The following is a 57671-nucleotide window of genomic DNA, read 5'->3' as shown; positions in this document are numbered from 1 at the left end:
ATTCAGAAAAAAATTAATTCAGTTTTCTGCGAGCAGATTCTCAGGGGTTTAGCCAGCATTACTATTGCTGAGATCCTGATTGGTTTTCTGCAAAAACTTTAACCAGATGAATTCTGTGACCGTAAATTTTGTCACTTATACGGGTATATTTGGGATCAAGACAGTATCCAGGTTCATGGGACAGTGGAAGAATGCTAGCCGTTAACAGCAGTTGCCATAAAACTGTCCGGAAGATCCTGAGTCCATTTGAGCTTTGTTTATCCATATGCTCAACGATAGCACTGGATATGAAGGTGCAGGAAAGAGGTCAGGCTTGAAGCGGTAGGGTTATAAGGGGGGATGGCCAGCAGGTGCTTAGCTGCTGGCCAGTGAGGTTGTTACTGACTGCGTACGTCGGAGAACACCCGGAACAGGTAGATGGAATACAGGGTGTTCAGCAAGGCTTGAACTGCCGCAACCATAAAGCCAAGAACCGGGTTGGCTATAGAAGCCGTAGCCTGAGACAGCCCAATAGAAATAATCGTGACGGTGGGGAACAGCAGGGCAAGACCCAGGAAGATAACCCAGGACACTTTCTGGCTGGCGGCCACGCTCAGTCGAATACTGTCAGCCACAGAACGGTTCTCAACCATGCAGAACATATCGGACAGCGCCAGGCGAACCATGATGAACAGCCCGGGTACGATGAACAGGAAAAAACCACCCATGGTCGCGATCGTTGAGAGCAAAGTCAGAAGCAGCATTCTGGGCCAGTAAGCTGCCGAAATACTGTAGCACTGGCCGAAAGGGCGAATATTACCGCTGATGGCAGAACCAATAAAAATGATCAGCGCACTCTGGAAAATTGGGTACAGAGTCAGCTCCGCCATCAGGCTCATCCCAACCAGGTTAGGACCTTTGGCAGAACTGAGAACAAACAGCTGAAATGCTTCTGACAGAACCGCGTAAGGCAAGGCCAGAAGTGCAAGGCTGCCGATATTGGCGCGGAAAAAACGCAGGGTATCTTGCAGGTACCCCTGCACCTTTTGAGAAGTTGTTAGCATCTATGGCCTTCTACAGTGTCCTTGTGACCAAGTGCCAGCATCGAGCCTTCTACTATTGAGAGTAAGCCTGCTGCACTGGTTTATTCTGTTTGTTGCGCTTTTATCTAGGGTCTGTTGACGTAAGTTGCAAAGCGCCTGAATCAGAGTTTCGTACGATACCGCATCTTATGTACAGAGTTCACTCCGGTTTTTTACCATCGGCTGACTTTTTCTCGCTACCGTCGGTTAAGTCCGACAGACTTCTAGAAAAGAAAAACACCAACTATGGCCGAGGCAATAATCAAAAACGCCGGTTGTACCCTGGGAAGGTAGATTCTAAACAGAAAACAGATAGCGACAAGGATCATCCCTTTTACGGTCTGCACGGTTGAATCACTTTGGTGAACGGTATTGCTTAGTATCAGCCAGCCAGCATAAAAAATCAGCGCCATGGCGGCAGACTTGACACCAAAGATCACAGCTTCCTTCCAGGGGTTACTTTTCAGGCGGGTTAACAGGGTCGCTAAAGCCAGAATCACCAGAATAGAGGGTGTTGATAAGGCAACAGTGCTGACAACTGCCCCGGGCCAGCCTGCGACATGGCTGCCAACATAAGTGGCCATATTGATCGCAATTGGGCCGGGCGTCATTTCTGAAACTGCGACAATGTTCATAAACTCGCTTTGAGTCATCCAGTCATGTTTCTCTATTTCGGTGAGAAACATCGGAATCATGGCAACACCACCGCCAAAACTGAACAGGCCGATTCGCAAAAAGGTGAGAGCCAGCTCCAGGTAGATCATGTTCGGGAGCTGCCTCCTGGCAGACAGTGCATCATATTCAGCAATAACCCGGTACCGGCCCCGGCAACAATAACGAAGAGAGGGTGGAGAGAAGTGAACATCAGGGTTGCCAGTCCTGCCAGGAACAGCAGGCGCCCCAGGTTTGAGGTAACACCCTGTCGCAGCATTCTTATGGATGCGTGAAGAATCAGGGCGGCTGCAGCGTAACGACTGGCGATAAATGCACCGTGTAGTGCCGGGTCATCAACCCACTGTGCCAGATGGCCAGCAAGAAAGCCGACAATAATCAGCGGTGGCAGGACAACAGCGAATGATGCCACCAGGGAGCCTGCCGTTCCGGCCATTCTCATGCCCACAAATGTGGCGGCATTAATTGCGATTGGGCCGGGAGTGATCTGCGCTATGGCTGTGATTTCCAGAAACTCATCTCGAGTCAGCCATTCATGGTGTGTAATCAGCTCCTGCTCCAGTTGGGCCAGCATGGCGTAACCGCCACCAATGGTCAGCAGACCTAGCCGGAAAAAAGTCAGGAACAGTTTAACTAGCATGGTTTTTTGAAAGATAGCGACCAGATCGTAATAGTTTAAGGTGAGAACGCGGTAATGATATTGATTGAAATCAACAGGTAAATGGTGGGGAATCCTGATTGATTAGTGGTAGATTGATCATCAACCAGAAAGTGCGAAGCGAATAATTGAATCGTCAGCAAACTTTCACAGAAGTATTGAAAATAATAAGTACCGAAGGTAAGCCCAGTGGGAAATCAAGATTTTAGAAACTGCAAAGCTATCGTCTTTGATTGGGGCGATACCCTGATGGTGGATTTTCCCGGTAAGCCAGGCCCAATGAAAGACTGGGATGAAGTGCAGGCTGTTGACGGTGCTCACGAAGTACTGCGAACTTTGTCAGAAAATTATCTCATCTATTTAGCAACAGGAGCAGATACAACACCTGATAATATAGAGACTGCCATGAAACGGGTAGGATTGTCGTCGTTTATCTCAAGATATTTTTGTCATCAGGTGTTGGGGGAGCATAAGTCATCGGTAAAGTTCTATCATGCTATTATTCGGGAGCTTGATTTGGCCCCTGCTGAGATAGTTATGATTGGTGACAGCCTGGATAAAGATATTCTTCCCGCAAAAAAGGCTGGCATGCGCGGTATCTGGTTGGCTCAAGGCAGTATGGAATCGGCAGAATGTAAGGTGACTTCCATTAGAACACTGGAGGAGCTGGTAAGCATTCTTAATTAAAATTATCCCCAAGTATATTGTGGTTTTTTGTGGGATAGCTTGTTACTGCCAGATATTTAGATAGCCACAGACGGCTAATTTTTCTATCTATAATGTTCATCCTCTGAAAGAGGGGTGTCATGGTGGGTAGAAAAACAACAGTTTATCGACTGACCGTCATGACATTAATGATGGCTGCGGCATATTCCCTTCTTGCCGCAGCGATGGAGACCCCCCCTGATGAAAATAAAGGAGGTCGAGGGCGGTCTCAGTCCGTTCCTCATGTGCGGGTTACTAGACCGAATACGGAAGATTTTCTCAATCCCAGTCATTCAGCTTCTTTCTCTCCAAAATTTAATTTGGGAGATATCTCTTTGCCGAGAAAAGATAGCGCAGCATCCTGGACCAGACAGGAAAGCTCTCAATCAAGATTATCCCGGCGCTCTTCTTCACGGCGATCACCGACATACAAGGAGTGGATGAGAACTGGTCGTAATCAACGTCGGGAAAATATTGATGGAGCCTCTTCAGCAATTAGCATGATTAATGCTTTGGATAATGAATCAAGAATGGTTTTTGATGTTCTTATCAGGCACAAAGATCACACAGTCATACGAGCTGTTTTTGAGCTTATGAAGGAAGAGGATTTAGCTGAAGCTTTTAAACAGTTTTTGCGGATGCCACCAGAGCTAAGAAAACATGTTGTGTATAAACCAAATGCAAAGTTGATATCTCATGAGTACAGGGTCCTTTCTGTGAAGGGAGTAAGTGGCATGAGTCTTCAGACTGGTTTTGGTGAATCTCTCAATGAACTCAGAAACAATGGAAAGTTAATATATCTTTTTCCCATGATTGCTAATGGGGTTCTTTATCTGGGCAATGGCTTGATCGTTATTTCAAGTCAGGCATATTTATTAAATGTAACTTTAGCTGGAGCACTGGCCAAAGCGATCGAAGATAATCTTATGGCCATATGTGCGGCTTTTGAAAGAGGTGACGATTTCAGCCTCAGAGCAATGCTGACAGGAGGTTTTTTTGATCGTCTGACTTTGACTCCACAGGGGCTGGTTATTGGCACCCTGATAGGTGTCCTTGTTGCCCTTGGACCGCTGGCCGTAAAAAAACTGATCATGCCGATGCTTATCTGGCCGTATAAGTGGACATTGTCAAAAGGCATCAGGTATAGGAAAGAGGTAAACAGGTTACTTCGTTCTAGTGAGTCATTGCATAGAATCCGATATCTTAAATCATTGGCACTTTCGGATGAAGAAATTGTTGACTATTTAGGTAACGAACGGATTAATCAGACTCTGAAAGCTGTTGCTTATGATCCCACAAGAACGTTAAAACTGTTGGAAGTTTTGGCCAGAATGCCTGAAGACAAGAGGAAGAATCTTTTGATCTCTCTGGGAGGTCTGGACAAGTATTATCATGCCGGTGGAAACAAAATTTCAAAAGAAGTGTGTAAAGCTGCAGGATGCTGCCAGCGCTTTTTAGCAATCGATGACTCGGAAACAGCAGCCCCAGGTTTCTCAAACTCCTTTTATTACATCTTCTGCGAACGTAGAAATGGTTATTCAAGAGCAGTTCTAACATCTGTAACAACAGGTGCAATCTTAACCGCTATTGTTGTTGGAACGGTTTACCTCAGCCCTTATGTTTTTGTTTCAGGAGCAGCCTTGGCATCTCTTGCTAAACCTGCCCTGAACGGCAGCTGTGAGGAATGGCAGGAGAATGGGTTCCCAAACTTTACTGTTGTTGAGTCTGAATTGATTGATGTCAGTGGCTCTGAAGTTGGTTCGTTCGGTTATAACACCATAACTGTTGCTGTAGGTATTGGCTTGCCGACTATGACAGGAGCTGTGACATATGCAGCTGATAAGATAGTGAGTGGTGTTTTTTTTGTTTGCTCTGCATTTGGCAGATGTTTGTGTGGCCGTCGGAGTAGTGACTCTGATAATGAAATGGAGGAGATGGAAACTTCAGAACAGCCTGCAATCTTTTCATTCCCTTCTTCCCCGGCAGCCACTCCAAAAGTTCTTGAAGAGACTATTACAGAAGTTACTATTGAAATGGGTAAACTTACATTGAATACCCTCTCCCATCCAGAAAGGCCTGACCTACTTGAAGAAAGTAAGTTAACACTTGATGAAAAAGATAAATAAACAGAGAGTTGTTATAACCACGCGTTATGCCGGGTTATAACAACCTAAGGTTAAATTGAAGTTACATCACTCGCATACCAGGCTTGGCACCGTCATGTGGTTCCAGAATCCACAAGTCAGAACCGCCAGGGCCTGCTGCCAGAACCATCCCTTCACTCATACCAAACTTCATCTTGCGTGGTTTGAGGTTGGCAACCATGACAGTGTGCTTGCCAATCAGGGCTTCGGGTGCATAGGCAGATTTGATGCCGGCAAAAATATTGCGGGTGGTCTCTTCGCCAATATCCAGAGTCAGACGCAGTAGCTTGGCGGCACCTTCAACATGTTCGGCGTTGACGATCTTGGCGATACGCAGATCAACCTTGGCAAAGCTGTCGAATTCAATCTCGTCAGCAATGGGATCTTTAGTAATTTCGCTGACTTCTACAGAGTCATCTTTCTTCGCTGCTTCAACAGCCATGGACTCCAGCAGCTTCTTGGCATCTTCCATCATGCTATCCACCTTTGGCTGTTCGACACGGGTCATCAGTGGTTTGAACTTGTTGATACCGTGATTGAACAGCAAAGACTGGCTGTCTGCCCAGTTCAGTGTATCGACATTCAGGAACGCAGCAGCCTTTTCAGCCATAGCTGGCAGAACCGGCTTCAGGTAGATAGTCAGCAGACGGAACAGGTTGATACCGGTGGAGCAGATATCGTGCAGCTCCTGGTCCTTGCCTTCTTCCTTGGCAACAACCCATGGCTTCACTTCGTCGATCCAGGCATTGGCTTTGTCGGCCAGAGCCATAATCTCACGCATCGCCTTACCGAACTCGCGGTCTTCATAGTACTGGGCGATGGTTTCAGACGCTTCCATATAGGCTTTGGTCAGCTCAGGGGCACAATCGGTACCGGACAGCTGTCCACCAAAACGCTTGGCAATAAAGCCGGCGTTACGGCTGGCAATGTTTACAACCTTGCCTACCAGATCGCTATTGACGCGCTGGATAAAGTCATCGGTGTTCAGATCCAGGTCATCAACCCGGCTGGACAGCTTGGCCGCGTAGTAGTAACGCAGGTACTCAGGGTTCAGATGATCCAGGTAGGTACGGGCGGTAATAAAGGTGCCACGTGACTTGGACATCTTCTCGCCATTGATGGTCAGGTAACCGTGAACATTCACCTTAGTCGGTGCGCGGTAATCAGCACCGGTCAGCATGGCTGGCCAGAACAGGCAGTGGAAGTTGACGATATCCTTACCGATAAAGTGGTGTACTTCACACTTGGAATCTTTGTTCCAGTACTCGTCAAACTCCAGATCTTCGGTACGGTCACACAGGTTCTTGAAAGAAGCCATGTAGCCAATAGGTGCATCCAGCCAGACATAGAAGTACTTGCCGGGTTCACCAGGAATCTCGAAGCCAAAGTAAGGCGCATCACGGGAGATATCCCAGTCCTGCAGGCCGGAGTCCAGCCATTCGGCCAGTTTGTTGGCGGTTTCGTCTTTAATGGTGCCGGAACGGGTCCACTCTTTCAGGAACTGTTCAAAGTCGGTCAGCTTAAAGAAGAAATGCTCGGAATCCTTATCAACCGGAGTGGCACCGGAGATAGTGGAGTATGGGTTCTTCAGATCAGTTGGGCTGTAAGTGGCAGAGCAGACTTCACAGTTATCACCGTACTGATCGGCAGCGCCACACTTGGGGCAGGTGCCCTTGATGTAACGGTCAGCCAGGAACATCTGCTTCTCAGGGTCAAAAGCCTGAGTGATGGTACGGCTGGCAATATGACCCTTCTCTTTCAGAGCCAGGTAGATGGAAGAGGACAGCTCACGGTTCTCTTCACTGTGGGTGGAGTGGTAGTTATCAAACTCCACATGGAAATCACCAAAGTCGGCAATGCGCTCTTTATTGATACGGGCAACAGCTTCTTCCGGGGAAATGCCCTGCTTTTCAGCGTGCAGGCTGATAGCGGTGCCGTGGGCGTCGTCGGCGCAGACATAGGTGCACTTGTGGCCGCGCATCTTCTGGAACCGGCTCCAGATATCGGTCTGGATATACTCCACCAGGTGACCCATATGCAGAGGCCCGTTGGCATAGGGCAGGGCACTGGTAACAAGAATCTTGCGCTCGGTTGTGTTCTGTTCAGACATAGGGGGACGACGTCTCCGACTCAGGAGCCCGGTTTACAGCACTTAACCGGCCAAAAGGAGGCCAAAAGATTGAAAGTACAGACGGGTTGGAAAATTCTAATCCTCCATTATACGGTGCTTAGGCGGGTTGTGGGAATTGTGGTAAAAAGCAGTTTCGGATTTTAATGAAAAAGGCTTCCTGCCTTTCCCTTTAAGCGTTCACTTCTATGATTGCTCCTGCCTTATTTCGGATATGATCGGGATTTGATGGAAAGTGGATAATATCGTCGGGTATTTGGTAAGTGTTGTTCTGACAATTCTGATTTCTGTAGCTCCTATCCATACTCTGGCCATGTTTAATGGTGTGGATTCAAAGTCGCCACCAACACAGCATCCAATCGAATTTATTTGCCCAGCATGTAGTGGAATATTAGAGGAAGCCTGTCAAACGCAATGTGGATGTCGTTATCACCCGAAATGTGCTGAAAATCTTATTTTACAGACTATTCCCTGCCCACGTTGTGAGGGGGATCTTATTGAGATCACACTGCCCCGTGATAGAGCGATTGAGAGGACTATAAAAAACTATCTAGGCAAGGTAGCTGCTCGGGAGCAGGCAAAGATGACAATGGAAATAATGAAAGTCGATGAGCAAGTTTTCTCCCCAGGTGTTGAATCAAAAGAAAAGAAACTAACCGGTCATACTTGTATATGGTGTGAATATGGTTGCGATGAGGATACGGAAACCTACTCTGCTGACGACCAAAGTTATTACCATACGGCCTGTCTGGTTGAAGCTTTTGAGTATCAGAAAAAGGTCAAGGCTAATTCCACTAAAAGTGAAGTATCGGATTACTGCCTAACTCCCGAGCAATCTAGAGAAGAACAGGCGACCGGAGGCGAGGCTTCGGCTCCAGGTTATACAGTGATTTCATCAAGCCAGCTTATAACTCAGCCTGATGATGGGGATGGGGATAGGGATAGGGAGTTCACTCTCTCTATACCCCTAACAGCAAGCACCAGGTCAACTTCAATATTCAGGACGAACAGTTTTTCGTTAAATAGAAGGAAAGTGTTCCATTTCAAACAAGGTTTAGAGAAAGCCTATGGCAGCTTTCGGCCTTTGCCCTTGGAATGGCGGCTATTGCATATGTATAACCCAGAGGTGCTTCTTTCAGGAGATATCGTATCTGGGGTGAAGCACCTGTTGAATAGATACCCCGAAATACCTGGTTATGATTTCCCTGATGGCCAAGTGAGTGAACTGAGAAGAGTTACCAGGGCTGAAACAAGGAAGTTGAAATCAGGGGAATATCTGGTTTTGTTCACACTTTCTGATAGGGATGTTCATGATGAAGGCGCTAACTTCATTGTGATAAGTCGCAAAAAAAATGAAAGTGACTGGGTTGTTGGTGATGTTACAAACAAACTAGCCAGTGATGAGTATTGTCTAATGGTGGCTTCTCCAGAAAAAAGTGGTGAAAAGTGTCTGCAATGTTTCACACGCCCTGAGGTCGAACAGGTTGTTTTTACCGCTCTTTTCTATGCGCTTTCATTTGGTCGTGAGCATAGTGTGCTGCTAACGCCTTTCTCTTCTTCAGTCGGCAATAAGATTCTGATTTTGGATATTTTGGGGTCAAGACAGATAGAAGCAGATAGACCTTCCCCTGTTTTTTTGACTATCAGAAATATCTTGAAAATGGTGGCACTGGCTTCGGGGTTTCAGCCTTATGCTTTTCATGATCACGGCCTGGGGATCCTATCACCATTAAAAAAGTGGTTGCAGGCAAAGAGAGAGAATAGAGAGGCAGGAGATATGCCAGGTTTGGATGTGGTAATTCAGGATACACTGTCAAGTCAGGGGGCTGAAAGGCCACTGGAGACAGATGACCAAGTACTGCAAGAAATAAAGCTGCTTTCTGATAGAAAAGGAGGTGTCCTGAAATTGTTCCTGAGGGCTACTGGAGATGGGTATGAGGATGACTGTTCTTACTACCTGTTTTTGGAAAGTGGAACCTACTACTTATTTTCACCAACCTATGAGGTGTTATCTGTTTTCTCTACCAGGGACAGTAAAGCTGTTGAGTCTCTGATACGTTTTATCCTGTTGGGGTTTCAGCCTCAGGAAAGACAAGTCACTCATTTTTAGTAGTGCCCAGAAACTGAACGCAACAGAAGCGGGGTTCACTGGACTTCAACTCGTGCAAATACTTGTGGCCCCACATACCCTCTCCGCAGTAAACTAACTCTCTTCTCTATTTTTTATCTGTTATCGTTAATCTGTTGGTGGTGAGTTGCCGGGATATTTTATGGGTGATCGTGACTCTGACAACCTGACGCGCCGGATGAACCGGGAAGGCAAAGGCCTGTTTGAAATGTGGCTGGAGTCTGAGCGGCAGGAACAACAGTCTGCACCATCCCGTGCACCTGTGTCACAGGCTCGATCCATGCAGCCGGCCGAAGCTTCCGGTATCAACCAGTCCCGTCGCCAGGTGTCGGACCTGGAACACAAGCTGTCAGGCCATGAAGAAGAAGCCAGTAACCTGGCTAATGAGCTGAAGCGTACCCAGATCAGGATCGCCGAGCAGGAACGTATGCTGGAAAGCCTGCGCAATACTGCTTACCAGCAGGAACAGGAACTGATGCGCCTGCAGGACGAGCAGCGTGCTGATGAACAGGCGCTGGCCTCTGCTCGCCAGCAGCTGCAGAATGCTGAAGCCCAGTATCAACATCAGCACCATCAAAACAATGTGCAGACTGCTGCCTATTCCGGATATCCGGCAGGAAATGATGTATTCTCCCGTCATCGTGATAATCAGGTTGCTGTACAAGCCCGGGCTACACCGTTGCCGGAGGATTACCAGCCGGCAGAGTGGTGTTTACAGAAGCTTCTGCAGCATAATGGTTTGACGCGGGACTATGCCATGCAGCAGCTTGATGATTTCAAGATGTACTGGCTCAGCACCGGAGAGGCCCGCAAGGCCTGGGATTACCGGTTTATGAAACACGTCATTTATCAGTGGCGGAGGGAGAAGGGTGAAAAAAGGACCGAACGTAGCCAGCCAACAACTGAAGAACTTACAGACCGCAGCTGGGCAGATAAGTACGACTTCGACTTCGACTGAGCAACAGGCTAAAAACAGTTCACAGCCTGGTTCTCAATCCAGCTATGCCAAGGCGGATATTCTCGACGCCGTTAACTTTACTTTTATGCTGATGCGGGATGCTTTTCCCCAGCAGTTTATCAATGCCTTCCCTTCCCAGGATTCCCGTGACCGTGCCCGCAGCCTGTGGGCCAAAGGCCTGGCTGACCTTCACCCGCAGCTGATCAAGAAGGCTGCGATCAAATCAATCAAGGAAAGCAAGTTTCTTCCCAGCCTCAGTGCCCTGCGGCAGCTTTGCGAAACCCGTTATGAAGATCTGGGGCTGAAAGATCCTCTTCAGGCCTATTATGAAGCCTGCCGCGCAACCAACCGTACCCGAGAAGGGTTCTGGAGCCATCTGGCGGTATATCTGGCTGCGAAAGAAACCGGCTGGCAACTTCTGGAGGGTGAACCACAAAACGTAGCTCTCCCGGTTTTTGAACGAAACTACGAGATTCTCTGCAACCGCATTGTGGCGGGTGAAAACCTTGAAGGTGAAATGTTTAAGGCGCTGGAAAATCACGCGCAAATGGACGAACTGCGCAAGGCCCAGATCGCTGCAGAGAAAAAGCTTCGCAAGGATATGAAACAACACGGTATCAACCCTGACGGTGGTCGGGATGAGTTTTTACGGATGATGGAAGACCTCTGATTCAGAGAGAGAATGCATCATCCCGTCTGGCAGTACTAAGTGAGATAAGAATGACATCAAGTTCCCGTGAAACGGTTGTAGGTTTACTACGTGAACTGCAGGATCCATGGCTGGAAGCCAGCCTGCTGACAGCTGCGGATATTGACTCTGTTGCGGTTGAGGGTGGTAAAGCCTCGATTGCACTCACGACGGCATACCCCTGTGAACAGGGCGCCGAACAGCTGAAGCAGCTGATTTCCGATTATGTCTCCGAGCTTCCCGATATCAATACCGTTGATATTCAACTTGGCAGCAAAGTGCCAATGGCACCCCGTGTCAGTGAAGAAGCCGGGCTGACCAATGTGAAGAACATTATTGCCGTTGCTTCTGGTAAAGGCGGTGTCGGCAAATCCACCACGGCGGTCAACCTGGCAATGGCGCTGTCTGAGGATGGTGCCAAAGTTGGTATTCTGGATGCGGATATCTACGGCCCAAGTATCGGACAGATGCTGGGTATTCCTGAAGGTCGCCGTCCTGATGTGACGGACGTTGGCGAGCAGCAGATGTTTGTTCCCATCGAAGCCTACGGCCTTAAGTCCAACAGTATGGCCTACCTGGTCACAGAGCAGACGCCGATGGTGTGGCGTGGTCCTATGGCCAGTGGTGCTCTGCTTCAGCTGTTGAACCAGACAGCCTGGGGTGAACTTGATTATCTGGTTGTGGATCTGCCTCCCGGCACTGGTGATATTCAGCTGACACTGGCTCAGAAAGTGCCTGTTGCCGGCAGTGTGATTGTGACCACGCCACAGGATCTGGCGCTGCTGGATGCCCGCAAAGGTGTGGAAATGTTCCGCAAGGTGGAAGTACCGGTACTGGGTATTGTTGAGAACATGTCTGTTCATGTGTGCAGCAACTGCGGCCATGCCGAACACCTGTTTGGTGAAGGTGGTGGCAGCCGAATGGCAGAGGAGTACCAGACCAAAGTTCTGGGGTCACTGCCTCTGGCCATGACTATCCGGGAGAAGATGGACAGTGGTCGTCCAATAGTGGCTGATAGTGAAACCAAAGAAGCGCAGCTGTATATTGAAACGGCGCGGCGGGTAGCTATCAAGCTGGCTCTGCAGAATCGCCAGAGTGCACCGATTCCCACCATAACCATTTCCGATGATTAAACAGCCATAAGCGAGAGAAGTTTTTCATCGCCTGTGGTGATGAAAAACTTCCACGAAAAATAAGAAAACGGGAAAGATTATGCGACTGTGTGACAGAGATATTATTGCAGCACTGGATGCCGGAACGATTGTTGTAGATCCCCGGCCTGCGGATGAGCATATCTCAGGTGTCAGTTGTGATCTGACACTGGGCAACAGCTTCCGGGTGTTTAACGATCATGTTGCACCTTATGTAGATCTGTCAGGCAGTCGCGAAGAGATTGACCAGACCCTGAACTCGATTATGAGCCGGGAGATTGTTCTGGAGCAGGGAGCAGCATTCTTCCTGCATCCGGGAGAACTCGCATTGGCCGTAACCAGAGAGTCGGTAACTCTGCCGGATAATATTGTCGGGTGGCTGGATGGCCGTTCTTCTCTGGCAAGACTGGGGCTGATGGTGCACGTGACTGCCCACCGGATTGACCCAGGCTGGAGTGGTCAGATCGTGCTGGAATTCTTTAACGGAGGGAAGTTGCCGCTGGCTCTGCGTCCGGGAATGAAAATCGGTGCGATGAACTTTGAAACCATGACCGGTTCCGCAGACAAGCCCTACAACAAAAGGGTAAATGCCAAGTATAAAGGCCAAAGTGGCGCTATTGCCAGCCGAATCGGCGAAGACTCCGCAGTTTGAAATCCACTCTTAACAGCCTCCGTATTTATTGATATAAATCAACAAGTACGGTGCTGACTGCTGCATACTGAGTATGAATGTACGGGATTTTACTTGGCTTCATTGGGGTGAGTTCGATGATGAGTTGTAATTTCGCCCCGAGGTGTAGTTATCTGAAAAGGAGCTGAAAGAAGCAGCCAATAAGCTTCTGTTCCCGGCTTAATGGTCCGTCTTGTTGGACCGGGTTAGTGGAGGCAAATATGTATTCGGATGCAACCCTTAAAGAAAGAACGTCTTCCGTTATTCGATCTGACTTTGCCAGCAAAAAAGCTGGTGATGTGATGTCCAGAAAGGTCGAAACCATCCCCCTGGACTGGTCAGTCCAGCGTCTGGCAACTTTCCTTGTTGATCATGATATTTCAGGTGCACCGGTAGTCGATGAATCCGGGCAGCTGTGCGGTATGGTGAGCGTTACTGATATTGTGCGCCAGACCGGTAGCGGACTGCTTGATCTTGACCCTCGCGATGATGCTTTTTACAAAGGACTGGTTGACTGTGCCCTGTCACGGGAAGAGATGCGCTCGTTCCATGAGAGTGTCGACGAAACTATCCTAGTCTCCGATATTATGACACCTGTCGTATTTGAGGTGGGCAGTGAAACACCACTGACGGAAGTTGCCGATGCTATGGTGAAAGGGCATATCCACCGTGTTGTAGTCAGTGATAATGGCCGGTTGAAAGGGATTGTTAGCGCTCTAGACCTACTTTCACTGATTGCCAAGTAAGAAAAAACCCTGCTATAGCAGGGTTTTTCTGGTTGATGATGATTGTTACCTGTTAGTCGTCACTGCCTAACCGAGTCATCAGTACTTTAGGGATGCGGGCAAGAAGCTTCGCCGCTTCACCATTATCAAAGCCTGGCGCAAGTTCTGGAACCTCAGGAAGATCAATAGGACCATCTTCCTGTTCTTCGGTTACCCCGCTAGCTTGCGGCTGAACCGCGTCATACGTGCCATTGAGCAGGATATCTTCATACCCAACTGTCTCAAGTTCCGCCTGGAGCTTATTACCTTCTCGCTCATGCTGTCTTAGCTCACGGGTCTTTGTCTGGTAATCGAGCAATATGAAGAGTGGTCGTATTTCTGTGCCAATTTTCTTGACTTCAGTTGATGTTAAAAGATCTAGATTGAAATCTGCCTCGCTTTTTTGGGAGCGTTCAGTTTCTCTTGCTCGATCATGGGCATTTTGCTTTAGGGCCAATACACTCTTTTGACCTTCTAGCTCTCTTACCAGTCTTTCCCTTTTTGAACTGTTTGCTGGAACAGGGTCATTCGGGTGGATTTTGCTAATTTCTCTCTTGGTTTTGTTGACAGTTTCCTGGGCGGAATCGGCAGCTTTTTTGGCTGATCTTGTTGCTTCCCTTGCATCATGCAGCAAGTGCAATGCTTTAACGGCTTCCCTTATATGCTGGTTTTCACGGAGTAACTTCCGTTGTCTTCCTTGATAAGAACCTATTAGCTCCTGGAGATCCTGATTGTAAAGCTTGACGCTTGTCTCAATGGGTTCGGCATTATGTCTGATGCTGTTGAATTCCTGCTGAATCATCATCAGTTCAAGTTCTTTCTCCCGAGCTTCCTGCTCGTGTTCACAGAACTTCTGGAAAATAGTATTACGGTCGTCGCGAACACGGTGCTCTGGGGTAGTCTTGTATTCCCAGATAGCGAATGGAAGGCTGCATAAAGTACCTGCTCCAAGGGAAAGACCAGCGGTTTGCTTGAGGCTGGCATTTTGTTTATTACAAACCCATGCCGCTCCACCTGCTGAACTCATAAAAACGCACATCGGCATTGGAGTGATCCAGGACTGAAGGAATGAACGGGAGTATTTGGCCTCAACAGCATCTCTTTGGGTCGGAAGATCTTCACTGCGGGCTTCACAGACTTTTCTAAGAACCAGCTTTGCACCAGATATGGCCATTTGACGACCATTGTATTTATGTAGTTGTCCTCTGGTTTTAACCTGCTTGGGGTCCCCCTTGAAAGATCGGGTATTTTCCACCCTGGGAGGGGTTTCGCTTGGCCAGGCAAAAGTTGAGTAGGGTATTGCTGGTGTCTGGGTTGGTTGAGCCATAGTCATCTCCTTAAAGTTTTTGGTTATGCTCCTCGCAATGATCTTTAGAGGCTCTGTGGCTCAGGGAATTCCTTCTTCAATAAGAAAATGCTATTGATGGTTAAAGAAGATAACCAGTTTGACAGTGTTACTAATACTTTGAGGCAAGACATCACGGGAGAAAATTTTTGAGCCGGATGCTCTGTTCAAATACGGATGTTTTGGACACGTTTTGCTTGTGTAAATGATGCGGAAATCGCAATATATAGTGGTTTCAATCTGATAATTGTCAATATATCGATTTTGAGAATGATCCAATATGAGTGACTGAAACCATGGGGGTAAAAGGAGGTAATCAGTCTTCTTATGCAATTCTCCGAGCCTACAGAAGAACAAAAATGCCCGGCTGAAATTATTAAACGAGATAATCAGCGGGTCGAATTTGATCAGGAAAAGATCTACCAGGCCATTCTAAAAGCCGGCCTTGCTACCGGTGAGTTTGACTTTGATGAAGCCACCGAACTCACAAAGAAAGTGATGAAGCTGACCAGCTACCGCTTCTGGGGCCAGAAGGCACCGTCGGTCGAGCAGGTTCAGGATATGGTGGAACAGGTGCTGGCTGTCAGCGGCTATTTTGATACTGCCAAAGCCTACATTCTCTATCGTGAGCGCCACAAAAGTATTCGTGATACGCAAAAGACATTACTGGATGTTGAATCATCCGTTGATGAGTATCTCAACCGCCTGGACTGGCGGGTAAAAGCCAATGCCAACCAGGGTTACTCCCTGGGCGGAATGATTCTGAACGTATCCGGCAAGGTGACAGCCAACTATTGGTTGAACCATGTTTATGATCCGGCTATTGGCCAGGCACACCGGGAAGGTGATCTGCATGTTCATGATCTGGATATGCTCTCCGGTTACTGTGCTGGCTGGTCGTTGAGAACGCTGTTGCATGAAGGCTTCAATGGCGTTCCGGGTAAGGTGGAGTCCGCAGCCCCTAAGCATTTGACCAGTGCTGTCGCACAGATGGTGAATTTCCTGGGCACTCTGCAGAACGAATGGGCCGGTGCCCAAGCATTCAGCTCTTTTGATACCTACCTGGCACCGTATGTCCGGGTTGATAAGCTGATCTACAAGCAGGTGAAGCAGCATATCCAGGAGTTTATCTATAACCTGAATGTGCCATCACGCTGGGGCACCCAGACACCATTTACCAATGTCACCATGGACTGGGTCTGCCCGGAAGATCTGCGTGAGCAGATTCCCGAGATTGGCGGTGAAGAGATGCCGTTTGCCTACGGCGATCTTCAGGAAGAGATGGATATGCTCAACCGGGCCTATATCGAAGTGATGATGGCCGGTGATGCCAAAGGGCGGGTGTTTACCTTCCCGATTCCAACCTACAACATTACCCCGGATTTTAACTGGGATACGCCCAACGCTGACCTGCTGTTTGAAATGACAGCCAGGTACGGTCTGCCGTATTTCCAGAACTTCCTGAATTCCGAGCTGACACCCAATATGGTGCGCTCCATGTGCTGTCGTCTGCAGCTGGATCTCCGTGAACTGCTGAAGCGTGGTAATGGTCTGTTTGGTTCTGCTGAGCAGACCGGCTCGGTGGGTGTGGTTACTGTTAACTGTGCCCGTCTTGGACATCTGTATCAGGATGACCGGGAAGGGATGTATGCCCGTCTGGATGAACTTCTGGATTTGGCCAAAGACAGCCTGGAAGTGAAACGCAAGGTCATTCAGCGTTATATGGACAGTGGCCTGTTCCCGTATACCAAGCGTTACCTGGGAACACTGCGCAACCATTTCTCCACCATCGGCGTGAATGGTATCAACGAAATGGTGCGTAACTTCTCGGCAGATGCCCATGATCTGACTACCAACAAAGGCCACATGCTGGCAGTTGAGTTTCTGGATCATATCCGGGCACGGATGGTGGAGTTCCAGGAAGAGACCGGACACCTTTATAACCTGGAGGCAACACCGGCAGAAGGCACAACTTATCGTCTGGCCAAGGAAGATAAGAAGCGGTTCCCGGATATTATTCAGGCAGGAACGATTGAGCACCCGTACTACACCAACTCATCCCAGCTACCGGTGGGTTACACCGATGATCCGTTCGAGGCGCTGGAACGGCAGGATGAACTGCAGTGCAAATATACAGGTGGTACGGTTCTGCATCTCTATATGGCGGAACAGATTTCCTCTGTGGAAGCCTGCAAGAAACTGGTGAAACGGACTCTTAGCAATTTCCGGTTGCCGTATATTACTGTGACCCCAACTTTCTCCATCTGTCCCAAGCATGGCTATCTGGCAGGGGAGCACCCATTCTGTCCAAAGTGCGATAAGGAATTGATCGCGAAAAAAATGAAAGAGCAGGCCTGTGCTTAAGCGCAGGCTTCAATAACTACAAACAGCCGTGAGCGGGAAATGCCCACCCCGAAAAATAAAAATGTGGTGGGTATTTCCATGGCAAAAAACAAAGGGAGTAGAACATGCAACCAAACCAACAAACAATTCATCTGGATGACTCCGAGCGTCAACCCTGCGAAGTGTGGACGCGAGTTATGGGTTATCATCGTCCTGTGGCTGCGTTTAATCCGGGAAAACAACAAGAACAAAAGGACCGTAAGCACTTTATTGAAAGAACTGCCAATCATAGAGAGTAGGTATAAAAGAGAGTTTAATGACGACTGCTGACGTATTATCTCTGCCGGTTGAACCGTTGCGTATAGGTGGTCTGGTACCCATGACCACCATCGACTTTCCTGATCACCTGTCTGCCGTAGTGTTTACCAGGGGCTGTAACCTGCGCTGTCAGTATTGCTATAACACTGATCTGCTGCAGACCTCATCACGGGTCGGCGATATGTCCTGGGAAGATGTTCTTGGTTTTCTTGATCGTCGCCAGGGGTTGCTGGACTCGGTGGTTTTCAGTGGCGGTGAACCGTTACTGCAAAAGGGGCTGGGTGCCGCCATGCGTGATGTGAACGGTATGGGCTTTAAAGTCGGGCTCCATACCGCCGGACAGGTGCCGGAACGATTGCAGGAAATTCTTCCCCACCTTGATTGGGTTGGCCTGGATATCAAAGGCCTGCCTGATGATTATCCACGTATTACCGGAACCAGTACCGGTGATAAAGGCTGGCAAAGCCTGAATATTCTTATGGAAGCCGGTATTCCCCATGAAGTGCGGACAACTGTTCATTGGGGCTTAACGCAGCCTGAGAAATTCAATGCACTGGCCGACTGTTTACAGAAAAAAGGCGTGCAGAACTTCACCGTGCAGCGCTGCCGTATAAAGAACTGTTTTAACAGTGAGCTTCAGGAGTCTGTTCTAGATCCTGAGCTGGAAGCTGATCTCCTAAAGCGTGCTTCGGGAAAGTTCGAGCGGTTCGCTATTCGATAAAGCTTTAAGGAGTATTTCAGTCTCTCGGTGAAACTTGAGAGACTGAACAATCAAACCAACAGTTCTTCCTGTGTCGGTTCAAGAACACCTTCAATTTCAAGCAGCTTTCTTTTCATATCCAGCCCGGAAGCAAATCCAGTCATGGAACCATTGCCTCCAAGAACTCTGTGGCAGGGAACAATAATACCGAGTGGGTTTTTTCCTACAGCTGCCCCGACCGCTCTTGATGCTTTGGGCCTTTGCAGTTGTTTGGCCATCACTCCGTAGCTGGTATGCTGGCCAAAAGGGATGGTTTGCAGAAGCTGCCAGACTGACTTTTGAAAGTCTGTGCCCTGAAAAGCAAGGGGCAGATCGAATGCCTTCCTTGTACCTTGTGCGTATTCTTCCAGCTGGATTCTGGCTTGCCGAAAAAGAGGTAGGTCGTCATCTCTTTCCCATGAAGAGCAATCAGGCTCATGCTTCTGATCAGGAAACCAGAGGTGGCGAAGCTTGTTATTTTCTGCTGCCAGCAAGGTGATACCAAAGGCGGAATTGAATTCTGTATATATCATGCGGGTGTTTCCTCCGTGAGTATGGTATCTGGCAGTGGAGTTGTGCTGGATAAGCTTTCCCAAAGGTGCATAACCGCATAGGCCCGCCATGGTCGCCACTTCTCTGACGTGGCCAGGATGGTTTTGCGATCTTTGGTACCCAGAGCCTTGATAATACCCAAATCCTGATCAGGGAAGGCATCCGGCCAGCTCAGTGCCCGCATGGCAATATATTGCGCAGTCCATGGGCCAATGCCTTTTAAGGCGACCAGTTTATCCAGTGTTGCAGGAACATCTGCCAGAGGGGAAAGATCGAGTTTATCTTCAATCACGGCATTGGCTATGGCGAGGATGGCGCCGCTGCGTTGGCGAACAATACCCAGCTCTCCCAATTGGCTCTGCTCCAGTTTGGCAATGGTTCTGGCATCGGGGAAAGTAAAGGCCAGACCGGGGAAAGGGGTGTCCAGTGGTGAGCCAAAAGCCCGGGCAATACGGGTTGCCAGAGTATGTGCTGCCTTTACGGTTACCTGCTGACCCAGTATGGCCCGGACACTCATCTCGAAACCATCAAAGGCTCCTGGCAGGCGGGTTCCAGGATTGCTTTCAGAAAGAGTCCCCAAGGTCTGCAGGATAGGTGCAGGGTTGCAGTCCAGATCGAAAAGCTGCCTGACCTTTTGTAAGACCTCCTTAATCACTGGAGCCAGTCTGGGATCGAGGGTGACCTGGAGCTGATATTTCTCCGGCAGATGACTGACTTCCAGCCAGCCCCTGACAATATCATGCTCCCTGGTTTCCAGTTGAACAGCTCTTCGGTAACTGGTGTCTGTTATCTCCTCAACGCCGGGAATAATTCGTGATGAGAGAAAGTTCAGCAGATGTTGCCAGTCGTAGGGTGGGCGGTACCCAAGCTGCAGCCGGATCGGTTTGTCGGGGCTCAGGTTCTGCTTTCGTCGCGTTTCCCCCGGCGTCTGATGGTAATACTGGCGAAACAGGTGATTAAAACTGCGAATGCTTTTAAAACCACTTAAAAGAGCAATATCTGTGACCGGCAGGGCTGTATCCCTTAACAGCTGACGCGCCTGCAGCAGCCGGCGACTGTTGGCGATATCCAGTGGGGATGTTCCCAATTCAGCCTGAAACAACCTGCGCAGATGACGGTCGGAAACCCCGATTCTGTCAGCCAGTTCTGAAACACTGTGTTGATCGAGAAAACCGAGATTAACCAGGCGGCAGGCCTGGCTGAGCAGGGTATCCGGCATATCGATACAGGACAGACCCGGAGCAAGTTCTGGGCGGCAGCGCTTGCAGGGACGATAGCCTTCCTGCTCTGCGGCTGCTGATGTCTGGAAGAAGCTGCAGTTCTCCGGCTTGGGCAGCCGTGCCGGGCAAACGGGCCGGCAATAGATACCTGTGCTGCTGACGGCCACAAAGAAACGGCCGTCAAAACGGTGATCCCGGCTTTTGAGTGCCTGGTAGCATTGTTCAAAATCGCTGTTCATGGCTGTCAATATACCTGAGTTGGCAGGTTGTTACTGGCAAAAATCGGACATGAACATTGCTAATAAATCAGTGACTCCGAACAGCCTATACTTTGTAAGTTAAATAACCATCTGGTGTTCAGGCTGCCTCCAGGAAGGGAAACGATTCAGGGAGAAAATCATGGCAGGTAATGTAGGTGGTTCAGGTCGTCCTGGTGGTGTGGAAACGAGTCTGCCAACCAGCCACACGGCTCAGCCTGCAGCCAAGTCGAGCCGTCGCTTTGGGATAGGGCGGATTATCAGTATCCTCACCAAACCCTTCCGGCGCACACCAAAGCCAGATAGTCAGGTGACTCCAAAGCAAACCGCACTCCTTGAGCGTAAGGCTTCTATCAGCGGGCCGACCTCTTTTATAAAACCTGCCCCACCAAAGCATGCATCGCTGCCAAAGGATGCCGTGAAACTGCCGGGCATGGAAAGCAAGGCTCCTGAAAAAGAAACTGCAGAAAATGTCAGCCGCGTCAAAATTCCCGATAACCTGCCAACACCCAAAGCACAAAGTACTCATGATCATCATGAACTTTTGAAACTGCAGACTTTGCACTACAACTCAGCCATTGAGGTGCTGGATAAAACCTTAAGCGGAACAAGGCACTCTGGCCAGAAGCTTGAAGATCTTGTCCTGATGAAAGGAGAAATGGAGCATGGTTTGAAAATGCTTCAGGAGACGGCTTTTGTAAAAGGTCAGGAGCCAGTCACCAAACAGGAAATGAAGTATGCCAAGGAAGGCTTTCCGGAACATCTTCAGGAAAGGCTGGTTGCGGCAGGTGTTGACCCTGAAACTGTCGCCTTGAAGTTCAAGGAGGCTTACGTTCAGCAGCTCAACTCCAGAGAGTGGGGAACGGTGCGCAGTGCTTTCAACCATGAAGGCAAAGCCATGAGCTCCACGCAGAAGCCAGCTGCACAGATGCAGATACCTTCAGATCTTAAAGATCAGGTGAAAGGACTTTTTGTTGACGAGTATAACGGTCATGGGGTCTGTTGTGTCGATAACAAAAATATTCACCATGCCACCAATCTCTGGAAATCATCATTTTCCGTAGGTGGTGGCGCTGGGTATGTGGGAATTCGGCACGGAATTGCTGACCCCTATGGTGTTAAGGATAAAGATGAGGCCGGGACCAGAGCTGAGGGCGCCAGGAAAAAAGCCGAGGAAGTTCTTCTGGCCGCACTGGGGGCAAAGCCCGATGTGCTCAGGCGGGCTCTGGCTGCTGCAGATGGCAAAGCAGAGCCTCCAACCTTACACACAACGTCCGTTTCCCTGGTAACAACCGGTGCAGGATCTGGTAAAGAGAGGAAAATGCAGAAAGCGCAAAACGAAGCTTTCGAATATTTTACCTCTCAGCAGCCAGTTGTTCTTCATGTGCTTGGAGCTGATGGCAAACCCCGTGAAGTGAAACTGAATATTCAGCAGTCCCGCTTTAATATTCCGGTGAACTGGGGCGGTGTAGGTCCTGCGTCCCTGATCACGGGAGGCCGAGGTCTGCAGAAAGAAATGAATGATAAAGCCATCGCAGAACTGGTTGGAAAGCCATCAACCAATGAAGTTGGTGGACTCGCTCATCAGCACTTAATGGAGTTAGGTAAGGAAATTCGGGATCTCAGGCAGCAAGTTGCAGAAGCGACAGATGCCGGAGCTTTCCAGGAGGCTTATCGTCTTGATGCCCAGTTGGCACAGGCCACCAAAAACTATTGCTCAGTTCTTGATCTATCCCAGCAGATTCAGGATATCTATCGCAAAGGCAAACACCACCACCATCACCATGATGCCTATAAGCTTGCTGCCCGGGTATCATTGTTAACCTCTCTGATCGGCGGTGTCCCGCTTTCAAACTGTAAAAGTGGTAAAGACAGAACCGGAATGCTGGATGCCGAGATCAAGTTTCTGGCTGCGCGCATTGATTCGGAAACTGGAGCTGTCCCCAAACCCGGACGTATTACCTCTGACAGTGACAAGGAACTGTTTCGCCAGATCCTGCTGAACAGCGGCAATCTTGAGGTTCAGGAATACAATGTTGGTGTCAGGGGCTATAAGACTGAAGGTGTGGCATCAATTACCGAGCGAATAGGAGATGATACAGTTCGTCAGGAAGTTCGCGGGCTCTCCAAAACTGTTGGCTCATAGATACTCTCAAATACCTGCGCTTTAAAAATAATTACAAGCAATCCCTTCAATGATGCTCTGTTGAGGTGGTATAAACACCTGTCCAAGGGTTTGGACAATAGAAGGGTGTTACATATCTTGTTTTACTTACCAAGTGACATTGTCCCTGTCTGCTAACCAATACAAGACAAGAAGTCGGTATGAATATAATTACCAGAATCGTAGCGCTGGCGTGTGCGCTGCAGCTTTCCCTGGTGTCTTATGCGGCGCCGGTTATCAAGGGGGAGAAGCTGTCTGAAGACCAGACTTTAACCCGTATGCTGCGAGGTGACCCCGAGTCGCTCGACCCGCACCTTGCCACGGGTATGCCCGAGAGTCATGTTATCCGGGATATGTTTGAAGGGCTGGTAACCCAGGATATCAAGGGCAATATTATTTCCGGCCAGGCCGAAAGCTGGAGCGTTTCACCAGACGGGAAGACCTGGACCTTCAAGCTGCGTCCTGAGCTGAGATGGTCTGATGGTGTTGCACTGACAGCAGAAGATTTTGTCTACAGTTTCCGTCGTCTTGCTGATCCCAAAACTGCATCGTCCTATGGCTGGTACCTGCAGGCTATGGGTGTGCAGAATGCCCCGGATATTATTCATGGTAAAAAGCCTGCAGACACACTGGGCATTTCTGCTCCGACCCGGGATACGCTGGTTGTTGAGCTGACGGCACCCACACCTTTCCTTTTAAATATGCTGACCCACCGTTCCATGAACCCTGTGCCAGCCCATGTGATTGATCTTCATGACCGTGACTGGGTGACGGACGAGAATATTGTGGTCAATGGGCCTTTTGTTCTGGATAAGCGGGTTATCAATGAACGTATCGTTATGGTGCGTAACCCGCGCTACTGGGACAACAAATCTGTTGTTTTGGAGCAGGTGACTTTCCTGCCTATCCCTGTTGAGACTGCAGCTCTGGCCCGCTACAAGGCCAGCGATATCGATCTGCTGGAACGTGTTCCTCCCAGCCATGTCCAAAGCATCAAAAAAGATATGCCTGAGCAGCTGAAAACGACGCCTTCCCTGTCGACTTACTACATCACATTTAATACCCGTCTGAAGCCGTTTGATGATGTACGGGTGCGCAAGGCTCTGTCATATGCCATTCAGCGTGAGCGTATCGCCAACGATCTTCTGGGCCAGGGGCAGGTTCCGGCGTATACTTTTACTCCCGCCGTTGTGACTGGTTTCAAGGCTCCGGAACCCGGTTACAAAAAACTTGATCAAAAGGATCGTCTGGCTCAGGCCCGTCAGTTGATGCAGGAAGCGGGATATAGTGACAGTCAGCCTCTTGGGCTGACTTATATGTATAACGGTACAGAAGAAAATCGTCGTGTAGCGGTTGTTATCCAGGAGATGTGGCAGAGTGCTCTGCCTGTCCAAATCACACTGCAGGCCATAGAGTGGTCAACCTATCTGGAAAACAAGCGGGAAGGCCGTTACCAGGTAGCCCGTGCCCTCTGGGGTGGAGACTATGATGACGCCATGACCATGCTGGATATGCATACACCGGCTCACTCCAATAACAGCAGCTTTTACGATAACCCGGAATATATCGAGATGCTGCGCCAGGCACGGCTGACTCAGGATATCCAGGGTCGCAACAAAATCTACGCCAATGCAGAGCTGCAGCTGATGGATGATATGCCGATTGCCCCAGTTTTCTGGAACAGTAACAGCTACCTGATCAAGCCAGACTTGAGAGGTGTGAGTTACGGTATACCAGAAGGGCGCATCTACTCCCGTAATGTGTATAAGGTTGCACCCTAAACCGAAGGGGAGTGCTTTCATCAATCCTATCAACGCTGCCTTGGTTCGGGCAGCGTTGATAATGAAACTTGTCGCTCAGTTGGAGCTGGGAACGGTGCGCCAGCGAGTTACCCGCCCCTGCACTGGTTGCCAGCAGTGAGAACAGTTCCATTGAATAGTTTGGCTTCGTGTCACAGAGAATTCCCATAGTAAGTGATCTCTGTTCACAAACCTGTTTCTGTTATCATTGAATACCCAGTTTGACAGGCAGGGCTGGCAGATTCTTCGTCCACAACAGGATGTCAGCCGGAGGTGATCCGGATTGACTATTTCATCAGTGCACCTGAAACAGTGTGCGCCTTCATTAACGACTCCTGTCGGATATGGCATGGGAGGAGTTGTATCGACTTCCCGGTACATTGGGCTCTGGTTGATATAATCTTCGTGAATTGAGGTGAACGGAGCTGTATAAGCCCGCATGCCAAGGGTAAAGATCTGTTCATTTATGCCAAGACTGTCATGAGCTGTCTGGTACAGAGCCTGGGCTGACTCCCTCCGGTTGTTGTGCATAAAATCGGTAAGGCCCGTTATATTGGAAGCGGTTCGGAAAATCCTGCTGGTGGCGTAATAGCCAGCCTCCTGGCTCCAGTATATAAACTCAGACAGAATGCTATTACCAAGCCAGTCGGGGATACGCCACTGAACGACATCTTCACTGGGTATGCCATCGTCAAATATCATTTGTGTTGTCATACCACTGGTATCCCAGGTGATTTGCCCATTTATCTCATTTATGGAATTAGATCCATACAGTCGGCGCAATGGGGCTTTGCTGATTTGGGGGAGAAAACCAATATCCGTCCCGGTGATACTATACTCATACAGCTTCGGTTCCCGCTCATCAAAGTTCTCACTGTTATAGCCTTCATCACCCTTGTCCCTGTCAGTAAATGCCTTGATGGCATCAGCGACATTTTCTATGACATCTCTTGCCAGAAGACTGTGAACACCACTGGAATGATCGAGATTATCTGATTGTGACGAGCGCGCTATTGAAGTCAGCAGCCAGGGAGCGTTCTCCTGCCCCAGATCTCCTCTCAAATTGATCTTGGCAACAGTGCCTGTCTGTTTATCAAAGCATAACACTTTGAGTTTGTTGGCCCCCTTATGGGTGTATGGTAATAGTGTAATAACGGTTAAGTTCTGTTCCTCAAGAACTCTGGCCAGTTTCTGGTATCCCGTACTGTATTCTTCAGGCTGAGTCTGTGGCATGCGTTCCAGAATATAAAACCCGGCACCATTGGTGAGAAAGCGGGCCCGGATAATAAAATATTGCGATACTTCTCCCTTAAGCTGTAACTGAACATCCCCTGCAATTTTATCCTCTACATAGCTTTCCATGGCGTTAAGCAGGATTTCGAAAGGCAAAAGACCTAATGAGAACAGGTATGACCAGGCTCTGGGAAGGTATGGGATATCCTCTGCTCTGACTCCTGGAAACATACTGTACAGGCGTACGTGAGGTGACTGGGATACCAAAAGAGGTATGAAGTAGGAAAAGCCTGCTGTCGCAGCCTGTTTAAAGTTCAGCAGCCGATAGTAATACCAGAGAGACTGTCCGGCAGCACCGGCGAATGCAACAAGTGGAGCCAGCGTTGGGGAAAATATATAGGGTTGTGAAAATAAATGCAGACCTATATATCCCAGGTTTATCAGTGCAGAAGATGCAATGCCTCCCCAAAGAACACTGTTAATGGCCTGTTCTGTATCATCAGCTGTTATCCCTTCCAGATAAATAGTATGTCTGTCTAAGTTAAGTGTGCTTCCCAGTTTTCCGTAACGAATAATGGGCTTCCGGGAGGGAGTTACATCACTGGAGTTCTGAATAGTGGATGGCTGTGGTTGCGAAATCTCTTGATCAGCAGGCTCTTCTGCAGCTGAAGTAATGGCTGTGAAAAGAATGAGAGTGGCAGGTATCAACAGGCGAAACAGTCTGCAGAAAGGAATTGGTGAACCCATAGGGAAAGCACTCTTATCTTTGTCGAAAATCTGCAAACAGGGACTCGTTTCTTTTTGTTAAGTTCCACGTCCGACGGTTATTTTTCAAAAGAATAACGTAAGTTGTACTTGTGTACTTCTTATGGGATGGGTGAAAGGTAGTTTATGGAAAGGAATTATCCAGACCCGAACAGGGCCTGGATAACAACAGAAAACGAAATAGTAGAAATAAGTTAACTGCAGTTATTAATTGTGGGCGTGCAGCTCTTCATTCAGCTTAACAGCACTCTTGTTAGCGAGACACTCAATAGCTCCAGTCTGGGAGTTACGCCAGAACAGCAGATCGGATTTACCTGCCAGCTCAATAGCTTTCACCACTTCAACCGGATTCTTGTCTTTATCCAGAACCGTCACCTTTGCGCCTGCCGTCAAATAGAGGCCGGCTGCAACTGTGCAGCAATCACCCAGAGGAATATTGATACCCGCCTCTGCGCCAATCAGACAGTTTCTGCCGATGGATACCACAATATCATTGCCGCCGGACAGTGTACCCATTGTGCTGCAGCCACCGCCGAGGTCAGAGCCTTCACCAACCCAGATACCAGCAGAAACACGGCCTTCGATCATGCTCTTACCTTCGGTGCCGGCATTGAAGTTAACAAAACCTTCATGCATAACGGTTGTGCCCTCACCAATATAGGCACCCAGACGAACCCGGGCGGTATGGGCAATACGAACGCCTTTAGGCACAACATAGTTGGTCATACGCGGGAATTTATCGACAGACTGAACATCCAGCAGCTGGCCGCGGGCGCGGGCTGCAAGCTGGCGTGCAGGCAGTTCATTCAGGTCAATGGCACCTTCATTGGTCCAGGCTACGTTAGGCAGCAGTGGGAAGATACCATCCAGGTTGGTGCCATGGGGTCTTACATGACGGTGGGAGATCAGGTGCAGCTTGAGGTAAGCCTCCGGTGTGCTCTGGGGGGCTTCATCAGTTTCCAGAATGCTCAGAACACAGGGGCGACCACTGGTTTCAAAGGCGCTGAAAATAAGGGCGTGATCCAGCATGGTATGCTGCATGCACAACTCTTCCAGCGCGTGGCAGGTGGCACCATCGAGGGTGATAACTGTGTTACCGCCTTTATAGCCTACGATTGACGCAACGGATTCCACCAGATCGGCAGATGGTTGGAACAGGGGGGAAGGGTAAAAGACTTCCAGCCATTCACCATTACCATTTTTGGTGCCGATACCGGCTGCCATGCTGAAGAATTCTTTGCTCATAAGAGAAGACAATATCCTTGTTTTTTAATTTCTATACCTGATCGTCATTATATAGAGATTACTGAGACGAATGCAGGCATGGTTTGCTGTGTCGTCGCCTGAAGCAGGGAATCATCATTTTAGTTCTTTTTCCCAGACTGTTTCAGAGAAGCCCAGCAGGTAGTGATCACCTGTATCAAGCAGAGGACGCTTGATCATGCCAGGTTGCTCAAGCAGGATCTCTATTGCGGATGCTGCGTCCATGGTGTTGCGCACGTCTTCTGAGAGTTTTCGCCATGTGGTTCCCCGGCGGTTGACAAGCCACTCCCAACCCAGCTCATCAATACGGGCCTTCAGCCAGCCTCTGTCTACACCGTCTTTCCTGTAGTCATGAAAAGCGTATTCAAGATTGTTATTATCCAGCCACCTGCGCGCTTTTTTCATAGTGTCGCAGTTTTGTATACCAAAAATAGTAATCAAAATAGTCTACCTTCCTTCGTTCAAGGTTTCTGAGTATAAGAGGCCTGATGTCAGGTTTACAGAGGAAAGAGGCATATCTACTCTGGAATATCTGGTTATATGAATGGCTTTAAGTACCGGGAAAGAACGGGTTCGTAATCAAAGATCTTTAGATAACTGTAAGAGTCGTGATTATGTATGTTACGTGTAAGTTATGGAGAGGCTTTAATGCGTTGGCAATGGGGATGATCATTGCATTGGTACTCGTTTTGCCCCCAGTTTTTGCCATGCTCGGAGATAATACTAAAGGAATGCTGAGGCCCCGTTCTTTACCACAATCAGGAGGAGCTGATAACCGGTTGGGGTTGGAAAAGATTGAGGATCAAGTCCGTAGAGAACAGGAATGGCCGCCTGGAGTTATGTATCTGGAGTCGGAGCCAGTCAAACGCTTACGTAAACTATTAGGCAACGACGATGGAAATTTTCTGGCAGTCTGTGATTTGCTTAAAAGTCAGGGAGGAGGAGAATGGATGGCCTATCGGATGGAAGCTTTGAAGGGAGCTACACTCGATTTTGTGATAGATACCAGCTTAAGCATGAATACTATGGATGGTATGAGGTCGCCAGATGGCAAATATTCGATGTCGAGGATGGATGAATTAAAGACAAGGCTGGATATTATTTTCAGGTTTATCTCATATTTTCCAATCAAAAAGGTGATTGTCAGAGATTTTGAACGCCTTAGATTTCCATTGGTTGTTAATTTTGACAGAAGGCCGGCACAAGAAATTTATAGGGAATTGCGTACCCACCTTGATAGCGTCTCAGCAAATTACCAACCGGTAGATTTTTTCTCTGGAGGAACACCGCTGAAAGCGGCTTTTGATGCCGTTTTTGAAACTGGATATTCCTGTGATGACAGAACGTTTCTATATATCGCATCAGATGGACAACCAACTGATTGTGAGCCAGATGCTCTTCAGCATATAGTAAGCTCGCGTGATGCCGAACGTTATCCTCTGTGCTTTCTACCCTGCACGAACGAGGAGAATAACATCAGCTGGATGAATATGCTGGATAAAGAAAAAAATGTTCATGTGGTTGATGACCCAGAGAGTGAAAAGGAAGAGATATTTAAAATGCAGGGGGTGTCATTTCCTGTGACGAGCAGTTTTTTATTGCTTTCATCATTGCTGGGAGGAATTGATCCATTTTTTGACAGAGCAGATGAAAAATATATTTATTCTAAAGAAGAGCTGGAAGAGGTTGTCGGATACGCTCTCTCTGATGACAGTTATGCTCGATATCAATCTGATGCTTGGAAAAGACAAAACTGTTCCTGCATAATTTTATAGAGTTAATCGTATGAGGGTTGATAGGGTAAGAGAAACCGCTAAGTTTAGTGTGATTGTCCGGGGCAGACAGCCTGTTTGTGAAAGCCTTTTTATAAGTTATTAAAAATGAACTAATCTCAATCTCTTCTGGCAGCTGAGGTTTTGCAGAGGTACCCGTGAAAGCCAGAATGGCGATTTGTTGCTTACTGATAGAATTTATGGTTTTAAGTCAATCAGTATCTTTATCTTGGGGAATGTTCAGACTTGGACAAAACAGTACAGTTAATGAAGAAAAACACAGTGCTTTAGAAAAGGCAGATAGTGACAGTAAGGAATCTGCTCAAAAGCCTTTGACTCAAAAAGAAATTGAAGACTTGCAAAAGCGCTTTTCTAAACTGAACGTAACTCCCCCAGAATTGTTAGATGCTTCTACCATAATGCCTGATAGCGGTCAGGTTGGTATTGGCTTGATCTTCCATACGGATGATGGCATCAAAGAGTTTGATTATGAAATGGCATCGTTCGGAATGCTCTGGCCTGAAGATGAGGAGGTTTCTGCCAGCACCCCTTATCTGCCAGATTATGAAGCACGTTTTCTCAATGAACGAGACTCCACTAAAGCGGAATACATTTTTCTTTTTCCTGATTTAAGCCATATGGATACTGATGATAAACAAATTTGGGGGCAATTGCTTTTTAAAGAAGAACCACGATTGGTGAGTATATCTGAAATTAATTCAAATCTGAAAATTGATAAAGTATTTGTAAGTCAGAAAAAAAAAGTTCTTTGGTTGGTTGCTTTTAAAGTTCCTTTTGAAACGAGAAAGATCAATCTGGTATTGGAGCCCGCCATAAGCGGAAAAGCTCTTGAGCTGTTAGAGAACATATCTGGTTTGCTTGTTGGAGAACAGGTTAAATATTTTCAGAATGTTGAGACGTGTCGAAATGAGACACCGGAAAAACCAATGCTGTTTGCTTATCGGCAAGCGGGCCCCGATACAATGCATACATTTGCTGTTGTTAAAGATCTGGCATGTATGTCTGTGAGGCCGGGGCATGAGGAGTCTCTTTACGATAGAGAGCCCTGGTTGGGAATATCTGGCAGTATCAGGAAACGAATGGCCCAGAGGCGTTATCAGAGAGAAGGAATTGAGGCAATATCGAAATCTGCAGCTGAAAAAAGCAAAGAGATTAAAACAAAATATTCAATTGTGAAAAAGTTGATGGAGGCGGAAGAAAGTTGGTCTCAGGTTAAGGATAGTTCTATAGAAAAATTAGAAAAAGATTTTTTTGATTTGTCATTAAGTGTTGATACTTATTATCATTATCTTTTTGAGTCTCTTTTTTCTTTTAAACAAGGATTGATGAGTAAAAGGAAAGACTGTGATGTGAAAAAGAAAAAGGACGTTTGGCTGGTTTGTAAAGAAAAAAATGAGGCTGTGGTAAGAAATATAACCAATCTTATTAATTACTGTATGAGTATTAATACAATTTTTTTTGATCTGTCTTCATTTTTGTATGATGACAAGATTCTGGAGAGATTAAAAAGTGTAACTAGGGTTGATGTTTTCAAGTTGACCTTAAAGGTTTTGATGGCAAACTATGACATGGAGTATTTGCTGGAAAAAGAATCAACATGTCTTCTTGATGGAAATATAATTTTATATAGACATAGGCAGTTAACTTTTGATCGTACCTGTATTTTGTTAGAGACGCTTATTTTATTTGGTGACAACATCCCTTTGATGAATATTATGGTAAATAACAGTTTCTCAGAAGATGAAATGAAATCTCTCGAAAGATTTGGGCTTAGGTTTGTAAATGATGTTTTCAAAAGGCTTGAGGAAAACCTGGGGAAGGCCGGGTCAAATAAGAAGGAGCAAAATGAGGCTGTCCGTAAAACTGGAATTATTCTTAACAAAATTCTATGGTTTGGATTTTATATAAGATCTACAAAGGTGTATGAATCTGCCTTGAAAGCACTCTCTTTTACAAGTTTTCGTCAGAAAGCAGTTGGAGGTGTTGGATTTTCTAGGGGTGAATTATTTGATGATTCTAACGAGATAAATTATCATTTTTTGCAGGATGAAGAATTAAAAGAAAAAACGAAGAATACTATTATAAAATTGTCAGCTTATTTATTGACTATATGCAGAAATATAGTTGATGGATCTGTCTCGTTCAGTTCCTGTATAGATTCACATATTGCTATGTTTCAGAATAGTTGTGGTATTGGTGATTATTTTTTTGATTTGTCTGGTGGGATGTGCGTTTATGTTTGTGGTCAGATCAGCAAGGCAATTATATTAATTCATGATAGACAGGCTGTTGATTTTTCTGTTCGAGGTTTACAGGAAGAAGAAAAACAATTGAAGCGTGAAAGATATATTGAGGAATTGTTTCATGATAGCAGCCATGAAAAAGTACTTGCCAAAACTGATAAAACAATGAATTTTGAAGTTTCTTGTGACGAAACTCTCGAGAGCCGTGACTCTACTGTTGTTAAAATAGTAATGAAAGATTCAAATCTGCTATGGATGGAAAAAATGGCTGAGGCGCGATCTTTTTCTACCCAGGGAGATTATGAAACGGCAGATAATGCCTACCTTGAATGCGAAAAAATGCTCGATGAGGGCGATTTTCGTAAAGCCTATGTGTTGATTGAACGAGCTGATCTGGCTATTCGACCATGGCAACACATGCTTTATAATCTTGATTCTGTAATAAAAAAAATATTTGCTTTTCAAAGAAGAATCAACACTATTGACATAGACAAGTTAAAGATTCTATTTACTATCGGTGGTAATTTAAAGTCTCATGAATATCGAAAAATTCTTGACAGCATGCCTGCTCAGGAGCGAGTAATGGTTGATGTCCCCGACCATATAGATAGGGACAGGTTCTTTTGGCGTGCCTTGAATTGTGTATGGGAATATTTATCTGTACCGCAGGAAATTCTTGTTACAGCTAAAGAACTCTATAGAAGAGCTGTAGAAATTTTACAGGTACAGCAACCTGCTCATGAAGGGCTTGAACACTATAAAATGATTCTGCAATGGTTGATCAAACTTGTTGAGCAGAGAGAAGAGGCTAAGGCCGTTGCAGCGGTTGCAAAAGACATTGATAACCGGCTTAAAGCACTGTTGAAAATTACTGGTACTTACAGGTTGGATAGTCATAAGCCTGTCACGTCATGGAAATCTGTACTGGTTCAAGTTATTGGTAAGGAAGCTGAAAAAATACATGTTGGGGAGACTGGAATATATTCCAACCTTGGCAAAAGTGGTTTAGCTGATACTTTTGAATGGGTTTTATTGCCGCATCAAGATCTTACGCATATAGCAAAAAACAAGAGAATGAAATCTGTTGCTAAAGTGCTTTGGCAGGGAGGTACTCTGAAACATGATGAGGGAGAGGAAGAGTTTCAGCCATATATGCTTATTCCTCTGGGTAGCAAAGACATTCTGGCCCGTGTCCATCAAAGCAGAGTACGGAATGACACCGTAATAATCACAGATTCATCTGAGCGAAATCGGTTGATTAAAGAAAGCCTTAATGATAGTACTCGTATAGTTATTGCCTGTCGTTCTGGAACAGAAGAGGCTCTCTGTCAGGAGTTAGTACAAAATAAACATATGTTCTTTCCCGTACGAGTCCGAAGGGGGCTGGATTCTTCGAAGCCTTGAGGTGGCGCTGTGGCGGCTTCTGCTCTGAACGTCAAGACGGAAATAATCTGATATGAGATACCGAGTATAAAATATGCAGTTTCGTCCCTGTATTGATCTTCATAACGGCAAGGTTAAGCAAATCGTTGGCAGCAGCCTGACGGATACTGATAATTCAGCACAGGTAAACTTTGAAAGCGATCAGTCCCCAGCCTGGTTTGTCGAGACATACCGGAAAGATAACCTTCGTGGTGGGCATGTTATCAAGCTCGGGCCGGGCAATGAACGGGCAGCAGAACAGGCTCTTCAGGCATGGCCGGGAGGTCTGCAGATTGGTGGGGGTGTGAATGCTGAGAATGCAGAGCATTATCTGGCCATGGGAGCATCGCACGTTATCGTAACGTCTTATGTTTTCAGTGATGGCGAAATCAATTTTCAAAACCTGAAAAAACTGGTTGATGTAACCGGCCCGGAAAGGCTGGTACTGGATCTATCCTGCAAAGAGCGCGATGGCCAGTACTTTATCGTAACGGACCGCTGGCAGAAGTTTACGGAAACTATTATTTCCCCCGAAACCCTCCAGAACCTTGGGCAGTATTGTGGTGAACTGTTGGTGCACGCGGCTTCTGTTGAGGGGCTGCAGGCTGGACCTGATCTGAAACTGGTTGAACTTTTGGGTGGGCATACGCCTGTACCAGTCACTTACGCTGGGGGGATTGCTTCCCTGGAAGATATTGAAGCAGTTCGTTCTGCAGGAAAGAACCGGGTACATATCACTGTGGGAAGCGCGCTTGATATTTTTGGTGGCAAGCTGTCTTACCGTGATGTCGTCAATGCCTGCAGAGAATAATCAACAGGCCCTAATACAATGGGCCGGATAACTCCAGATAAGTTAGATACAGACGTGTATCCAGTTCCAGTTGATGGTAGTCCGGCTCCATATGCTGGCAGAGCTGATAAAAGGCTTTGTTATGCTCCTTTTCTTTGAAGTGTGCCAGTTCATGCACAATGATCATGCGCAGAAACTCTTCTGGTGCCTGTTTAAACACAGATGCAATGCGAATCTCATTTTTGGATTTCAGCTTACCTCCCTGAACTCTTGAGACAAAGGCATGCAGTCCCAGAGCACTGCTCAGTTTGACCTTATCGTCATAGACCACCTTGCTCAGAGGTGGTGACTTTCTCATAAACCTGTTTTTCAGCCCGAAGGTGTACTCATAAAGGTCTTTCGCAGTTCTGATCTGGTGTGGAGTCGGGTAACGCTTTAACAGCCAGCTGCCGAGACGATCACTATCAATCAACTGCTTTACCTGTGAGGTGATCTGCTCGGGATAGCCCTGGATATATTTAAGGTGTGTCTGGCTGGTCACTGGAATTACATTCCCGTCTGTTTTTTCTGAGTCCGGTTGGTTTATGTATTGTACAATGAACCGTTAACTCATTTGCCTAACTCGGATAAAGAAAATGGAAGACGTAATCGAGCTGTTGCGGGAGCGAAGCGAAGATATTCCCACGCCGCTTGAACTGCCGGAAGATGATGACCTGGTGTTGGTGCAGGAGCAGATTCTTATCCACCTGCCTGATGAGTACAAGATTTTTCTGAAAGAAGTCAGCGATGTTGTCTGTGGTTCTCTGGAGCCGGCCACTGTCACTGATGAGAATTCCCATACCTATCTTCCAGAGATGACCTCCATTGCCTGGGATATCGGTATGCCAAGAGAGCTGATTACCATCTGTGAAGCCCCGGATGGGTACTACTGTATTGAACAGGATGGCGTGGTGCGGTTCTGGGATCGTGATGAAGGGCTGACTGAAGATGAGTGGCCAACCATTTGGCACTGGGCCAGGGATATCTGGCTGGAGAGTTGAGACTGCTAATGAAAAAGCCCCTGTTCGGGGCTTTTTCATGGATAGAGTATGAAGATAACTAACTTACTACGCGGTAAGTCGGGTCTTCCTGGTTATCAATCTCGGCCAGCTTTTGTGCTTTATGCAGCATGTTAATACAGTCATGACTCAGATGACGCAGATGCAGGGTTTTGCCGCGGCTTTCATAACGTTCTGCCAGGGCATCAATAGCTTCGATACCAGAGTGATCACAGACACGGGAGTAACGGAACTCGACCACAACGTGCTTGGGGTCCTCATTGGGAGTAAACAGATCCCGGAAGTTGGATACAGAACTGAAGTAGAGCGGACCGTGCAGTTCGTAAATCTTGAAGCCGTTCTGATCGATTTTGGTAACAACACTGATAAAGTGAGACTGTTTCCAGGCAAAAACCAGGGCTGACAGAATAACACCCACCACTACAGCGATAGCCAGATCGGTCGCCACAGTCACAGCAGATACCACCACGATAACCAGCGCATCAGAAAGCGGAATACGACGCACGATACGGAAGCTGGACCATTCAAAAGTACCAATCACCACCATAAACATCACGCCAACCAGAGCTGCGATTGGAATCATCTCGATCAGGGAGCTGGCAAACAGGATAAACATCAGCAGGAAAGCAGCAGCCACGATGCCGGACAGTCGGCCACGCCCGCCGGAGTTTACGTTAATCATGCTCTGACCGATCATGGCACAGCCACCCATACCACCGAAGAAGCCGGTAACAACGTTGGCAATACCCTGGCCAACACACTCGCGGTTACTCTTGCCTCGGGTTTCTGTCAGTTCGTCAATCAGGGTCAGTGTCAGCAGGGATTCAATCAGGCCAACGGCTGCCATTACCAGGGAGTAAGGGAAGATAATGACCAGTGTTTCCATGGTAAATGGTACGGATGGAATCGCCAGAGATGGCAGATCACCACCAATGGATGCCAGGTCACCCACCGTCCGGGTATCGAGCCCAAAACCAATAACAATCGCAGACACAACAGCAATGGCTGCCAGGGATGATGGAATAGTCTTGGTCAGTTTGGGCAGGAAGAAAATAATCCCCATGGTTAAGGCAACCAGACCCAGCATCAGGAACATAGGCATACCTTCCAGCCAGCCGGTGCTTGTCTGGAACTGGGGCATCTGAGCCAGGAAAATCACAATAGCCAGGCCGTTTACAAAGCCCAGCATCACCGGGTGAGGCACAATCCGGATAAATTTACCCAGTTTGAAGATTCCCGCCAGAATCTGCAGAACACCCATCAGGACAACTGCAGCAAACAGATACTGAACACCATGTTCGGCAACCAGGCTGACCATAACCACAGCCAGGGCACCGGTAGCACCGGAAATCATACCGGGGCGGCCGCCCAGAATGGCTGTTGACAGGCATACAATAAAGGCGGCATAGAGGCCAACCAGTGGTTCAACTCCGGCAATAAAAGCAAAGGCGACGGCTTCGGGTACCAAGGCCAGGGCTACGGTGAGTCCAGACAGTAACTCAGCTTTCAGATTTGGCTGTTTATTTGCCAAAAGATCGAACATAGAGAGGATTTTCCAGTAGTGAATGCGATGTAGAAACAGAAGGTCTGTTTTTACGCCTTTAAGTTCATGATAGAGAAATGCCTGAAGGTGGTTAGGTTTCAGTCAAAAATTACTGTTTATAGCTCAGGCCGGTGAAAGGGGCGGCATTCTACTGAAGCTGTGAATAAACTGTAATAGAGGACATGCCGCTATAGACAAGGAGGCATAATGTATTCATTTGCCATACTGTTGAGGCGTGCGATCCTCAGGGCGTGCCAGTTCCTGCCAATGTTGATTTTGGTCATACAACTCCCATTCTCACTATTCCCCTTGGTGGTTGGGCAAAGTTGAAAATTGATACCTCCGGTGGAAACAGCGAACTGGTTATCTCGAAGCAATAAGATAACCAGTTCACAATAGTCGTTATTCTGATATTAACTTCGATCCGGTCTTCAGAATGTTCTCGAGAAGATGGTCAATATCGCCCTGAGTGGCTGCACCATTGGCAATAATCAGACGAATACCGGTTCGGCCTTTATAGCGTGCATAATCCACATAGGCCTGACCGTCTTCACGCAACTTCTTGCAGATAGCAATATTAAGATTGCGGAGCTGTTCTTCAGACAGATCGAGTTCTGGCTGAAAGCGGAACAAAACATTCAGATAGGTTGCCGGAGCCATCATCTGCAATGACGGGTGCTGATTTACTCTTTCAACGCAATAACTTTTCAGGTCTTGCAGAAAATCAATCTTGTCAGAAAAACCCTTGTTGCCAATGGCTTTCCAGCTTAACCACACCTTGAGGGCATCTGCACGGCGTCCGCACTGGATAGAACGTTCGCCAAGGTTGAAGCTGGCGTTCTCATCCTGGTGGAACAGGTATTCACCACCGCCCCCGGAACAGCAGCAACTGAGCTGAACTTTTTCCTTAACCAGGATCACTGCCGCCGTGATAGGAACATTCATCAGCTTATGGGCATCCCAGGAAACAGAGTCTGCCATATGGCTGTTGGCCAGAAGATGTCTGTGATTTTCTGAGAACAGAACCGGTGCGCCCCAGGCTCCATCAATATGCAGCCAGAGGTTATGCCTCCGTGCGATGGCTGCACACTCTTCAACAGGATCAAAAGCCCCCACCACGGTAGTACCAGCGGTCAGGCCGATATAAAACGGTGTATGTCCCAGAGAAAGACTTTTCTGAATGGCACTTTTCAGAGCATCAGGACGCATGCAGCCATTGTCATCACTGACAACAGGAATCAGGTTATCTGTGCCAATACCCAGAACATTGACCGCTTTCTGGGCAGAGTAGTGCGCCTGATCCGATACATAGGCAACCAGCGTCTGCCCCTGAGGGCCTTTGGTTTTATAGTCCGGGCAGGCCTTATGCCGGGCCAGCATCATTCCGATCAGATTGGCCTGGCTGGCACCAGGAACCATTACACCTTCACCGTCATCAAAGCCGACCAGGGCATTCCATTGTTTAATCAGCTCCAGTTCCATCAAAGTGGCAACAGGACTGACCTGGTAAGTGTGCATGGTGGCGTTGCTGAGAGCGGTAATCCAGTCACCTAATAAGGCAGGATCATTCTGGCCAGAGTACAGCAGCTTGAAGAAATCGGGTTGTGCAACATCCGGATTAAAGTGCAGATAGTCTTTCACAGCCTGCTCCAGCTGCTTGAGACTGGCACCGTCTTCTCCCAGGGAGATATCCAGCTGTTCAGACAGCTGGTGGGCTGGCATAAGACGTGATGCCGGGCGGGGTTCCGCTGTCCATTCGGTGATGGCTTTATTAAGAATATCCAGATACTGCTGCATGAATGCCTTTCTGATACGAGTCGGTAAATCAGAACAGAATATACCCTCGCTTAACTCGGAGGGTACATGGCTTTAAGGTAACTGTTTATTTCTCAGGACAGAGTGTGACGCCAGAGTTCTTATACTGCCTGCGATATCCCCGTTCATAAGTCGGGGTTTCATAGCTACTGTAATCAGTGGTTTCATGGTGCCAGTGGCACTGGTTCTGTCGGCGGCGCTCACTGACAGATATGCCCAGAACATCTTGATGAACCTTTTCGATCAGCTCGTTGAGTTGTTGATTGGTCAACACTCCCATAAAGACACCGGCATTCATAAACCCTTCAACACGGTGAAGGTTTGTTGTCTCTGCTGGCTGTCCGGCTTTGATCTGCTCATAAATACGGGTCAGACGCCGGGTGACTTCACTGATAAATCGCTTTTCGTTCATTGGGCATGTAATTGTAATCTGTTGTTATTCCCCGTCTTCATCATAACAAGTCTGCAGGTGATAAAAAGATAGCAGGGAATATTTTTTAATGTTGTGATGTCTGTGCTTCTGGTTTATGTGGTATCCAATCTTGTGTATGAGCAGGTCTATTTAAACCGGAGTTAGTGCAGTAACGAAAAAACACTTTAGTTCTCCTACTTAAATCTTGACCTTCCAGTAAGGGTAAGGGTTAAGCTTGCCAAAACAGCCATGAGTGTTAATGACTCTTTTCGTGGAAGAGATCATTCCATGGCAAAGAACCTTGGCGGGAGTTATTGCAGTTATGAGCTCAGTGGAAATTGATCGTCCCGAGCAGCAGGTGACCCTTTCCCTACCGGGAATATCCTGCGCCGGTTGTGTAGGGAAAATTGAGAAGGCGTTTGCCGCTGATCCAGATGTGTCCTCCTGCACAGTCAACCTTGCGGAAAAAACATCTCACGTTATTACATCATCTGAACCGGAACATCTGGTTGGTGTTCTTGAGGGTATTGGCTTTCAGGCCTCTGTTGTCCTGAGCGAAAGCGAGAATCGCCGCAGGCAGGAGGAGAAAGACAGAGCAGAGTACCGTCGTCGTATTATTCATACGGTTCAGGCGCTGGCGGTCAGTGTCCCCCTGATGGCCTGGGGCATGATCACCGGTGAAATGAGCGTTACTCCAGAAAGTCAGGTGTACTGGGGGCTGGTTGGTTTGCTGACCCTTGCCGTTCTGGTGATCAGTGGCGGTCATTTCTTCCGTGGTCTTTGGAGTTCCCTGAAACATAAAACGGCGACCATGGATACTTTGGTTGCGTTGGGAACCGGATCGGCCTGGATATACTCCATGGCTGTTGTGCTCTTCCCTGAAGCCCTGCCAGAAGTTGCCCGGCACGTTTATTTTGAAGCCTCGGCGATGATTATCGGCCTGATCAACTTTGGTCAGGCTCTTGAACTGCGTGCCAAGGGCAAAACCAGTGAAGCCATCAAGCGTTTGTTAAATCTTCAGGTTCAGCATGCCCGGCTGGTGACTCCTGAAGGCGAAGAAGATGTTCCTATTGAGCTGGTAAAACCAGGCGATGTATTGCGGGTTCGTCCTGGTGAGAGCTTGCCGGTTGATGGTGTCGTCACCGAAGGCTCCACGACAGTTGATGAGTCCATGCTGACCGGTGAGCCTCTGGCCGTTAAAAAATCTACTGGTGATGTTCTGACCGGTGGAACACTGAACCGGAATGGTTCCATTCTGATGCGTGCCGAAAAGGTTGGTAGCGAAACGGCTCTGGCCCGAATCATTGCCCTGGTGAAACAGGCGCAGAACTCCAAGATGCCGATCTCGCGTCTGGTCGATAAAGTGGCTTCAATTTTTGTGCCAGTGGTTATCTCCATAGCGTTGATTGCCGCTGTGATCTGGTTCCTGTTTGGCCCGGCTCCGGCTATTACCCATGCTCTGGTTGTTGCTGTTACTGTTCTGATTATTGCCTGCCCTTGCGCACTGGGATTGGCAACGCCCATGTCGGTTATGGTGGGTGTTGGTAAGGCGGCCGAGTTGGGGATGCTGGTTCGTCAGGGAGATGCTTTGCAGAAGGCCAGCGACCTGACCACCGTAGTCCTTGATAAGACCGGCACTATTACCGAGGGCAAGCCTCGGGTCACTGCCATCTATTGCACTGGTGCATTCAGTAAGCATCAGGTTGTGACCACTGCTGGGGCCTTGGAATCTCATTCCGAGCATCCCCTTGCGGAAGCAGTTCTTGAGAAAGCCAAAGGGCTTGAACTGCCGTATGTGCGAGACTTCCAGGCTGAAACTGGCCGTGGTGTGGCAGGTTGTATTAATAACCAGCAGACATTGCTGGGCAATGAAGCTTTGATGGCTGCACATGATGTGAAAACACATGAGCTGTCTGAGCAGGCTGTTGAAATTGCCGGTCAGGGCCAGACCGTTATCTATCTGTCAATCGGAGGTGAGCTGGCAGGTGTTATGGGAATCTCCGACCCTGTTCGCGCTGATTCCAAAGCTGCTATTGAACGCCTGCATCAGCTGGGTCTGAAAGTCATGATGCTGACCGGTGATAATCCGGAAACAGCCGCAGCGGTGGCCAGCCAGGTTGGCATTGATGACTGGCGTGCCCAGGTGCTGCCTGCTGATAAAGAGCGTTATGTGCGTGAGCTGCAGGAACAGGGTGAGAAGGTCGGCATGACCGGTGACGGCATCAATGATGCCCCGGCACTGGCCCGTGCCGATGTCGGTATGGCTATCGGTGCCGGAGCAGATGTCGCTATTGAAGCAGCAGATATCACTCTGATGCGTTCATCCCTGCATGGATTAAGTGATGCGATTGAGCTCTCCCGTGCGACCATGAAGAATATCCGCCAGAACCTGTTTGGTGCGTTTATCTATAACTCACTGGGTATTCCGGTGGCTGCTGGTGTTCTTTACCCCCTGACTGGTCTGCTGCTGAATCCGGTTGTGGCAGGTGCAGCCATGGCATTCTCTTCTGTAACGGTGGTTTCCAATGCCAACAGGCTGCGCCTGTTCCAGCCTTCAGAGCGTATGGAGTCATAGTCATGAATATCTCCAGTGCGGCAGAAGCAACCGGGCTGACTCCCAAAACAATTCGCTACTATGAAAGTATAGGGCTGGTGTCGCCTGCGAGCCGCAGGGATAATGGTTACCGGGATTATGATGACCAGCATGTGCGTGAGCTGTTGTTTATCAGTCAGGCCCGGGAGCTTGGCTTTTCCCTGGAAGAATGTGGTGAGCTGCTGAATCTTTACAAGGATAAGGGGCGAAAGAGCGCGGACGTAAAAGCCATTGCCCACGCCCGTATCGAAGATATCGATCAGAAGATTTCCCGCCTGCAAACAGTAAGAGAGAGCCTTCAGCAGCTGGTTACATGCTGTCATGGCGATGAGCGCCCGGACTGTCCAATTCTGGACTCACTGGCCGGTGAACAAAAGAACTGACCAGTGAAAGAAATAAAAAGCCCGCAACAGAAAAACTGTGCGGGCTTTTTTCATTTCTGTAAGCCTTAGTCGTCAGCGTATTCCAGGCCAACAATCAGCCAGGGTGCATTGGGTTGGTTCAGGTCACGTTCCAAGTGCCAGATATCAGTAATCTTTTCCTCGATACGTTCAACATTATCCCGGTAGCGGCCGCTGAAGCGCAGACTGACTTCCGCCTTGCCAAAGGCAATCTCTGCCCTTACCAGCTCCGCATCCACATACATAACTTCAGTATGCTGGTCACCTTTAAGAGCCTGGCGCTCTTTCTCAAGGTGGTTATACAGATCAGGAGCGATATACTCCCGGATCGTACTCATATCACCACTGTTCCAGGCATCCTGAATCTGCTTGTAGTGACTGCGGGCACGGTTCAGGAAACCGTTCAGATCAAAATCCGGTGGCAGATTAAAAGGAACATCAGAGTGGGCACCAAAGCCTGCATCCTGCTGATAAGACTGTGGCTCCTGTTTATTTACAGCGTCGAAGCCGAAGTCCCGGTAGCTCTGGTTTTGATTGTTCTGGTTCTGCTGCCAGGAAGACGCACCAGAATCATAATGCTGGCTATGTCCGCCGTTCAGGGCTGAGGCTTTGGCGCGGCTCATTCCCCTGAACAGTTTGATTACGATAAAGGCGATAGCCGCCAGTATCAAAATATCCATAAACTGCATACCGTGGAACGGCATGCCACCAAACAATGAGGCGATCAGGCCACCGGCCAGCAAACCTCCAAGCAGGCCGCCACCAAAGCCGCTGAAAAAACCTTTCTTTTTGGTCTGATTTTGTCCAAAACCACTCTGAGTGGTGCTTTTACTGGCAGTATTACCAAAGGACGGTGAAGTAATATTCTTGGGCTGTGAAGGAGCCACCTTGAATGTCTTACCAAAGGACTTGCTGCTGCCAAACTTCTTGGCCTCGGCATCCATTGAAGTAAGGGTACAGGTAAAGGCAAGCAGAACAGCCAGTACCGGAAGTACTCTTCTCATCATCATCTCGTTATTGGGGATGGAGTTAGCATCGTACGTCGGTGAAGGCAGATGTCAACGGAATCATCACCCAAGCTAATCAACAGGCTGGCCTGATGGGTAGTCTGAGTAACACTTTTCACAAAGCACTGTAGCCAGGCACTTTTTGCACTGACGAAGGTGTTTTTTAGAGGTATACAAGGTTCTTCTGGTATCAGGTATTACCCCATTTTTACAATCTCTGTATGCACAGACCATGCGTGTCTGCTCTTCAAGCTGGTCTTCTATATTGACTTCCGTGAGATGGCTGCCTTTGTTATCGGGGAACTTACTCTCCCTGCATTTTCTGCAAATTGCTCCGTTAATATCCGGGTGGAGACGGATAGTCCATTTGGATTTATCTTCAACTCTGCTCCAGTCAATATGCCCAGTCCTACAGAGGTCACAGCTTACTTCGTGTGTATTAAGACATTTAGCAGCCTCGAGTGCTTCAACCTTCTCAAAGGAGTGATTGCAGCTGAGGCAATCAGTACAGTAATCCAGTTGACAGGTCTCGCAGTTAAATGGGGCTGGAGGATTTATGTATATACCCTTGCGAGAAAGCTCAACTCTTTTCTGCTGAAAGTCCTTAAATTTGCTACTGCAGAAGTCACAATTCCACTTTCCATCTGCTCTGGTATATGCGGGTTGATCCATAAGTTCCTGATGGGTAGCGGCTTTTGGTATGTGCTTTCCACATCCCCAACAGCCATGGTTTATGGAAAATCCAAATTGACTAGCCATTTCAACCAGTTGCTGCTTTAACAGCTTGTCTGTTTTTGTTAACAGATCATGACGGAACTGGCATTTTTCACCTCGATCGTATGTCAAATGATCTGCCAATGGCACTAGGCTTGTTGCCTTGGCTCCACAGGAACAGCTTTGAGTTTTGGGATCGAAACCAGCCGCCATCAAATGAACTTCCCTGAGCTTTCTTGCTGGCGATTTATGCGGGTCGGGATCCTGTGTTAGGCCTGTCAGGACACGAGAGTTCAGTTCAAAGCCGGCCTCTTTACCGGATAAAACCGTTGCAGCTGTCAGCATATTAAAGGCATCAACAGCCTGGAAACGGTCTCTTTTCAGCAGGTGAATTATCAGGAAAATAGTTTTGCTATAGGGTAAGCCTTGGAGGGATGCTTCAATTGTTGCTTTCCATTCTGGGGCAAAATGGTGGTCATAAACCAGGTTCAAGGAATTAAGATCTGGATAGTTATGGCTTGCTAAGCCTAGCTCGTACCCCGTCAGGAGATGAAATGCCAGTTGACTACCTTCTGTGTGGCAGTCATCAACATTGGCTCCTAAGGTCGGCAAATTCATGGGTCTAGGGAGCATGGCATTTTCCAGCTGCTCGTGGAGAGTTTGCAGTGACTTTTTTAGCGAGGCAATAGTGAAACCTCGTTGAGCAAGGGAATACAGGTTTTCCCTGGCCAGTACATCATCAGAAAAGCTCTTTTTAGTTTCTTCAAGTTGATTTTTGACAAACTCTTTTATGCTTTGATTGGAATATCTGCCCTCTTTAGCCAGCCCCCAGGCTTTCACTAAATGGTAGTGGGTGCCAACACTCCTTTCTTCGGAAAGAGTAAGACCAAGCCATAAGAGCTCTTCATCAGTAAGCTCACTAAGGTTCCTGATCCACTCTTTTGCAAGTGTGTCACATTCTTTTGCAAATCTGTCTTCATCAATTTGTATTTTTTCAAGTTTGGAGGTGGCTGAACTCATCAGAGATGGTGGAGGTGCTGATACAGTTGATGAAGGGTATGAGGATGTACTTCTGGACCGAGTACTGGATGAGGAAGTATCAGTAGAATACGAGCTAACCGAAGAGACTTCGGTTCAGAGTGTTTGATCAACTCTGGGAAAGTGTGCTGCACTGGCACTTTGGCCAGCACCAAGAAGGTATTGTAACCTGAAAGCGACCATTCCATCCTGCGTGACATGGTTCTGCTGAAGAGCTAACTCCTCAACAGTACCTTGACTGGGACTTGCGCCTGTATGGTTTGGAGTGGATTTTTTCCCGACTTTTAGCCTTCCAGCTTCACTTGTAGCAGGGAACAGAAATGCTGCTGCCAGCAGAGTGAGTAAAATGACCATGAGAAGGGGGTGCTTATACAAACGAGAGAACAACACAGCCATCTCTACCACCTCCTAGCCCGCCAGGAAGTGGCTAATTTAGATCAAAATGCTTGTTGCGCAAGGTTTTGCCGAGAACTAACTGGCCTCTTTGTATTGGTCCATCGTCGTGCGAAGCTCATCTCGCAGAATCTTGATCTGCTCATTCTGGTCTGCCATCGGGGCGAGCTGAATAGCAATCTTCTTTCCCCAGAGTGACAGAGCTTTCTGTCTGGCAATGGAGTCGGCCGGGCAGCCCGGATAGGATTTTACCTGCTTGAAAAAGTGCTGCAGTTCGTAAAGATCAATCAATAGCTGGCGGGTACTTTGGCTGGACTCTTTCTGTTCGAGAAGAACACGTAGTTCAACCAAATCTTCAAGCACGATATCGATCAGCAGGTTGGTAGGAACAGCAGGACTGACAACCATCTCATCATCAGCTTCAAGGCAGTGCCAGGTATCCCTTCTATCGATGTGGGTGGATGGAATATCCGGCATATGTGAGCTGGGAATAGCCACTGCCCAGACTGAGCCGATAGCTCCCCCGACAACGCCCCCTAAAGCCAGACCCGGCGGGCCTGCCATAATCAAGCCACCCAGACCTCCAATTCCGGCACCGAGAGTGACATTTCTGGAAATATTCCCCATAGCCATGACATGCTTCCCTGCTTGTCGTTGATCTTTACATTATGGATCATCTATGCAGAGCATATAGGCACTTCAGGAATAGTATTTGAGCAGCTCAAAAAGCTGGTCGACAAATCCCTGGCGGTCGACATCGTAAATAAACTCGGCATTGGCTGTTTTGTCAGTGACTCCGAAGAAATCCACTACGGTCATCCCTTCCGTTAACTGGCCATGGGTTTCAACATCAACATGGCACTGCCTGCCAGTGAACAGATTTGGATCTATCAACCAGGCAATAGTGCAGGGGTCATGCATGGGGGCACCTGGGCACTGTTTATTGTGCTGTCCGTAGTAGCCGGTATAAAAGTCATAAAAGCCTCCCAGGGTTTCCCCCACCTTATTCAGCTTTCGAATGTGGTCAGCATCTTCCCGAGTGAGGTAAGCCTTATGAGTAACATCCAGACCACACATCACAATTGGAATGCCACTCTGAAAAACAATCTTGGCAGCATCCGGATCAACAAAAATATTGAATTCGGCAGAAGGGGTAATGTTGCCGTACTGACCACCGCCCATAAGAACAATCTGCTTGATCCGTGATTTCAGATCCGGGTAAGCCAGCAGAAAGGTAGCGATATTGGTGAGAGGGCCGGTTGGAACAAGAGTGATTAACCCATCGGACTCTTTTACTGTTTTGGCAATAAGCTCAACGGCTGAGCAGGTTTCCGCAGCAAAGGCCGGTTTAGGGAGTTCTGCTCCCTCTATGCCGGATTCGCCATGAACATATCCAGCCGTAACCAGCACTTTGCTAAGAGGGGTACAGGCACCTGCTGCAACCGGAACCTGTGCATTGGCCAGAGTCAGAACACGCAAGGCATTGTAATGGACTTTATCCAGAGTCTGATTGCCGGCCACAGTTGTCACTGCCCGCAGCTCTATTAACGGGCTTGCAACAGCCATAAGGATGGCAACGGCATCATCATGACCGGGGTCACAATCAAGAATAATCGGGGTAGGCATGGCTTCTGCTTCCTTCAGACTGTTTCTACTTCTAAGAGCCTGTTCATAATCTTCGCAGTTAGCGAAAATTATGAACAGGCTCTAAATAGAGCAGTAGCCGTGATTCACACTACCGCTTGTTCTGTTTCTTCTGACCTGCTCGAAAAGGCTTTGTTTTCGGTTTCCCAAAGCGGCTGGCACCGGGGCGTTTCTGCACACCCTGGGTTTTGACTGGTGCTGAACGCTTTAACAGCTCTGCCGGGGCAGGAATCGCTCTCCATTCACCGGGAGAGAGGCTATCCAGTGACCAGGGGCCAATGGCATATCGAACCAGACGAAGAGTAGGGTACCCAATAGCCGCTGTCATCCTGCGCACCTGCCGGTTTCGCCCCTCAGAAATAATAATCTCCAGCCAGCTGTCCGGTATTGATGCACGATAGCGAACCGGCGGATTCCTTGGCCAGATATCAGGTTTCGGAATAGCCCTTACTTTGGCAGGGCGGGTCGGACCATCTTTCAGCGTGATTCCCTGGCGTAACCGCTCCAGGTCTTCCTCGTTAGGCTCTCCTTCCACCTGTACCCAGTAGGTTTTCTCCATTTTATGGCGAGGATCGGCAATCCGGCTTTGGACGGTGCCGCTGTTAGTAAGCAGGAGTAATCCTTCGCTGTCCCGGTCCAGCCGGCCAGCCGGATAGACACCGGGGCGGTCCACATAGTCAGCCAAAGTGGCCCGGTTTTCACCATCTGTGAACTGGCTAAGTACCATAAATGGTTTATTTAAAAGGATTATTTCCGGTTGGGAGGGCATATTTCACGTTGGGGTATTCAAAGGATGAGTATATCGTTCGTTTTACCAGAGTTCACAGATGAAAGTTGGCTCACTACAACGAAACGCAAGGATTGAACTTTCGTAGCAGTTGCCTTGTCAATGTATGTAACTATCCAGTACCAGTAATGAGCACAGGACACAACTCACAATTCATATGCATGGAGGCAATGATATGTCCATTAAGAGTAATCTTATCACTGCTGGCGTAACGTCTGGAGTATTTATGCTCTGGAACAACAAAAGCGCCATAGATTCCTTTGCCAGCACTCTCTGGGATATTGGGCACGAGAAAGTATCAACATTTTTGGGTTATGTCACGAGTATTCCAGGTACATTCAGCTCATTTGTTCATAATGGGCAGATGCTCGGGCTTAACTCACTGGAATCATACATTCCCGGTGCCAAAGATATACTTCTTCGGCGTATTACTCCCATTTCCACTGCTGAGACTGTTTTAACAAAGGGGCAGTCTGGTATTGCTCTTGGAACCCTGTCTATTGCAGCTATACCCGCTGTTCTTCCAATAGTGAAATATGCCGGTACGGTGGTTTGCCGCTGGTGGCAGGCAGGAAGCCAGAACAAAAGGGTCAATGCGATCCTGGAAAATAGCAAAAAAGATGATTATAGAGCTGCACTGAATAGGTTAGATGCTTGTAGGCTTGCTCTTGGTGAGCATATTGATGCCCCCCAAAAAGGGTATCGTGCTTTGAGTGAGAGAAAAATTACGGCCTTAAGCCAGTGGAACTGGAAACTGGCGCTATTTACCTGCGTCGCTCTTACTCCACAAGTGAGTATTACGATGGCTGTTGGTTTAACCGTTGCTGGACTTGTCTCATCAGCACTCTGTCAGTGGGGAGATCGTATCGGTAACAAGAACATGATTGCCATGACGCAAAAAAATATGGCATCTATTCAAACAGAAATTAATCGCAGAGAACATGAACAAATGTTAGATCGTTTAATGCTCGGATATGATCAACTGGTAAGAGAACACAATCAAGTGGTAGGAGGATACAATCAACTGGTTAGATGGTATAATGAAGATCACCGGGCAGCCCCCATCGACATTGTGTAGAATCGGTGATATGTCTACTTGAATAGTTTAGGCACCCCCCATTATTTTCCTTTTGTTTAACCTGATTTGTTCACTGTGTCTTCTATTACCCAAAAAACTCTGGATATTCTCTACCAAGACCATTGCCTGATAGTTGTCAATAAGCCTTCAGGTCTTCTTGTTCATCGTTCCATGATTGACCGCCATGAAACCCGCTTCGCTATGCAGCTGGTCAGGGACCAGATAGGCCAGCATGTGTTTCCTCTGCATCGTCTGGATAAACCAACATCTGGTGTACTGGTCTTCGCTCTGTCATCAGATACAGCCAGAGGGATGGGCCAGCAGTTTGAACAGGGAGCTGTCGAGAAAACCTATCTGGCGGTCGTGCGTGGCACCGCACCGGAGTCAGGAATTATTGATCATGCCTTGAAAGAAAAGCATGACAAGATGACAGACAGAAAAGCCTGCAAGGATAAACCTGCCCAGGAAGCCATCTCGGAGTTTCGTCGGCTGGAAACGGTTGAGCTGCCAGTCAGTGTTGACCGTTACCCAACCAGCCGTTACTCGTTGGTTGAAGTGAAACCAAAGACTGGCAGGAAGCACCAGATACGCCGACATATGAAGCATATTGCCCATCCCGTTATCGGTGATCCGAAGTATGGCAAAAGTATTCATAACCACTTCTTTGCCAAAGAGTTTGGAGCATCAAGATTGATGCTGGCGTGTACTGAGATGTCACTGTTGCATCCGAAAAACGGGGAAAGGTTGGTTTTTCAGGCTCCTCTGGATCAGGCATTCACTAATCTTTTTGAACAGTTTGGTTGGAGTAACTCTTTTCTGAAACAACTGCCGTGAAAGGTACTCCCTATTTCGGAAACAGGGAGTACCCGAATTATACCTTTATAGAGTTAAATCCACATCAATCAGCAAAGGGTCATGATCAGAAGAGCTGAATGGCCCTGGATCTTTTGGCAGGTTACCGGAGTACTTTCCGGGGTATTCAAACAGCGAGTTTTCAACTGAGTTGGTGTGCCACTCTTCAATATTCAGAACTTTGGCTGCCAGCCTACGGTTGGCAACCGCATGGTCAAGGGCGCCAAGTTCTCCGTCATAGCAGTAAGAGTAAGCTTTATTGCCCTGGTTTGCAGTAACGAGGCTGATATATCCATAACCACGATTAAGTGTCTCGACCGGCACCTCACTGCAGTTGATTGTAGTGTGTGCTGAAGTGGTTACCGGATAAACCATCTTTTTGCCTTTGGTCAGCAGACGCATAGGGTCTTCCTGGCCATAGGAGTTAAAGTCTCCGATCAGCAGAATATTTTCTGATAAAAGGTCTCCCATACGCTGTAGATAATCACCAAGGTGCCTGGCGGCAGTTACACGGAATTTATTACAGCTGCCCTGCAGGTCATCCTGGTAGTCCGGTGCTGTAGGTTTGCTGCCTTTCTTTATACGATTTCCGCTCAGGGGAATCTTACCGTCGGCTGTGGCGTATTTCATAAAATCTTCAAAACACATGGAGCCTTTGGATTTAAAGTGGCTTACGGCAACGGTCACAGTTTTGCCGGATATTTTGTCCCTGAAAGTCTGTAGCAGAGTAGGGCGCATGTCTTTTGTGAACTTGACTTCATCACCGTCGGTACTGGTCAGAGAGAAGTTCTGTTCAGGCATGGTCAGTATCTGCAGGCTGCCATGAAGTGCGATACGAGAAGGCTTGTAAACCAGGCCGACAGTAATGGCATCGGTGCCAATCGTTGTCGATTCATGGGTTGACACGGCTGCATAATGTTCTGACGACGGAAGACGACTGTTCAGGGTGCTGACCAGGTCTTCAATAGCGCTGCCTGTCCCAAAACCATTATTCTCTACTTCCACTAAACCGATAACATCGGCATCAATCCGTGTGACTGCCTCAATAATTTTGGTGCGCTGCAACTCAAACTCTTCCTGGGTTTTTGCCCCACGGTTGGTTCCTGTCGGGTTGTCCTTATGATCCGGCATTAGGGTGTTGAAGTAATTCAGTACATTGAAACTGGCTATGCGAACTGTTCCGTAAGAGTGAGGCGTTGGATACCCTTTGCGCGGTGAAAACTCATGTTCCAAAGCATAGGCGTCAATGGGAGCGAGCCATGGTTCTTCCCGTGATGGAACTGGAATGATTTCATAACGGCCATACCTGTAAGCGATCACGCCAGTTAAATCCTTAATTCGGTCGCCAACTCTTGGGTAATGAATGAACGGGCCAAAGGCAGGGTAATAGGAAATAACGCCATTCTCCTGTTTCCTTTCATCTGTGATCAGTGTTATTCGGTTCTGGTCGTTTTTTCTGGCAAGATCTTTGGCTGCTTCCGACAGCGGAGGAAACAGCTGAGTGGGTTTGTAGAGCGGCTCAAACAGGCTGACATCCATGCTGTTGCGATAGGAATCAAAGTCCCAGCTGTAGTTGCGGGTTATGTTTAGCATGTTTTCGAAGTGTACAAGCATTCCTTCATAAGGCTCCATCTCCTGAAGAACCAGTTTTCTGGAAGGCTTGGCGGGGCGAACTTCATTAAGGGCATTGGTACCGCAGACAATCAGTTCTTTCAAAATCATCTGAGTCTGCCCGTAAAACTCTCTTATTACACCTTTTGCCCTTATCCGGTCGCCGGGCTGGAGTTCGGGTCTTGCTCCGTAGACAAACAGCCCTTCTGATGTAGAAGGGTCATCATCCTCGTCCGCGACTTCTTCCTGAATAAAAAAGCCGCCCAATCGTTCAGGTGTGTTCACTGTAACAACGGCCTCTACAACGATATCCGGTGATTTTGTGGCACCGTCTGGAATAAGTGGACTCTTGCCTCCCGGTCCATGCACAGAGCTGATAAATGTGGCACAGCTGCCACAGTTCATGGTGTCGGCATTGGCTGCAGGTAGAAATGCACCGGACAGTAGAGCCGAAACAAGAAAACAGCGTAGAAAAAACATACTTTGTGGCCATCTGGCTGTTGGTGAGATTGCAGATGGTCTAAAAGTAGAACAGTACTCAAGCTATTGCTTTATACGACAACTTAATTGTTATATGTTCGCGGCATTTTCCAGGAAGTAAAAGAATATGAAGATTCTCAACCGTTCCGCTCTTCGGTTACGAGCCAAGCCGACTTTTCTCGAATGGTGTTCCAGTGTTGCTCCGGAAGATGCTGAAGAACTGGCGATACTGAAAGCACAGCTTGAGCAGACCGGAACAGTCTATCTGGTTCAGGAAGTGGAATCGGAGAGTGATTTTTATCAGGCAGTCACTGACAATGCTGTCGATATTCTGAAAAATGAACTGATGGCCTGGTGTGTAGATGCCTCTCTCTGGCCAGAAGAACTTAATGCGCAGCTGCTGGAAAGTTGGTTCTCAATTGATACTGAACTTATGTGCTTTGACTTATCTGATCAGCCTTTGATGGTTGCTGATGCTGAGACGCTTGGTGGCGGTTTGGGTGGGGAAATTATTGAGGATTTTTAAGGTCCCATAGATTAAAGGTACTGCAAAGAAGTATTATTAATGATGCAGTACCTTTGGTTCTTAAAACGGGCAACAATGACTGAGTGTTTATGTCCGCAGTTTGCAGTTGATGTCAGGCTTCAAATCTTTCTCCACTCGCCAGTTCTGCTTAATTCCCAGCAACCCATATCCTCTGCCAGATCAATGGTTCCCGAAAACCGTTCCCGGGCCTCTGTGCGCAGTTCTTCAATATGGTAATGACCCGGCTTCGGATTGCGCTGGTAGCGGTTACTGAAGTGAGTCAGGACAAGGTGTTTTACACCGCTGGCTGCAGCTACCTCTGCAACCTGTGCCGGAGTACTGTGCATCCAGGCTCTACCAACCTTTTCCCTGACATCGGAGGTGAAGGTGGCTTCATGCACAAATACGTCTGCTTTGGTCAGCACTTCTGCGAGAAGCTCGGGTTGATCATTGTCTCCTCCGATAACCGCAAACCGTCCTGGTAGCGGTGGTTGCAGCACATCTTCAGGCTGAACCGTTGTACCATCATCCAGTTCTACAGGTTCGCCATGTTGCAACCTGCCCCAGAGTGGGCCGCGGGGCACATTCATCTCCTGCAGCTTTTCCTGACAGAGACTGGTTCTTTCCGGAATTTCCTCAAAGGCGTACGCAAAGGAAGGAACACGGTGTGACAGCGGGTGGGAAGTTACGGAAAAATCTATTGTCTTGCAGACGAAATCAGGCTGATCTGAGCGAAGAAAAATCAACTCAAACGGCATATGGGTGACATCGGCACAAGCAAGAGCATGACGGACAAAACTCTCAACACCTTCGGGGGCGCAAATTGTCAGAGGTTCGGTGCGGCCCTGCATGCTGGCACTGGTCAGCAGTCCAGGCAGACCAAACATATGATCACCGTGAATATGGGTGATAAAGATGGCCTGCAGGTGGCTCAAAGTGTAACGGCTATATAAAAGGCGGTGCTGGGTACCTTCACCACAGTCAATCAGGTACCACTCTTTGGCATCATCCCTGGCAATGGCCTGCGCTGTTACATTTCGTTCTTTGGAGGGCAGCCCGGCGGCAGTGCCGAAAAAAGTTAGACGCATGAAGTCAGTGGTTCCTTTCGGGTAAAGTTGCTAATTAAGCAAATCGTCCCACAAACGTGTATTCTCATATTCTTGTTTTCCCATTTTTCGGGCAGCTTCTCAGCTGATAGCTGCAATAGGAAACAAAAGGAAAAACAGGATGTCTTGTACTAGGTCATGGGCACCGGTAACATTCTAAAGATAATATTTGCCCAACATGCGGAGTGAGTAAATGATTTCCGGCAGTCTAGTGGCTTTAGTGACCCCAATGCTGCCCAACGGAGAGTTGGACTGGCAGCGTCTGCACGATCTTGTGGAGTTCCATATTGAAAAAGGAACGGATGGCATCGTGGCCGTTGGGACAACGGGAGAGTCTGCAACTGTAACCGTTGAAGAACACTGCCAGATTCTTAAACGCGTGATTGATCAGGTAAATGGCAGAATACCCGTTATTGCAGGAACTGGAGCCAATTCCACCCAGGAAGCGGTACACCTGACAGCAGAGGCCCGTGCCTTGGGTGCGGATGCCTGTCTGCTGGTGACACCTTATTACAATAAGCCGACTCAGGAAGGTCTATACCGGCACTTTGAAGCCATTGCCGCTTCTGTTGCCATCCCCCAGATCCTCTACAATGTGCCTGGCCGTACCTCCGTTGACCTGTTGAATGAGACAGTTGAACGTCTGGCAGGTCTGGACAATATCATCGCTATTAAGGATGCCACTGGCGATCTGAAGCGGGGTAGAGACCTGATTCAGCGTTGCAGTGACCGTATTGCCGTTATTTCCGGTGATGACGAGACTGCCGTTGAGCTGATGTTGATGGGAGGCAAAGGCGATATCTCTGTGACTGCCAACGTGGTACCTGCAGAGATGCACCAGTTATGTGCTTTGGCTATTGATGGCCAGGCAGAAGAGGCCAGGGCTCTGAATGAGCGCTTGATGCCACTGCACAAGAATCTGTTTGCCGAGTCCAACCCGATTCCGGTCAAGTTTGCCTTGCAGGAGATGAGGCTGATTGACAGCGGTATCCGATTGCCTCTGACTCCATTGTCGCCAGCCTGCCATAAGCAGGTTCGGGACGCTTTATCTTCGTGCGGTATCAAGGTCTGATACCAGACAACAGGCCATATAGGCCTGAAACAGCTTAAGCGTGCACCTGTGCCCTTTAGGGTGATTTGTCCGGGGATATATAGTTCGGGGATAGTCCTGTGGGATGGTACAGGTGTTTCTACAGTCGATAGGAGAGTGCATGAAGCACGTATATAAGGTTTTCACACTGGCAGGGGCTTCTCTGCTTCTTGGAGCCTGCAGCTCACTGACAGGTCAGGACGGCTACCTGCGGGATAAGGGTGGTGACTATCTGAATGAATCGATGATCCCTGAGCTGAAGATCCCCAAATCTCTCGACCCGGTAGCACCTGAGGATTACCTCCTCGTGCCAACCATCCCCGTTTCTTCGGCCGGTGCAGAGAATGTGGTTCCCCGAGCAGACCAGCGTTTTGTGCAGGATAACGGTATTACCTTCCAGGTTGTGCAGCGTTCGGAAGGTCGTGTACTTCTGGCTGATTATGCACCGGACGTCATCTGGTCTTACATGAGCCGTTTCTGGGACAGCAATAGTATTCCCCTGGAGCAGGAGAATGTCGCTGCGGGTACTATGGAAACAGCCTGGGTACAGCTGGGCGAGAAATCCAATCCCGGTATGATGCGACAGCTGTTTGGCAAGGTGATTGAACTGGAGAACTCTGAAGTCAGCCAGGAAAAATTCCGGGTGGCCATTCGCCAGGGTAACCGTGCCGATACCAGTGAAGTGCTGCTCAAGCATGCCCGCCTGCCTATTGAAGCCAATAATCAGACTCCGGTTAACTGGAGTGCTATCAAGCCAGGTGCCAGCTTTATTGATGGTCAGCTGCTGAATGAAATGTTGCTGTTTATGGTTAAGAACCGCCAGGATCAGGGGGGTGCACTGGCATCAGATGATTTTGCCGTCAATGCTGAAGCCAACATTATCCGCGATGGTAATGGCAACCCGGCCCTGGCGATTGATCAGAACTTTGCCAGCAGCTGGCAGGCTGTTGAGCAGGCCCTGAAAAAGATGGGGGCTTCTGTTACCGATAAGAACCGTACTGCAGGTCTTGTCTATCTGACCCTGGAAGGCGGCAAGGTACCCGCCTCTTCTCCCAGCAAAGACGAGAAGAGCAAGGGTTGGTTCAGCGGTTTATTCAGCTCTGACAAGGAAGAAGTCAAGAAGCCTGCGGCTGATAATGAGTTCCGCCTGAGAGTACAAAGTGTGGGTGATGGTACCCAAGTGACACTTGAGAAGGATATCAATACCCTGCCACCGGTTGAGCTCAGTGATCAGTTCCTGACAAAACTGTTGGAATATCTGGGTTAACAAGTTGGTAAAATCGGAAACCAGGCTCGCAGCCTGGTTTCTTCGTTTTGGACAGGGATTTCATTAGAACAGGTCTTTTTCACCCATATAGATAAGAAGATTAAACACAGGAATTGCTCGTAATGACTCACACTGGCAATGCGCTGGCAGGCAAGGTTCTTGCGGTTAATGATGATCTGCCAATCCGGACAGAACTTCCAGTTCACAGTGGCAAGGTGCGCTCCGTCTACTGGCTGACAGAAGCTGACAGTCGTCGTCTTATTCAAGAGCAAGGTTACAACGTTGCTGAAGATGCTGAATTGGCCATTATGGTGATCAGCGACAGGATTTCAGCATTCGACTGTATCTGGCACGGTGAGGGAGGGATGAATGGTGTTCCTGGTAAGGGAGCGGCATTAAATGCAGTGTCCAATCACTGGTTCCGGCTGTTTAAGGAAAAAGGTCTTGCTGACAGTCATATTGTTGATATTCCGCATCCACTGGTCTGGATCGTCCAGAAAGCACACCCCGTTATGATAGAGGCCATCTGTCGCCAGTATATTACCGGTTCCATGTGGCGTGCCTACAGTAAAGGTGAGCGCAATTTCTGTGGCATTGATCTGCCTGATAATCTGGAAAAGGATCAGAGGTTGCCTGAGCTGCTGATTACCCCCTCCACCAAGGGCATTCTTAAAGGGGTTCCTGGTGTGCCGGAGGCGGATGACGTCAATATTACCCGCAGCGATATTGAGAAGAATTATGCTGCTTTCCGATTCCGCAATAAGGATGATATCGGACTTTACGAAAAACTACTGAAAGAAGGGTTTGATGTTATCAGCAATGAGCTGGCCAAGCTGGATCAGGTGTTTGTGGATACCAAGTTCGAATTTGGTTATGTCACTGATGCTACCTGCCAGGAAAAACTGATTTATATGGATGAGGTGGGTACGCCCGATTCATCCAGAATCTGGGATGGCCCTTGCTACCGCAAAGGCAAAATTGTGGAGAACTCCAAGGAGAGCTTCCGACAGCTGCTGTTAAACCATTTCCCTGATCCCGATATTCTGCTGAACAAGGACCGGATGGATGAACGCAAGGCTCTGGCTAAAGACAATGCCCTGCCGGAGTCGGTGTTGATGGCTGTATCACAAACATATGTGGATATTGCTGAGAAAATAACCAGTAAGAAACTAGTCATTTCAGACAACCCAAGGAAAGAAATTATTAACACGCTTCGGGATAACTTTGGCCTGATCAACTGACCAAAAACAGACCCTTCCTTTAACACCTCTTCAGGGTGGCAATTGTCAATACCAGTAATGCCGTTCTGAACCCCTCTGGAATCACGGTTTATACTTAAATAGCAGTGTCGTCTATGTTTTTATGCACAAAAAATGGACGGGGCTGGTCTTGTGTCAACAGTCTGACAAAGATATTTCCGTTTGATGAATGGGGCATCTAACTCATTGAAAAATAAGAATAAAATAATTGATCAAAAAATAGACAATTTGCTGGAAGGTAAGGATTCCCAAGGGGTGCGGGGAAATGGAATGTTGTAATCCACAAAGTTATCCCCAGATTTCGGGGATAACTTAAAAGGTGGGTTTTTCCTTGAAAAAACAGAGCTTTTTCGCCGCTTGTCAACCCCTACAGCTCCCCATTTTTGACCGTTTTTTGGTCACCCATAGTCAAATTATGGTCAGAGTTTTGGGCCATGCGACACCGGCAAACTATATAGACGAACATGACCGGTTAACAACTACAAACCTGTATGTGTATACAGTTTATAGGGGTAAAAAATAGGCACCCCGATATGTCCAATCATTATTGTTTTCGCCAGTTGCTAACTGGCCAAGAGCCCAGAAATTATCATTAGTGTACAGCCAGTTAAGACAATTATAAAATGAAGCTTAAGCCTGTATTTTTCTGTTTCAGAGATATTGCTCAAGATTGCAGAAAGTTCTCTGTTTTTGCCTTTTTCGGGAAACAGACAGTATTGACCCCACAACATAAACCGGTTCGCTGAGAATAAAAAACCATAGTCGTAAACACCTCCATCGATTTTTTCTGCCAGGTTTTTATAGAACTTCCTATAAAAAATAATGGCATTGATCAGGGCTGTAATAAAACAGAGAAAACCCAGAAGCGCTGTTAATGCTTGTAGCAGCTCAATACTCATTAGTTTGACACTTTATATATGTAGTTTCCAAGTCCCTCGGTAGCGGTACCTCCAAACTTTGCACCACCATAACCCCCAACAGCCCCTGCTACAACTGCACACCAGAGCAGGCTCGTGCCTCCTGT

Annotated in this window: 49 protein-coding genes; 27 read left to right on the top strand and 22 right to left on the bottom strand. The window is 48.0% G+C overall.

Annotation, left to right across the window (positions count from 1 at the left end):
* Positions 1 to 377 precede the first annotated feature (377 nt).
* From M3P05_RS16765 to M3P05_RS16755, 3 genes are all read right to left on the bottom strand, one after another.
* The gene (locus M3P05_RS16765; RefSeq protein ID WP_249701198.1) at positions 378 to 1043 is read right to left on the bottom strand and encodes a YciC family protein; all 666 of its coding nucleotides are present in this window, start codon (positions 1041 to 1043) and stop codon (positions 378 to 380) included.
* A gap of 242 nt (positions 1044 to 1285) precedes the next feature.
* Entirely contained in the window at positions 1286 to 1825 is a 540-nt protein-coding gene (locus M3P05_RS16760; RefSeq protein ID WP_249701197.1) for a chromate transporter, read from the bottom strand.
* Positions 1822 to 2373, bottom strand: a complete 552-nt coding sequence (locus tag M3P05_RS16755) for a chromate transporter (protein ID WP_249701196.1) — start codon at positions 2371 to 2373, stop codon at positions 1822 to 1824. The genes M3P05_RS16760 and M3P05_RS16755 overlap by 4 nt, the downstream gene beginning before the upstream one ends.
* 207 nt (positions 2374 to 2580) lie before the next feature.
* Here M3P05_RS16755 and M3P05_RS16750 point away from each other — a divergent pair, with 207 nt between their 5' ends.
* Positions 2581 to 3078, top strand: a complete 498-nt coding sequence (locus tag M3P05_RS16750; protein WP_249701195.1) for an HAD family hydrolase — start codon at positions 2581 to 2583, stop codon at positions 3076 to 3078.
* Positions 3079 to 3197: 119 nt separating this feature from the next.
* Entirely contained in the window at positions 3198 to 5222 is a 2025-nt protein-coding gene (locus M3P05_RS16745) for a hypothetical protein (RefSeq protein ID WP_249701194.1), read from the top strand.
* A 61-nt stretch (positions 5223 to 5283) separates the two neighbouring features.
* Here M3P05_RS16745 and metG read toward each other — a convergent pair whose 3' ends face one another.
* Entirely contained in the window at positions 5284 to 7350 is a 2067-nt protein-coding gene (gene metG / locus M3P05_RS16740; RefSeq protein ID WP_249701192.1) for a methionine--tRNA ligase, read from the bottom strand.
* Positions 7351 to 7603: 253 nt separating this feature from the next.
* Here metG and M3P05_RS16735 point away from each other — a divergent pair, with 253 nt between their 5' ends.
* From M3P05_RS16735 to M3P05_RS16710, 6 genes are all read left to right on the top strand, one after another.
* Entirely contained in the window at positions 7604 to 9478 is a 1875-nt protein-coding gene (locus M3P05_RS16735; RefSeq protein ID WP_249701190.1) for an RING finger protein, read from the top strand.
* 160 nt (positions 9479 to 9638) lie between these two features.
* Positions 9639 to 10454 carry a DnaT-like ssDNA-binding domain-containing protein gene (locus tag M3P05_RS16730; protein ID WP_249701188.1) on the top strand — a complete coding sequence of 272 codons (816 nt, stop codon included), beginning with the start codon at positions 9639 to 9641 and terminating at the stop codon, positions 10452 to 10454.
* Positions 10366 to 11124: a replication protein P gene (locus M3P05_RS16725; RefSeq protein ID WP_249701187.1), complete on the top strand. Its 759-nt coding sequence runs from the start codon at positions 10366 to 10368 to the stop codon at positions 11122 to 11124. The genes M3P05_RS16730 and M3P05_RS16725 overlap by 89 nt, the downstream gene beginning before the upstream one ends.
* 50 nt (positions 11125 to 11174) lie before the next feature.
* Positions 11175 to 12275 (top strand): iron-sulfur cluster carrier protein ApbC, encoded by a 1101-nt coding sequence (gene apbC / locus M3P05_RS16720; RefSeq protein WP_249701186.1) that lies wholly within the window; start codon positions 11175 to 11177, stop codon positions 12273 to 12275.
* 79 nt (positions 12276 to 12354) lie between these two features.
* Complete coding sequence (dcd, locus tag M3P05_RS16715) at positions 12355 to 12945, top strand: dCTP deaminase (RefSeq protein WP_249701184.1); 591 nt, start codon at positions 12355 to 12357, stop codon at positions 12943 to 12945.
* A 239-nt stretch (positions 12946 to 13184) separates the two neighbouring features.
* Positions 13185 to 13709: a CBS domain-containing protein gene (locus tag M3P05_RS16710; RefSeq protein ID WP_249701183.1), complete on the top strand. Its 525-nt coding sequence runs from the start codon at positions 13185 to 13187 to the stop codon at positions 13707 to 13709.
* 52 nt (positions 13710 to 13761) lie between these two features.
* On the opposite strand, the gene M3P05_RS16705 is transcribed toward M3P05_RS16710, so the two are convergent.
* Complete coding sequence (locus M3P05_RS16705; RefSeq protein ID WP_249701182.1) at positions 13762 to 14754, bottom strand: hypothetical protein; 993 nt, start codon at positions 14752 to 14754, stop codon at positions 13762 to 13764.
* 645 nt (positions 14755 to 15399) lie between these two features.
* Between M3P05_RS16705 and M3P05_RS16700 the strand changes: the two genes are divergently transcribed.
* The 3 genes from M3P05_RS16700 (at position 15400) to M3P05_RS16690 (ending at position 18454) form a co-directional block, all read left to right on the top strand.
* Positions 15400 to 17436, top strand: a complete 2037-nt coding sequence (locus tag M3P05_RS16700) for a ribonucleoside triphosphate reductase (RefSeq protein ID WP_249701181.1) — start codon at positions 15400 to 15402, stop codon at positions 17434 to 17436.
* A 104-nt stretch (positions 17437 to 17540) separates the two neighbouring features.
* Complete coding sequence (gene nrdD / locus M3P05_RS16695; protein ID WP_249701180.1) at positions 17541 to 17714, top strand: anaerobic ribonucleoside-triphosphate reductase; 174 nt, start codon at positions 17541 to 17543, stop codon at positions 17712 to 17714.
* Positions 17715 to 17731: 17 nt separating this feature from the next.
* Entirely contained in the window at positions 17732 to 18454 is a 723-nt protein-coding gene (locus M3P05_RS16690) for an anaerobic ribonucleoside-triphosphate reductase activating protein (RefSeq protein WP_249701179.1), read from the top strand.
* 50 nt (positions 18455 to 18504) lie between these two features.
* On the opposite strand, the gene M3P05_RS16685 is transcribed toward M3P05_RS16690, so the two are convergent.
* Together M3P05_RS16685 and M3P05_RS16680 are read right to left on the bottom strand one after the other, a co-directional pair.
* Positions 18505 to 19005, bottom strand: a complete 501-nt coding sequence (locus M3P05_RS16685) for a methylated-DNA--[protein]-cysteine S-methyltransferase (RefSeq protein WP_249701178.1) — start codon at positions 19003 to 19005, stop codon at positions 18505 to 18507.
* Positions 19002 to 20483 (bottom strand): DNA-3-methyladenine glycosylase 2 family protein, encoded by a 1482-nt coding sequence (locus M3P05_RS16680; RefSeq protein WP_249701177.1) that lies wholly within the window; start codon positions 20481 to 20483, stop codon positions 19002 to 19004. The genes M3P05_RS16685 and M3P05_RS16680 overlap by 4 nt, the downstream gene beginning before the upstream one ends.
* 160 nt (positions 20484 to 20643) lie before the next feature.
* Between M3P05_RS16680 and M3P05_RS16675 the strand changes: the two genes are divergently transcribed.
* Both M3P05_RS16675 and M3P05_RS16670 read left to right on the top strand, forming a co-directional pair.
* Complete coding sequence (locus tag M3P05_RS16675) at positions 20644 to 22647, top strand: inositol phosphate phosphatase SopB (RefSeq protein WP_249701176.1); 2004 nt, start codon at positions 20644 to 20646, stop codon at positions 22645 to 22647.
* 179 nt (positions 22648 to 22826) lie between these two features.
* Positions 22827 to 24446, top strand: a complete 1620-nt coding sequence (locus M3P05_RS16670) for a peptide ABC transporter substrate-binding protein (RefSeq protein WP_249701175.1) — start codon at positions 22827 to 22829, stop codon at positions 24444 to 24446.
* Between the two features lie 75 nt (positions 24447 to 24521).
* Here M3P05_RS16670 and M3P05_RS16665 read toward each other — a convergent pair whose 3' ends face one another.
* The 3 genes from M3P05_RS16665 to M3P05_RS16655 form a co-directional block, all read right to left on the bottom strand.
* Entirely contained in the window at positions 24522 to 26444 is a 1923-nt protein-coding gene (locus M3P05_RS16665; RefSeq protein ID WP_249701174.1) for a hypothetical protein, read from the bottom strand.
* A gap of 225 nt (positions 26445 to 26669) precedes the next feature.
* Complete coding sequence (gene dapD / locus M3P05_RS16660; RefSeq protein ID WP_249701173.1) at positions 26670 to 27707, bottom strand: 2,3,4,5-tetrahydropyridine-2,6-dicarboxylate N-succinyltransferase; 1038 nt, start codon at positions 27705 to 27707, stop codon at positions 26670 to 26672.
* Between the two features lie 114 nt (positions 27708 to 27821).
* Positions 27822 to 28166, bottom strand: coding sequence for an ArsC family reductase (locus M3P05_RS16655; protein WP_249701172.1), 345 nt, complete (start codon positions 28164 to 28166; stop codon positions 27822 to 27824).
* 224 nt (positions 28167 to 28390) lie between these two features.
* On the opposite strand from M3P05_RS16655, the gene M3P05_RS16650 reads away from it, so the two are divergent.
* From M3P05_RS16650 to hisA, 3 genes are all read left to right on the top strand, one after another.
* Complete coding sequence (locus M3P05_RS16650) at positions 28391 to 29500, top strand: vWA domain-containing protein (RefSeq protein WP_249701171.1); 1110 nt, start codon at positions 28391 to 28393, stop codon at positions 29498 to 29500.
* A 155-nt stretch (positions 29501 to 29655) separates the two neighbouring features.
* Positions 29656 to 33165 carry a hypothetical protein gene (locus tag M3P05_RS16645; RefSeq protein ID WP_249701170.1) on the top strand — a complete coding sequence of 1170 codons (3510 nt, stop codon included), beginning with the start codon at positions 29656 to 29658 and terminating at the stop codon, positions 33163 to 33165.
* Between the two features lie 73 nt (positions 33166 to 33238).
* The gene (gene hisA, locus M3P05_RS16640; protein WP_249701169.1) at positions 33239 to 33994 is read left to right on the top strand and encodes a phosphoribosylformimino-5-aminoimidazole carboxamide ribotide isomerase; all 756 of its coding nucleotides are present in this window, start codon (positions 33239 to 33241) and stop codon (positions 33992 to 33994) included.
* 10 nt (positions 33995 to 34004) lie between these two features.
* Here the strand turns inward: hisA and M3P05_RS16635 are convergent, their stop codons facing one another.
* Positions 34005 to 34514, bottom strand: coding sequence for a M48 metallopeptidase family protein (locus M3P05_RS16635; protein ID WP_249701167.1), 510 nt, complete (start codon positions 34512 to 34514; stop codon positions 34005 to 34007).
* A 94-nt stretch (positions 34515 to 34608) separates the two neighbouring features.
* Between M3P05_RS16635 and M3P05_RS16630 the strand changes: the two genes are divergently transcribed.
* Positions 34609 to 35013: an SMI1/KNR4 family protein gene (locus M3P05_RS16630; RefSeq protein WP_249701165.1), complete on the top strand. Its 405-nt coding sequence runs from the start codon at positions 34609 to 34611 to the stop codon at positions 35011 to 35013.
* 58 nt (positions 35014 to 35071) lie between these two features.
* Here the strand turns inward: M3P05_RS16630 and M3P05_RS16625 are convergent, their stop codons facing one another.
* Complete coding sequence (locus tag M3P05_RS16625) at positions 35072 to 36574, bottom strand: SulP family inorganic anion transporter (protein WP_249701163.1); 1503 nt, start codon at positions 36572 to 36574, stop codon at positions 35072 to 35074.
* 215 nt (positions 36575 to 36789) lie between these two features.
* Between M3P05_RS16625 and M3P05_RS21290 the strand changes: the two genes are divergently transcribed.
* Positions 36790 to 36954 carry a hypothetical protein gene (locus M3P05_RS21290; protein ID WP_408635939.1) on the top strand — a complete coding sequence of 55 codons (165 nt, stop codon included), beginning with the start codon at positions 36790 to 36792 and terminating at the stop codon, positions 36952 to 36954.
* A 22-nt stretch (positions 36955 to 36976) separates the two neighbouring features.
* Here M3P05_RS21290 and M3P05_RS16620 read toward each other — a convergent pair whose 3' ends face one another.
* Positions 36977 to 38371, bottom strand: coding sequence for a pyridoxal phosphate-dependent decarboxylase family protein (locus M3P05_RS16620; RefSeq protein ID WP_249701161.1), 1395 nt, complete (start codon positions 38369 to 38371; stop codon positions 36977 to 36979).
* Between the two features lie 85 nt (positions 38372 to 38456).
* The gene (locus M3P05_RS16615; RefSeq protein ID WP_249701160.1) at positions 38457 to 38801 is read right to left on the bottom strand and encodes a hypothetical protein; all 345 of its coding nucleotides are present in this window, start codon (positions 38799 to 38801) and stop codon (positions 38457 to 38459) included.
* Between the two features lie 259 nt (positions 38802 to 39060).
* Here M3P05_RS16615 and M3P05_RS16610 point away from each other — a divergent pair, with 259 nt between their 5' ends.
* On the top strand, positions 39061 to 41376 hold the full coding sequence (locus M3P05_RS16610) for a heavy metal translocating P-type ATPase (protein ID WP_249701159.1): 2316 nt from the start codon (positions 39061 to 39063) through the stop codon (positions 41374 to 41376).
* Between the two features lie 2 nt (positions 41377 to 41378).
* Positions 41379 to 41777: a Cu(I)-responsive transcriptional regulator gene (gene cueR / locus M3P05_RS16605; protein ID WP_249701158.1), complete on the top strand. Its 399-nt coding sequence runs from the start codon at positions 41379 to 41381 to the stop codon at positions 41775 to 41777.
* A gap of 65 nt (positions 41778 to 41842) precedes the next feature.
* Here cueR and M3P05_RS16600 read toward each other — a convergent pair whose 3' ends face one another.
* Complete coding sequence (locus M3P05_RS16600; RefSeq protein ID WP_249701157.1) at positions 41843 to 42799, bottom strand: Tim44 domain-containing protein; 957 nt, start codon at positions 42797 to 42799, stop codon at positions 41843 to 41845.
* Between the two features lie 75 nt (positions 42800 to 42874).
* Complete coding sequence (locus tag M3P05_RS16595; protein WP_249701156.1) at positions 42875 to 44536, bottom strand: hypothetical protein; 1662 nt, start codon at positions 44534 to 44536, stop codon at positions 42875 to 42877.
* Here M3P05_RS16595 and M3P05_RS16590 point away from each other — a divergent pair.
* The gene (locus M3P05_RS16590) at positions 44523 to 44663 is read left to right on the top strand and encodes a hypothetical protein (protein WP_249701155.1); all 141 of its coding nucleotides are present in this window, start codon (positions 44523 to 44525) and stop codon (positions 44661 to 44663) included. The genes M3P05_RS16595 and M3P05_RS16590 overlap by 14 nt on opposite strands.
* 362 nt (positions 44664 to 45025) lie before the next feature.
* Here the strand turns inward: M3P05_RS16590 and M3P05_RS16585 are convergent, their stop codons facing one another.
* From M3P05_RS16585 to M3P05_RS16575, 3 genes are all read right to left on the bottom strand, one after another.
* Complete coding sequence (locus M3P05_RS16585) at positions 45026 to 45580, bottom strand: hypothetical protein (RefSeq protein WP_249701154.1); 555 nt, start codon at positions 45578 to 45580, stop codon at positions 45026 to 45028.
* A 66-nt stretch (positions 45581 to 45646) separates the two neighbouring features.
* Positions 45647 to 46573: a nucleoside hydrolase gene (locus tag M3P05_RS16580; RefSeq protein ID WP_249701153.1), complete on the bottom strand. Its 927-nt coding sequence runs from the start codon at positions 46571 to 46573 to the stop codon at positions 45647 to 45649.
* A 109-nt stretch (positions 46574 to 46682) separates the two neighbouring features.
* Positions 46683 to 47360, bottom strand: coding sequence for a pseudouridine synthase (locus M3P05_RS16575; protein WP_283777846.1), 678 nt, complete (start codon positions 47358 to 47360; stop codon positions 46683 to 46685).
* Positions 47361 to 47553: 193 nt separating this feature from the next.
* Between M3P05_RS16575 and M3P05_RS16570 the strand changes: the two genes are divergently transcribed.
* Together M3P05_RS16570 and truC are read left to right on the top strand one after the other, a co-directional pair.
* Entirely contained in the window at positions 47554 to 48456 is a 903-nt protein-coding gene (locus M3P05_RS16570; RefSeq protein ID WP_249701151.1) for a hypothetical protein, read from the top strand.
* A gap of 75 nt (positions 48457 to 48531) precedes the next feature.
* Positions 48532 to 49290: a tRNA pseudouridine(65) synthase TruC gene (truC, locus tag M3P05_RS16565; RefSeq protein ID WP_249701150.1), complete on the top strand. Its 759-nt coding sequence runs from the start codon at positions 48532 to 48534 to the stop codon at positions 49288 to 49290.
* Positions 49291 to 49335: 45 nt separating this feature from the next.
* Here truC and M3P05_RS16560 read toward each other — a convergent pair whose 3' ends face one another.
* Complete coding sequence (locus M3P05_RS16560; RefSeq protein WP_249701149.1) at positions 49336 to 51399, bottom strand: ExeM/NucH family extracellular endonuclease; 2064 nt, start codon at positions 51397 to 51399, stop codon at positions 49336 to 49338.
* Between the two features lie 127 nt (positions 51400 to 51526).
* Here M3P05_RS16560 and M3P05_RS16555 point away from each other — a divergent pair, with 127 nt between their 5' ends.
* Positions 51527 to 51925 (top strand): hypothetical protein, encoded by a 399-nt coding sequence (locus M3P05_RS16555; RefSeq protein ID WP_249701148.1) that lies wholly within the window; start codon positions 51527 to 51529, stop codon positions 51923 to 51925.
* Positions 51926 to 52044: 119 nt separating this feature from the next.
* Here the strand turns inward: M3P05_RS16555 and M3P05_RS16550 are convergent, their stop codons facing one another.
* Entirely contained in the window at positions 52045 to 53013 is a 969-nt protein-coding gene (locus M3P05_RS16550; RefSeq protein ID WP_249701147.1) for a ribonuclease Z, read from the bottom strand.
* A 211-nt stretch (positions 53014 to 53224) separates the two neighbouring features.
* Here M3P05_RS16550 and dapA point away from each other — a divergent pair, with 211 nt between their 5' ends.
* The 3 genes from dapA (at position 53225) to M3P05_RS16535 (ending at position 56629) form a co-directional block, all read left to right on the top strand.
* Positions 53225 to 54103 (top strand): 4-hydroxy-tetrahydrodipicolinate synthase, encoded by an 879-nt coding sequence (gene dapA, locus M3P05_RS16545; RefSeq protein ID WP_249701145.1) that lies wholly within the window; start codon positions 53225 to 53227, stop codon positions 54101 to 54103.
* A 139-nt stretch (positions 54104 to 54242) separates the two neighbouring features.
* Complete coding sequence (gene bamC / locus M3P05_RS16540; RefSeq protein WP_249701144.1) at positions 54243 to 55388, top strand: outer membrane protein assembly factor BamC; 1146 nt, start codon at positions 54243 to 54245, stop codon at positions 55386 to 55388.
* Positions 55389 to 55510: 122 nt separating this feature from the next.
* Positions 55511 to 56629: a phosphoribosylaminoimidazolesuccinocarboxamide synthase gene (locus M3P05_RS16535; RefSeq protein WP_249701143.1), complete on the top strand. Its 1119-nt coding sequence runs from the start codon at positions 55511 to 55513 to the stop codon at positions 56627 to 56629.
* Positions 56630 to 57210: 581 nt separating this feature from the next.
* On the opposite strand, the gene M3P05_RS16530 is transcribed toward M3P05_RS16535, so the two are convergent.
* On the bottom strand, positions 57211 to 57546 hold the full coding sequence (locus tag M3P05_RS16530) for a hypothetical protein (protein ID WP_249701142.1): 336 nt from the start codon (positions 57544 to 57546) through the stop codon (positions 57211 to 57213).
* Positions 57547 to 57671: the final 125 nt, after the last annotated feature.

The organism is Parendozoicomonas callyspongiae (assembly GCF_023502345.1).
Classification (GTDB): domain Bacteria; phylum Pseudomonadota; class Gammaproteobacteria; order Pseudomonadales; family Endozoicomonadaceae; genus Sansalvadorimonas; species Sansalvadorimonas callyspongiae.
Note: the sequence above shows the minus strand (reverse complement) of the source record. Positions and strands in the feature narration are given on the sequence as shown.

Coding starts and splice junctions, on each gene's coding strand:
- M3P05_RS16765 (WP_249701198.1), bottom strand. CDS start 1,043: ATGCTAACAACTTCTCAAAAGGTGCAGGGGTACCTGCAAGATACCCTG.
- M3P05_RS16760 (WP_249701197.1), bottom strand. CDS start 1,825: ATGATCTACCTGGAGCTGGCTCTCACCTTTTTGCGAATCGGCCTGTTC.
- M3P05_RS16755 (WP_249701196.1), bottom strand. CDS start 2,373: ATGCTAGTTAAACTGTTCCTGACTTTTTTCCGGCTAGGTCTGCTGACC.
- M3P05_RS16745 (WP_249701194.1), top strand. CDS start 3,198: ATGGTGGGTAGAAAAACAACAGTTTATCGACTGACCGTCATGACATTA.
- metG (WP_249701192.1), bottom strand. CDS start 7,350: ATGTCTGAACAGAACACAACCGAGCGCAAGATTCTTGTTACCAGTGCC.
- M3P05_RS16730 (WP_249701188.1), top strand. CDS start 9,639: ATGGGTGATCGTGACTCTGACAACCTGACGCGCCGGATGAACCGGGAA.
- apbC (WP_249701186.1), top strand. CDS start 11,175: ATGACATCAAGTTCCCGTGAAACGGTTGTAGGTTTACTACGTGAACTG.
- dcd (WP_249701184.1), top strand. CDS start 12,355: ATGCGACTGTGTGACAGAGATATTATTGCAGCACTGGATGCCGGAACG.
- M3P05_RS16710 (WP_249701183.1), top strand. CDS start 13,185: ATGTATTCGGATGCAACCCTTAAAGAAAGAACGTCTTCCGTTATTCGA.
- M3P05_RS16705 (WP_249701182.1), bottom strand. CDS start 14,754: ATGAGTTCAGCAGGTGGAGCGGCATGGGTTTGTAATAAACAAAATGCC.
- M3P05_RS16700 (WP_249701181.1), top strand. CDS start 15,400: ATGCAATTCTCCGAGCCTACAGAAGAACAAAAATGCCCGGCTGAAATT.
- nrdD (WP_249701180.1), top strand. CDS start 17,541: ATGCAACCAAACCAACAAACAATTCATCTGGATGACTCCGAGCGTCAA.
- M3P05_RS16690 (WP_249701179.1), top strand. CDS start 17,732: ATGACGACTGCTGACGTATTATCTCTGCCGGTTGAACCGTTGCGTATA.
- M3P05_RS16685 (WP_249701178.1), bottom strand. CDS start 19,005: ATGATATATACAGAATTCAATTCCGCCTTTGGTATCACCTTGCTGGCA.
- M3P05_RS16680 (WP_249701177.1), bottom strand. CDS start 20,483: ATGAACAGCGATTTTGAACAATGCTACCAGGCACTCAAAAGCCGGGAT.
- M3P05_RS16675 (WP_249701176.1), top strand. CDS start 20,644: ATGGCAGGTAATGTAGGTGGTTCAGGTCGTCCTGGTGGTGTGGAAACG.
- M3P05_RS16670 (WP_249701175.1), top strand. CDS start 22,827: ATGAATATAATTACCAGAATCGTAGCGCTGGCGTGTGCGCTGCAGCTT.
- M3P05_RS16665 (WP_249701174.1), bottom strand. CDS start 26,444: ATGGGTTCACCAATTCCTTTCTGCAGACTGTTTCGCCTGTTGATACCT.
- dapD (WP_249701173.1), bottom strand. CDS start 27,707: ATGAGCAAAGAATTCTTCAGCATGGCAGCCGGTATCGGCACCAAAAAT.
- M3P05_RS16650 (WP_249701171.1), top strand. CDS start 28,391: ATGATCATTGCATTGGTACTCGTTTTGCCCCCAGTTTTTGCCATGCTC.
- hisA (WP_249701169.1), top strand. CDS start 33,239: ATGCAGTTTCGTCCCTGTATTGATCTTCATAACGGCAAGGTTAAGCAA.
- M3P05_RS16630 (WP_249701165.1), top strand. CDS start 34,609: ATGGAAGACGTAATCGAGCTGTTGCGGGAGCGAAGCGAAGATATTCCC.
- M3P05_RS16625 (WP_249701163.1), bottom strand. CDS start 36,574: ATGTTCGATCTTTTGGCAAATAAACAGCCAAATCTGAAAGCTGAGTTA.
- M3P05_RS16620 (WP_249701161.1), bottom strand. CDS start 38,371: ATGCAGCAGTATCTGGATATTCTTAATAAAGCCATCACCGAATGGACA.
- M3P05_RS16615 (WP_249701160.1), bottom strand. CDS start 38,801: ATGAACGAAAAGCGATTTATCAGTGAAGTCACCCGGCGTCTGACCCGT.
- M3P05_RS16610 (WP_249701159.1), top strand. CDS start 39,061: ATGACTCTTTTCGTGGAAGAGATCATTCCATGGCAAAGAACCTTGGCG.
- cueR (WP_249701158.1), top strand. CDS start 41,379: ATGAATATCTCCAGTGCGGCAGAAGCAACCGGGCTGACTCCCAAAACA.
- M3P05_RS16600 (WP_249701157.1), bottom strand. CDS start 42,799: ATGAGAAGAGTACTTCCGGTACTGGCTGTTCTGCTTGCCTTTACCTGT.
- M3P05_RS16595 (WP_249701156.1), bottom strand. CDS start 44,536: ATGAGTTCAGCCACCTCCAAACTTGAAAAAATACAAATTGATGAAGAC.
- M3P05_RS16585 (WP_249701154.1), bottom strand. CDS start 45,580: ATGGCTATGGGGAATATTTCCAGAAATGTCACTCTCGGTGCCGGAATT.
- M3P05_RS16580 (WP_249701153.1), bottom strand. CDS start 46,573: ATGCCTACCCCGATTATTCTTGATTGTGACCCCGGTCATGATGATGCC.
- M3P05_RS16575 (WP_283777846.1), bottom strand. CDS start 47,360: ATGCCCTCCCAACCGGAAATAATCCTTTTAAATAAACCATTTATGGTA.
- M3P05_RS16570 (WP_249701151.1), top strand. CDS start 47,554: ATGTCCATTAAGAGTAATCTTATCACTGCTGGCGTAACGTCTGGAGTA.
- M3P05_RS16560 (WP_249701149.1), bottom strand. CDS start 51,399: ATGTTTTTTCTACGCTGTTTTCTTGTTTCGGCTCTACTGTCCGGTGCA.
- M3P05_RS16555 (WP_249701148.1), top strand. CDS start 51,527: ATGAAGATTCTCAACCGTTCCGCTCTTCGGTTACGAGCCAAGCCGACT.
- M3P05_RS16550 (WP_249701147.1), bottom strand. CDS start 53,013: ATGCGTCTAACTTTTTTCGGCACTGCCGCCGGGCTGCCCTCCAAAGAA.
- dapA (WP_249701145.1), top strand. CDS start 53,225: ATGATTTCCGGCAGTCTAGTGGCTTTAGTGACCCCAATGCTGCCCAAC.
- bamC (WP_249701144.1), top strand. CDS start 54,243: ATGAAGCACGTATATAAGGTTTTCACACTGGCAGGGGCTTCTCTGCTT.
- M3P05_RS16535 (WP_249701143.1), top strand. CDS start 55,511: ATGACTCACACTGGCAATGCGCTGGCAGGCAAGGTTCTTGCGGTTAAT.
- M3P05_RS16530 (WP_249701142.1), bottom strand. CDS start 57,546: ATGAGTATTGAGCTGCTACAAGCATTAACAGCGCTTCTGGGTTTTCTC.